This is a genomic window from Alteromonas sp. S005, assembly GCF_036864475.1.
In the GTDB taxonomy this organism is placed as follows: Bacteria; Pseudomonadota; Gammaproteobacteria; order Enterobacterales; family Alteromonadaceae; genus Alteromonas.
In genome coordinates, this window is record NZ_JAZETN010000005.1 from 1 (window position 1) to 57,671 (window position 57,671).

Below are 57,671 nucleotides of genomic sequence, written 5' to 3' on the forward strand. Positions count from 1 at the left end.
AAAGGATATTGCGTCTTTACCTTAGAGACGTTTTTTAAATAACTGAGTGTCAATCCAAAATGCCGTTCCATGTCTGAAAAGTATTCGTGACGTTGTGTTTCTTGGGCTAGTTGCTCAGTTGAGGCATTTCCCATGCTTGAGAACTGACGAGCGGTTTTATACGGAATGTACTTACCTTCGAATTCTCTCCGGGTTAAGTAATCGTCAATTTTATTTTCAGTTAACTCAGTAACAGTTGGCTGTTTAATTTTAGGTGAATTTGCATTTTTCATAACTTACTTTCCAATGGCTACAAATCGGAAAATAGTCTTGAATATCGAAATTGACAAGGAAAAGCACAAAAACCACGAAAAGTTATTGGTAAAGTCAATAAATTCGTTGAAAACAAAAAAAATAACTAACCACAAACAACTAGAATGTGTAACTATTAAAGGTTTTTATTGATAAAAACGAGAGGCTGAACTGAATTTCACTTCGAAACTCACTTTATCGTAACAAACAAATTAACTTTGTCAACAAAGGTCATACTTGACGGGCAACTCATGCATTACTAAAATTTTAAAATTGACAATTTACCCAACATTTACGTAATGAGAATCACAGAAGAAAAATTGATAGAATTTGAGTTATTTCTGAAGCCATTTAACAAAAGCAACAAACTAGCGTTTGAGCACTTCGTAAAGCAACATCGATTCGCTGAAAGCACTGAAGAAAAAATAGTTAAGAACTCAAAATCATCTTCGTCGAAAAAATGATCTGAAGCCAATTGTTCATTTATAAAACATCAAAACTTAACCAGTTTTTTTAAATTTAGTAAAAAATTCTATATATAGGATAGAGATTTTTTCAAAAATTTCTGTTCAAATTCTGTTAAATAAGGAAACGAATCATTTCTAGATTTTGAAAGCACTTCAATTACAGAGTCAATATTCTCTAAATCTTCAATATCAGTAAACTCTATGACTTTCTTGGCTATTTGATTAGGAATACCAAACTCTTCAAGTGAGTTAATTGCGGATGGTAAATAGAAATTTTCTAGTGATGCAGCGAATGCCTTATAGTCTCCATAGCTGTAATCAAACCTTTTAAAAATAACTTCCTGTATATCGCTGATAGCATATATGATTTTTGGAAGATTATAATTAACTAAATTTTTCTTGAAATTAAACACTGACTGAACAGCATCATCAATACAATAAGATTGATCATTTTTACCCCAAAATTTATAATCTTCTAGGATCAAGTTTCTATCATCTACTTTATTAATTATATCAATGAGTTTTTTATTTAATTGAGCTTTGGTCCTTACCGTGCCTCCCCCCATTGCTGAAATATTGAAGTAGTCGAATAAAATCATTGAAAAATGCTTTAGTTCTTCATCGCTTGGGTAGATGCTGTTCCATTGCATTGAATTGTTCCAAGAACCACAGTTTTCAATCAAATCTTCAGCAAATTTAATTAACTTATTAGGGTTGATTCCTTGATGTTTTAGTAGCAAAGATATGGGAAGTACGTCCTGATCGTAGAATTTCCTAACTTTGTCCTTATTGTTATTGTCCTTAACTTCTGTACCTAGTTGAAGCAATAAAGACTCTGATGCGTTCTCACTTTGAGTTAGTACAGGGACATCTATAAATGGTAGTTCGACTTGGGGTTTATCGCCAAAAATAAAAACATTTCCGACAAAATGTTCAAACATTCTTCCAGAGCGTCCGGATATGTTGTTAAACGTAAACATATCTAGCTTTGTTTTTCTCGTAATACAGTCATCGTATATTACGATATTCTTAGCGTTGGTATTTACACCTTCGATCAAAGTCGATGTACAAATAAGAATATTAATCTTTGAGTCGTTAAACAAGTCGACAATTAAAGCTCCCACAGCTCTAGGTAGCTGAGCATGATGATATGCAACACCATGTTTCACACCTTCAACGAGAGACCAATCTTCATGAAAATTATCAGATAGCCATTCAGATAAATCATCATTAGCATTGTCAGGGACTAAAAGTTCCGATTGGATCAGCCTATACAGCAATGAACTGACTCTTTTAGGTGATTTACAGTAAATTACTGTTTGCTCATCGCGACCTATATTTTTCAATATGTTGAATAATTTTTGATCTCTTTCAACATCAACAATTGCATCTTTACCTGTCGCTTCTATTGGGTAAAAGTATTCATTTGTAGCGACAGTCACATAGGAATCGAACTTAAGAAATGTACATCTTAATTCTTCTTCAATACCAGAAACTAACCCATTAACCTTCGGGCCAAGCATGTAGAACCTCTTGCATTCCTTATACAATTTTCTAAACGCCAAGTTTAGTCTGTCGCACCTCTCATCATTAGAGTTAGTTGGTGCTAGCTTGTAAAACTCATCAATAATAAAAAAATCTATTGATGATAATCCTTTGTATTCTAGGACTCTCTCCTGAGTGAGAATGTAAATGTTACGTTTAGTAGATTCCTGAGTAACTTGAGTAATGATTTTATATTTATCTTTATATTTGAATAGCTTTTTCTTTAACTCATCGATCAGGGCTATTGTTGGGACAACAATTACTATATTGTCAAATTCATTACTAGCAACTAAGGCTTCAATTATCAGGCTTTTACCAAAACTTGTGGGGGCACTAAGAATGATATTTTCACCATTCATGATTCTGTGAAACACTTCTGCTTGTCGTATATGAAATGTTTTTCCATTGTCTTGAGGAGTAGTAAATAAACTCTGCTTTATTTTGTCTTTAGTCGTTGAATTTTTTCTATCCATGTAAGGAAAAAGCCCCAACTCACCTAACAAATGATCCAAAATGAAAGCACCTCTCATTTCTTTTTTCCGCTCTAACGCTCTAATAACAATATCTTGGACTAAAGTGTCATGAGTATGACTATTAAATTCATTAATAAGAGATGAAAGAAAGCTATCCCAATCGTCAAATGAGCTATTATTCAATTTAATTTTTGCTTCTTGATACCAATCAATCATGAGTTCAACTCCTTAATTAATGCATCATTAAGTTGATTAATGTTAGATACGGGAAAGTAAAAGACTCTTAAATTAATTAATTTGACTAGACTTTCGTTAAGCTCACCTTGAATCAATCTTCGGCACGCTTGAATCTCACCTTCAAAGGAGCTAATAAATTTGTTCTTATCGTAGTTGGTTATAAGCTCACTATCGTGCATGATGAAAATCGGTATTATGATCTTATCAAACCTATCTTCTAAATCGAGTTCTGAGTCAGCAAGCCTTTCTAATTTATTTTTATGTGGCCAAGTCGAATCGATCTCGGAAGTAAGGGCATACAAGCGTGTTTTAAGGGATTGTATGTTTGCAATGTATTCTACGTTTTCAATTGCTTGTTTTACTGCATCTTCAACTGTAGTGCTCACAGAAGATGCTCCTATCCATAACTCGATGCTATCAAAGTTTAAAACTGCATGAGTGCAAGAAAACGTTTTGTTGTTTTGATCGAAAACTTTGTTCATTATCGGAATAGTTGAGTATGATTCACGGATAGCAATATGCAGACAAAGATCCGCTAATGCATTCAAATCTGATGACGGATAGTTATCTCTAGCGTACTTGAATAAACTCCTAGAGCTTCCCTTAAAATTAGCTTTAGCTTTATGAGAAAGGGCATAGTCGATAATCCAGTCATACACAGTCTCAGTGAAATTGCCTATATTCCAACATTCAAGAGTGAAACCTATATCAATACCCTTGATGCTAGGCATATCTTTAGTGCAATGTATGCAATAACTAAAGGGAGATTTAGGGTAAGTTGGCGATTTATAATCTAAACCCTCTTGGAGTTTTACTGCAATACTATCTGACTCTATAGCTTTTTTTATCGATTCATCATTTAAAAAATCAACAGCCGAAACCGCATAAAGGGTGTTGCTGCTTTGCTGTACTAAAAGAATACCTATACATCTACCACCATAGAGTACCGGAGACCCGGACATACCTTTGTACTGACTGACAGTACTTGATTGAGAAACTTCAAAGCTAAATTCTTTTGAAGTCATATGAGCAAATGTATTAGTTACCTCAACATTTATTGGTGCATGGTAGTGCCCCTTCTCAACTGGATAACCACATGACTTTACTTCACTATCCTGACTAATTGTTGTTTTATACAATTCGATAATGTTGCTAGTAATTCCATTTGCTACTTTCAGAATAGCCACATCGAGTTGATCACTTCCGTAAATGTAAGTCGCCTCAATCCATTTATCATCGGCATAATTATCACTAGACAGGAATATCTTTAGTGATGCGGCTTCACTAACGACATGGTTAGCTGTTAATATCAAGCTATCAGAAATAGAAAAACAAGTACCTCTCTTACATGAACCATTAGACGTTAATGACTCAACAATATAAATAGAATCTAGTTTAAAATCTTTGATTAAATCTGTGCTCATAAGACAACCTCACAAGAGTTCATGGATAAAATTATGTTGGGGTAGTTATTTTCAAGATCAGTCATGAACCAATCAGGAATATGCTCCACTTCATAATTTAAAAAGATCTCTGCTCCAGAACTTTTGTTGACAACTGCTATTCGTGCCAACACCTCCAAATCAGGATGACCATGTGATTTACCATTTGTACTAATCAGGTATTTATTGCAAACAATCCGCTTTAACAACTCTAAGCTGGTGTTATTTTTGCTTCCATGATGTGATATTTTCACAGCATCGACTTCTATATTTTTTAACTCGAGATCATCTAGCCAAGACGTAACCATCTTGGCATCACAATCAGATAGGTAAAGTAATCGTTTACCATTTGATTCAATCAAAAAAGATAGACTGCTCTTATTAGGTAGGGAGTTATCATCTTCAAAATTTACTTTGGACAAAGATTCAATACAAGTTTCTTCGGAGGAAGTGATAGGAACAACATTTTTGACAGAGCCTTGGAGATTCTTAGCATATTGTTCAAACGCTTCATAATAAGCTTTGCTAATAATTTTGGGTTTTATACGTCTTTCATTTAATTTATCTTCCCAGTCGCTTTTCAAGTCTTGTAAAGCAGCCTTCTCGGGACCGATAATTGAAAACTTTATTGAACCAACATAAAAACTTTGACATTTTTCTCTATAAAGAGCTGTGCCGTCAACAATAACGTTACAGTGACAATTCTTTTTAGCAAGTAAGTACGATAACGAAGAGCCTTCTGAGTACCCTATTTGTTCACTATTTCGGGTTGTAGAACCTTCTACTGACAAGGCCTTCAATTTTGTGTCAGATATACGGTCCGGCTCATCGGTATCGCCCAACTGACCAAATAGTTGCTCAGCACCATTAAAATAAAACTGTTCTATATTGGGGCAGTCATCATGCAAAAGTAATTTAATAATGCCATTAACATGATCATTATCGATATGAGTGACGATCAATGAGTCTATTTTATCTTTGCCAATAATACTCCCTTTCCAATTTGAAAAAGATTGAGCCGTACCACCATCAATTAAGACAAACTCAGATTGGGTTTCTATTGAAATACAATCTCCATTATCTGCTTTTTGCATTCTAATTTTTAGCATTTTAGATTTCAGTCTTCCTAACCTAGCTATATGCTAACAGACTCTATACCGAAACTCTTGATTTTAAGAAGGTATTAATAGATTACGGTGACAAATAAATCAATTTGGTATTTCACAGAGATTCGAGACTAACGTTGATTGTTACTACTAGAGACAATAAAAAAGCCCACTTCAAAGTGGGCTTTAGCTATCTATTAAACGCTTTATTTACTGTAAACGACTTATTTAATCTCAGTAAACGTTTTATTTACTCAAATCATTTAGTTCGGCGTTATCGCGTTGTGGTAAACGTCTTGAACGTCGTCACAGTCGTTAAGCATGTCCATGAATTTTTCAAACATAGGCATATCTTCTTCGCTAATCTCAGTTTCAGTCTGAGGCATCCAGCTCATCTCATCAGCAATAAACGTAATATCTGGGTAAGCTTCAGTTAGTGCTGTTTTTACTTGATAGAATTCAGTATGCGGTGCGTAAACTGTTACTTTACCGTCTTCAACTTCTACGTCAGTTACGTCTACGTCGGCTTCCATTAACACTTCTAAGATAGCGTCTTCGTCGTCACCTTCAAACTGGAACACCGCTTGGTGGTCGAACATGTGCGATACCGCACCCTGTGCACCAAGTTTTGCGTTAGTTTTAGTAAAGCAGTTGCGTACTTCGGTAATGGTGCGGTTGGCATTGTCAGATAAGCAGTCAACAATAACCATGCAGTTGCCCGGGCCAAAACCTTCGTAACGCATAGGCTGAAAATCTTCACCAGCACCACCAGCTGCTTTATCAATCGCTTTTTCAATAACGTGGCTTGGTACTTGGTCTTTCTTCGCTTTTTCCATTAGACGGCGAAGTGAAAGGTTAGTGTCTGGGTCGGCACCACCATTTTTAGCGCACACGTAAATTTCTTTACCGTACTTAGAATAAACCTTTGTTTTTGCGCCGGCAGTTTTTGCCATGGCGGCTTTACGAACTTCGAATGCTCTTCCCATCTTAAAATTCTCTTTCTCGCAATTAGAAATGCTGCGTTGGGTTTTATCGGGGTACTATTTGCCTGTTTCCAGGCTGCGCCGCTTGGCTTTATTTGGAATTAATGCGAATCAAGGCATTGCAAAAGTTGCTAGTTGCAACCTTTCCCAAACAAAACGCTGATTTAGCAACACAGAAAAATTGTGCGAAATTCTACCTTAATTTTCATCTAATACCAATGTGAATCCCCTTGGAAGGGATGAAAGCATGATGCTTACTGGTTCTCATTAAGCGTAAATGTACTCTGACCCCATACACTGTGGCTATGGTAAATGTTCGGTTGCCAAGTAGTCGTGTGACTGCATTTCCTTTAAACGGCTAAGACAGCGTCTAAACTCGAAGTTAAGTAGCCCTTCTGTGTAGAGACTTTCTAGCGCCACTTCTGCCGATATAATGAGTTTCACATTTCGCTCGTAGAACTCGTCTACCATTGCAATAAAGCGGCGCGCCACGTCATCGTTATGCTGTCCCATTTCCTTAACGTTGGCTAAAAGCACTGAATGATAACAACGGCTCAACTCAATATAGTCACTCTGGCTACGGGGCCCGCCACACAGGACTTTAAAATCTATCATCAATACCCCATCAGCGTTTCTAAGCGTCGGTATTTTTCGGTTGTTCACCTCAATATCTTCGCCTTCTGAGCCTTCTTCTGGTGCTAACTGAGAAAAGTAGCTATACAAGTTTTCCGTGGCTGCATCATCAAGTGGGTAGTGATAAATTTCGGCTTGTTCTAAGGTTCTTAGGCGATAATCAATACCGCTATCAACATTAACCACACGGGTATTTTGATTAAGAAGGTCAATGGCAGGTAAAAAACGTGCGCGCTGTAAGCCGTTTTTGTATAAATCGTCTGGCACTATGTTAGAGGTGGCCACCAGCACAATACCGTGACTAAACAATTCTTCCATCAAGGTACCTAAAATCATAGCGTCAGTTATATCTGACACGAAAAACTCGTCAAAACATATTACCCGCGCTTCTTTTGCTAACTTTGCCGCCACCAATTTCAACGGGTCTTGTGCGCTTTTAAGTTGCTTAAGTTCGTCGTGCACACGATACATAAAGCGGTGAAAATGCACCCGCATTTTCTTTTCAAAGGGCAAGCAGTCATAGAAGGTATCGACCAGATAGGTTTTTCCTCGCCCTACCCCGCCATAAAAGTATATACCTTGAATACCTGGCTTGGCGTGACCTTTACCAAACGCTGCTTTTAGCTTAACCCGCCAAGTCACTTTTTTTTCAGGCTGTGTCAATTCATCGTACAAACGCTGAAGTTCTTTTACTGCATTTTCTTGTGCCGCGTCATAATGAAAATCAGACGACTTAAGATCTAGCTGATATTTTTCCCATGGCGTCATCGCCGAAACCACTCCGTAAAAAAGTCAATAGCGGCGCACGCTGCACCGACCTGCTTGAATTTCTCAATTATGACCTTAATTTTAATGGAAATCACGGTAGAATCTCATTTTGAAATTCGGCATACACTGAATATAAAACACTATGTGTGCGCTTTTCGGGTTTGACCTTGCTATATTCAGCATATGGTCGAAAGCAGCTTTTAGATCGTACAAGTAAAGGTCGGCTGCACGATGTTGATTGATTCGGAGAATAGAATGGAATTGTTAGTATCTCTTGCTTTGTTAGTTGTTGGTTTAATTATTGGCTTTTTTTCAGGTCGCTTTTTTCAACAAAAGCAAGGCGCAGGCAATACTGCACAAACTGAAAAGCAAGTTAAAGAGATCCTCGCACAGCAAGCGCAGCACCACATTCATCAAACTCGTCAAAGCTTAGAAAGCATTGAAAGTCAGTGCGATACGCTTAAGCAACAAATTGAAGAGTATGAAATGCTGCTTGAACAAGGTGGCGATGATGACAGCAAAGTTCCCTTTTACGGGGAACAAGCAACAACATATTTACGTAACAACTTGAAAGGGTCTGACAAATCGAGAGTTAAGCGTGTTTCTGACACACAGCCCAGAGACTTCGCTAACTCAGGTTCTGGGCTGTTCGTCGGTGGTTCTGAGCAGAATAACGCAGAAAAACAGTAACATCGGGAACTTTATTCCAACGTCAGACTCTTTTACTGAAACCATGCTATGTCGCATATAACATGAAGGAGTGTAAGCGAACATGAAAATGTCTTTTCGCCATTGTCTATTGGCATCTGCCGTTGTTGTAAGTTCATTGGGCTTTACTGCTAGCACACAGGCGGCGTTACCATTTTTTTCTGATACAAAAGATGAGGTTCCCTCGTTAGCCCCTATGCTTGAAGAAGCTACCCCTGCGGTAGTTAGCATTGCGGTTGAGGGCACCCAAACCTCAACACAGCGCGTGCCTGAAATGTTTCGCTACTTCTTCGGTGCGCCGCAAGAGCAAGTTCAAGAACGCCCTTTCCGAGGCCTTGGCTCCGGTGTCATCATAGATGCCGATAAAGGGTATGTCGTTACCAACAATCATGTTGTTGATAACGCGGACGAAATCACCGTCAAATTAACAGACGGACGCGAGTTCAAAGCGAAAAAGCTGGGCTCAGATGAGCAAAGTGATATCGCTTTACTTAAGATAGAACCAGATGATTTAAAAGCATTGCCACTGGCTGATTCTGACGTTTTACGCGTTGGTGACTTTGTAGTAGCTATTGGAAACCCATTCGGCCTTTCTCAAACGGTTACCTCAGGTATTGTCAGTGCTTTAGGCCGTTCAGGTTTAAACATTGGTGGTTACGAAGACTTCATTCAAACTGACGCAGCAATTAACCGCGGTAACTCAGGTGGCGCTTTGGTTAACCTCCATGGTGAGTTGGTTGGTATCAATACCGCTATTTTCGGCCCTAACGGTGGCAACGTAGGTATTGGTTTTGCTATCCCTGCCAACATGATGAAAAGCCTTGTTGATCAAATAGCTGAATACGGCGAAGTGCGTCGTGGTCTCCTGGGGATTCTAGGTAGCGATATTGATGCTGGTCTTGCCGAAGCTATGAATGCCGAAGTAAATATTGGTGCCTTCGTTAGCGAAGTACAGCCTGACTCTGCAGCAGAGAAAGGCGGTCTTCAAGCCGGTGATATTATTACTGCGATTAACGGTCGAAAACTTCACAGCTTCCAAGAACTACGTGCAAAAATTGCGAGTATGGGTGCTGGTGCTGAAGTTGAGCTAACCGTTATGCGCAAGGGAAAGAAAATGAACGTAGACGTGGTGTTAGACGATGCTACTGATACCACGGTAACCGCGGCTCAGATTCATCCAGCTCTAGAAGGTGCCACACTGTCTAATGGTACCGACGATGCTGGCAATGCGGGTGTGGTCGTATCTGAAATTGAACGTGGTGCACCTGCGGCGCGCATTGGCCTGCAATCAGAAGATGTGATCATTGGTGTTAACCGAGTACGTACATCGACGGTTGCCGAATTTAGAAACGCGCTAGACGAAGCCAAAGGCGTTATCGCACTAAATGTAAAACGCGGTAACTCGACCCTTTATTTGGTTATCAGGCAGTAGAGCTCAGCTCTAAAAATTTCCAAGCAGAAATACATGTTTAACGGCGCTTTGAAAGCGCCGTTTTTTATTGAGCTAAATTATTAACTTGGCGCTGTCTACAATACTATGCTTCTAACACAATTTTCTGACGTATCGGGTTACACAAAATTTGCTTTTCACTACGGTAGTTTAGTAAATAAAGTGATATCCTTTACATCAATAACGATAATTTCAGATTGTTGCGCTTTTAATTTGTGAAGTAGTACCTCAATAGCGGTGCGTATGGAGTAAGTGCGACAGACAACGATAAGTGTGACTTGTGACTGGCCGCTCAATATTTAACTTCTTACTAAAATCTATAATTCTAGGCGTCGCCGTTGCGAGTTTGCTGCTGATTTTTTTGCCAGAACTTCGGCAAGGTAAGGGGCTCGCTCAAGGCTTTTTTAATGAACCTTCTGTTAGCGCTAGTCGCGAAAGCTATTTTGCAGCGCTAAGTCGTTCTGCGCCTGCTGTCGTAAACATTTACAGTGTTAGTATCGAAAACGGCTCAGGTCTATTTCGAAATCAATCTCGTGGGCGCACCAGCTTGGGCTCTGGTGTTATCATGACAGAGAATGGCTACCTACTTACCTGCCATCACGTTGTAGCCAATGCCGATAGCATTTACGTAGCAGTGCAAGACGGACGTATTTTAGAAGCACAGATTGTAGGTACCGACCCACTCACCGACCTTGCTGTTTTAAAAGTAACTGCTGATAATCTACACATTATTCCTCAGGTTTCAGAACCCGATACCCATGTTGGCGATGTTGTTATGGCGATTGGTAACCCTTTTGACTTGGGTCAGACCATCACCCAGGGCATCGTGAGTAGAGCGGGTCGCAATGGCCTGTCGAACTATGTGGATTTCATTCAAACCGATGCAGTATTAAACCAGGGAAACTCTGGTGGCGCTTTAGTAGATAGCAATGGCATTTTACTGGGGATCACCAATGCCAATTTCCAAGTTCTAGATTCTAATAATCGCGCTCGCAATGTAGACGGAATTAACTTTGCAGTCCCCTATGAACTGGCTAAGCGCGTTATGGATGAAATTATAAGTAATGGACGAGTTGTACGCGGCCAACTTGGCTTTGTAGGCGGAGAAAACCGCAACCGCCCAGGTATTGATGTGCAGGCTGTAGCCAAAGGCAGTCCTGCCGACACTGCGGGTATTCGCCCGGGTGATATAATAGTGGCCATTGATGGTGTGCGTTTGGAAAGTGCGTCCAAAACGCTCGATATGATTGCTGAAACAGATCCTGGCACTGAGCTTGAAATTGAACTTAGTCGCGATGGGCAGTCAATTACGCTAACAGCTACTGTCGGAGAACTCCGAGCGGGGCAATAGCCTTATTAGTACTTAACGACAGTGAACGTTTAAGCTTTTATTACTGTTGTGAAAACATCTGCGATGAAATTAGGTAAGTTGAATTTTGTACATAAAAAAAGCGCCGCATTGACAAATTCGGCGCTTCTTCTTGTGAACGGTTTAAAAGTTACTCTTTGACTCGCTCAATGATGGCACCTAAGCCACCTAATTTCTCTTCTATCGATTCATAACCACGGTCTAAGTGGTAAATACGATTGACGTGAGTCTCACCTTCCGCGATTAGCCCAGCGATAACCAAACTTGCTGAAGCGCGAAGGTCAGTAGCCATTACCGGTGCCCCTTTCAAGCTTGAACTGCCCTTAGACACAGCTGAGTTAGCTTCAAGTGCTATTTCTGCGCCCATGCGTTGTAACTCTGGTACATGCATGAAGCGGTTCTCAAAAATAGTTTCTGTAATTACGCCTGTACCTTCGGCAACGCAATTAAGGGTAACAAACTGGGCCTGCATATCAGTAGGAAATGCTGGGTGTGGCGCAGTTTTAACGCGAACAGCCTGCGGTTTACGCCCTTCCATATCTAGCTCAATCCAGTCATCGCCTACGGAAATTTTCGCGCCAGCTTGCTCAAGCTTATCTAGCACCGCGTCTAACGTGTCAGGTGCCGCATGGGTACAGCGAATCTTACCGCCTGTTACCGCAGCCGCTACCAAGAAAGTACCGGTTTCTATGCGATCAGGCAGTACGGCATAGTCGCAACCATTTAAGGTTTCTACACCTTCAATGGTTATTTTATCACTTCCCGCGCCAGTGATTTTTGCGCCCATCTGGATAAGACAATTCGCCAAATCAACAATTTCAGGTTCACGCGCGGCATTTTCTAAGATGGTCGTGCCGTCTGCCAGTGCCGCAGCCATTAATAGATTTTCGGTTGCACCTACACTTACCATATCCATAAAGATACGAGCACCTTTAAGACGACCATCAACTTCAGCACGAATATAGCCTTCGTCTACTTCAATCTTTGCGCCCATTTTTTCAAGGCCCGTTAAATGAAGGTTTACTGGACGAGCACCGATGGCACAACCACCAGGCAGAGACACGTTCGCTTTACCCTGCTTTGCTAGCAATGGGCCTAACACCAAAATTGAAGCGCGCATAGTACGCACTAAGTCATAAGACGCGGTGACACTTTCTAGTGTACTTGCATCAATAACAATATCGTTTGCGGCGGGTAGCGCAACTTCTACACCAAGCTCTCGCAAAAGCGCCGTTGTTGTGTTGATGTCGCGAAGACGAGGAACATTAGTATAACGACAAGGGGAATCGGTAAGTAGGCTTGTCATCAGCAGCGGCAATGCCGCGTTCTTGGCACCTGATATACGCACTGTACCGTTAAGCGCAGGGCTCTTTTTAATTACGAGTTTATCCACGAGCGACGCCTATTATTGAGGAATATTGAACTGGCGCTCGCGCTCCCAGTCTTTTACTGAAAACGTCTTGATGGTAATCGCATGCATGCTGCCGTCTGCAATTTTATCAGCTAAAGGCGCATATACCGCTTGCTGACGCTTCACCCGACTCATTTCATTAAATGCATCGCTTACTGCAATGATATTAAAATGCGAGCCTTCGCCCTTTACGTGGACTTCGTGCAGGTCTAACGCATCTTTCAAGATTTTTTCAATTTCAGACAATTCCATAACTTACTTCTTAATTCGCTTTCTGGTGTTTATTCTACGGGTAAAAAGCTATCCGCGTCGCTAATTTTCGCGAGCTTTTGCAACTTTTCAGGCATTTTATGTAGGGTCATGCTAACACCATTTTGCTTTGCATCCCTAACAGCATTAATCAGCCACGCTAAACCTGCACTGTCTGCACGCTCCACGTCGCCTAAATCGACTTGGCAACTTTTATTACTTATTAAAGTGCTACGTTGACTACCGCTTAAGCTTTCCCAAAAGTTTTTCGATAGCGTCTCACGGTCTAATTGACCGTGAACCACTATTTTGCCCGTGTCATTTACCTCGAATAGGCTCACTCAGCCTCTCCTTCGATTTCAATTGGCTCGCCTTGCTTTAGCTCAACGGGCTTGCCAATTTTGTCGCGCATTAGCGCGATGACTGCATCAATGCCGTCTTGACGAAGAATTGATTCAAACTCACTGCGCTTACTGTTCAGCATGCTGATCCCCTCCGCTACCATATCGTAAGCTTTCCATTCGTTAGTTTTGCTATCTTTGCGAACTTTGAATGCAATTTTAATTTCAGGGCGGTTTGGGTCTTGAACCACTGCGCGTACGGTTACTGATTTTTTGTCGTCAAACGATGACTCAGGCTCAAAGATAACTTCTTGGTTGTCATAGTAACCCATTGCTACTGCGTATGTGGTTACCAGATATTGACGGAAAACACTGATGTACTCACCCATTTTTTCCTGTGGCACAGATTTAAAGTGCTTGCCTAGTACCATAAAGGCTGCGAATTTATAATCGATATGCGGGACAAGTTCTTCCTGCATGATAACACGCAGCATTTCAGGGTCGTTTTTAATCGCTTCCTGATTTGCTTTGATTCGTTCAAACGTGCGGTTAGCTACATCTTGAACCAACTCATAAGGGTTTTGTTCGTTAACTTCTTGCGCGTTCGCTATACCCGCTACAGACATCATAAAGATGCCAATTGCTACGAAAAACTTTTTCAAAATAACTCTCCTAACTTCAAACTCTTTTAAGCAGACCTGACAATGACGTAATTAGTTTCATCAGGCAGCCGGAATTAATTAACAATTACGTTATGTACGCTTGGTTACGCTACTGCGATTAGTCTTCGTCGCTGCCGCGATTAAATAAGAACTGACCGATAAGGTCTTCTAGCACCAAAGCTGACTTTGTATCCTGTAGGTAGTCACCGTCTTGCAGGTTAGCAACACCATCAAAAGAAAACCCTGGCTGGAAACCCACGTACTGCTCACCTAATAAACCAGACGTCAAAATGGACACAGAGCTTGTTTCAGGAAAGCCGTTGTATTCATTTAAAATAGATAACTCTACTACCGGTGTGAAATCTTCTTGATCTAGAGAAATAGATGATACTCGGCCTACGGTTACGCCACCCACTTTTACAGCAGAGCGAGGCTTTAGCCCACCAATGTTGTCGAACTTCGCGTATAGGGTATAGGTATCGCCTTCAGTTGCGACCGTTTGGTTTGCAACTTTAAGTGCTAACAATAACAAAGCACCTATCGTAAGCATGACAAACACACCAACCATTACTTCCGTTTTATACTTACTCATTCCAATCCCCTACTCGATACCAAACATAAGGGCGGTAAGCACGAAGTCCAGCCCTAATACTGCTAATGATGAATAGACCACCGTCTCGGTAGTCGCTTTGCTGATCCCTTCCGATGTTGGAATAGAATCGTAACCTTTAAATATGGCAATCCACGTCACAACCAAGGCAAAAACGAGGCTTTTTATCACGCCGTTTATAACATCTTGGTTCCAATCAACGGTCGACTGCATGATTGACCAGTAACTGCCTGCATCAACACCTAACCAGTCTACGCCGACTAAATGACCACCTAAAATGCCAATGGCACTAAAAATAATGGCTAGCATTGGCATGGCTAACATTCCCGCCCAAAAACGAGGAGCAACGATGCGCCTTAGTGGGTCTACCGCCATCATTTCTAAACTACTTAACTGTTCGGTGGCTTTCATAAGGCCGATTTCAGCGGTCAACGCTGACCCGGCACGCCCAGCGAAAAGCAATGCGGTGACTACAGGACCAAGTTCACGCAATAGTGAAAGCGCGACCATAGGACCTAAGCTACCCTCTGCACCGTAATCGACTAAAATGGTATAGCCTTGCAGCGCCATTACCATGCCGATAAACAAGCCAGAAACCATGATAATAAGTAACGACTGAACACCAACTACATAAAGTTGTTTAATAACCAGTGGAACGTTCTTTACTCGAGGAACAGCGATAAGTGCGCCAAACAGCATGAGCGCTGCGCGACCAATCGCAGTAACTTTTCCTATAGTTTTAGCGCCTAAAGATTGGAAGAACTTCATTTATCTGCCCCCAAAAAACTTGTTTTCAAGTCAGGCGCTGGGTAATGAAATGGAACTGGGCCATCTGCTTTACCCTTTAAGAATTGCTGAACCAATTCGGAATCGCTTTCTTTAATTTGCTGCGCTGTACCTTCGCCGATAACACGCTTATCCGCCAAAATGTAAATATAATCAGCGATTGTCAGTACTTCCGTTACGTCGTGAGTCACCACAATACTGGTTAGGCTAAGAGCATCATTGAGCTCTCGAATAAGCTTCACCAGCACCCCCATGGATATGGGATCTTGTCCCGCAAAAGGCTCATCGTACATAATTAAATCGGGATCTAATGCGATTGCCCTCGCTAGCGCGGCTCTGCGCGCCATTCCGCCAGACAATTCGCTCGGCATTAATTGCGCAGCGCCTCGCAGACCTACTGCCTGTAGCTTTAAAGCGACAATAGTTGCTATCAAGTCTTCTGATAGATCAGTATGTTCGCGAAGCGGAAACGCCACATTGTCGAACACACTCATATCGGTAAATAGCGCCCCACTTTGAAAAAGCATGCTCATTCTACGACGAGTTTCGTAGAGAGATTTTCTCGACATAGAGACAATTGAATCGCCGTCGAATTTAACGTCGCCTTCGTCTGGTGTTAACTGCCCGCCAATAAGGCGCAGCAGCGTGGTTTTACCTATTCCACTTGGCCCCATTACTGCAGTAATTTTGCCCTTAGGTACCTTCAATGAAATCCCGTCATAAATGATACGATCTGCACGTTTGAAGGTTAGGTTATCTACTTCAACTAAATGATCCATAGTTACTTAAATGTCGACCCCTGACGCTGGATTGAGTTGGTTTTGAACGCCGCTATCAATCTACTTAGAAAATATTTAAAGTATATGAGCGATATGCATATTCAATTTCTATGCCTTCGCACACATAACCCATAAAGTTTACTGAACAGTTTACTTTTAAGAGCCAACAAATTCAAAAAAGTTTACTCTGCAGTGTAGTTTTTTATGCTTACAGGCTGGCTTGTCCAGCAGACACAACCTCTGGGCCGTGTTATTTGGAGCCATTGTACGCTTTTTCAAGACACTCGCCAAAGTCAAAAAGTTACAAGTTATGTTCGATTAAGACGAATTGTATACCAGACCGCATAGATAATTACCCACTCAGCGAGAGTTAAAAGGTTCGTAATCGCGGCGTGTTACCGCAGGTATAGTGGTTCTACATCAAGGTGACACAACAAAGAGTACGGACATTTTAAACTCGCCCTTCGGGAAGGTCTGGCAAGCTCCCTAGCTTCATTCTGGGAATTTGAAAGGGAACAGCCATTCCTACATTCCCACGCTTTGCTAGGAAACCTGCCAGCGCCTTCTGAGTGGGCAATTATCTACGTGGCCTGGTATTTGTATCCCGCGCTAAGACGAACGTTATCTCACGCTGAAGTGATGTCAGTGCCTTAGCTAGCTCTTACATGTAGTTCCAGTTCCCATCCTATTGCCCTAGTTATTAACTGAAACTGAACGCTTACCAGAAATACCTTCGAACTGCTGTAACGGGTTTGATGGGCGGAAATTTACGGCAATCGGTCTCTTTTTATGAAAATAAAGCAATGCGAGCATAGGCAAATGGCACTCTTTTTGCGACAATCTATCGAAATACTAACTATTACAGGTTGTTGTGCTTTTAAACATTGTCATTTTTCTGGTTGGGCTGATTGTCTTAAGTTGGAGTGCGGACCGTTTTGTTTATGGCGCTTCAGCGCTAGCAAAAAACATTGGCATCTCTCCTATGATGATCGGGCTTACGATTGTCGCTATGGGCTCATCGGCACCTGAGATTGTGGTATCTGCTATTGCCTCTGCCAATGGCAATATGAATACAGCCGTGGGTAACGCACTCGGTTCAAATATAACCAACATTGCGCTGGTGTTGGGTGTAACCGCTCTAGTAAAGCCTTTGCTTGTTTCGTCAACAACGCTTAAACGTGAACTTCCAGCGCTTCTCATCATCTCGTTAATTGCTATTGGCTTTATGTTCGATGGCGAACTGAAATCTTACGAAGGGATAATTTTACTAGGCCTATTCATTTTTGTTTTGGCAATGATGGCTTGGTTATCACTTCAAGTAGACAAAGAAGACCCCCTAGTTGCTGAGACCGCAGATGAAATCCCTAAAGGCGTTTCTAACACCTCAGCGCTTATCTGGATTGGTGTTGGCCTTATCGTATTACCATTAAGTGCCCACTTTCTTGTCAACTCGGCAGTAGAAATTGCCAGATACATGGGTATCTCAGACTTAGTTATTGGGTTGACTATTATTGCGTTTGGCACAAGCCTTCCTGAATTAGCGGCTAGCGTGGCTGGTGTGCTTAAAGGTGAAGATGATCTAGCGCTCGGCAATATTATTGGCTCTAACATTTTCAACCTGCTAGCCGTACTCGGTATGCCGGGGTTAATTGCCCCAGGCCTGCTAGACCCTGACGTTTATAACCGAGATATGTACGTTATGCTTGGTTTAACCTTGCTGTTGTTCTTGTTCAGTTTCGATTTAATTGGAAAGCGTACAATATCAAGAACAAATGGATTTATACTTCTAGCTTGCTTTATCGGCTACCAATTCTGGCTGTTCGGATAATCATGAATACACAAACTCAGATGCACTATATCGAATCGGCAAAGCGTGTTATCGACATTGAAACGCAGGCTATTGCCAATCTTGCAGAGCGCTTAAACGAGCACTTTATCAACGCATGTAACATTCTTTTCTCATGCGAAGGCAAAGTGGTTGTAAGCGGTATGGGAAAATCTGGCCATATTGGCAATAAAATTGCCGCTACCCTTGCGAGTACCGGGACACCGGCCTTTTTCATGCATCCCGGCGAGGCTAACCACGGCGATTTAGGCATGCTGAGTAAAGGAGATGTGCTATTAGCCATTTCTAATTCTGGTGAAACCAATGAATTAGTTAACCTGCTGCCCGTTGTTAAGCGCTTAGGCATTAAAGTGGTAGCAATGACCAATAGTGCCGATAGCTCGTTGGGTCAACACGCAGATGTAGTACTTGATATAAGCGTTGAAAAAGAAGCCTGTTCGTTAGGTCTTGCCCCTACATCAAGTACAACAGCCACACTGGTTATGGGTGATGCCCTTGCGGTAGCACTGCTCGACCAAAAAGGCTTTACCTCAGACGATTTTGCACTATCACACCCTGGCGGTAGCTTAGGCAGAAAACTGCTGCTAAAGGTGAGCGATATTATGCTTAGCGGCAGCGACATTCCGTTGGTGAATCTACATTCATCTGTCGCTGAAGCGCTTTTGGAAATTTCCAAAAAAGGCTTGGGCATGACAGGGGTCATCGACTCAGATGGTTCGTTAACGGGCGTATTTACTGATGGTGATTTACGCCGAATACTCGACGCTCGTATAGATGTGCACAATGCAACAGTAGAAGACGTGATGACCAAAGGCGGCAAAACAACCACCGCAGATCAGCTAGCTGTAGAAGCCCTAAACCTAATGGAAACCCATAAAATAAGCGCATTGATGGTTACCGATGAAAAGCGCAACCCTGTCGGAGCCTTCAACATGCACATGCTTTTGAAAGCGGGAGTACTCTAAATGAAGACGACTCTATACACTGATCTAGAACAGGCACTTTATGAGCAGTTGGCGCACATAAAGCTTCTAGTATGTGACGTGGATGGCGTATTCTCAGACGGCCGTATTTACTTAGGTAATGACGGAGAAGAGCTTAAAGCTTTTCACACCCGCGATGGATATGGCGTAAAAGCGCTTGTAAGTAATGGCGTTAATGTCGCTGTAATAACAGGACGACGCTCAGCAATTGTAGAAAATAGAATGAAGGCGCTAAACGTAGCGCACATTATTCAAGGCGAGGAAAACAAAGCAGACGCGCTTGCCGGGTTAATGAAAAGCCTTGGGTTAAGCCAAAGAGAAGTTGCCGCCGTAGGTGATGACATGCCCGATACTGGTATGTACCAACATGTAGCGGTAAAAATTGCAGTCGCTGATGCTCATCCTTTCGTTGCAAAACAAGCGAACTGGATCACCACACTGCCGGGTGGCTTTGGCGCAGTCCGAGAAATATCGGATACCATCTTGCAAGCTAAGGGCGTGGCAAACGATATTTTCGGAGCTAGTGTATGAGCCAATTTGGCTTCAATCGCTTGGGTTTAAGCATATCGGCGCTATTTATCTTAGCGCTGTTGATGTATGTCCCAACTTGGATGGAAGAGCAGCCTGAGACGCAAGGTAGCAGTCAAAATGATGCGCTTAAGCCTGCATATAAGGCAAAAAACTTAACTACAACCTTGTACAACCAAGACGGCGAGTTAAATCACAAAGTCTTTGCAGAGTCTATGGAACACTACGACCAATTGGGTTTCGTGTTATTTCAGCAGCCTAAATATACTCTTTATACAGAGAGTGCAACATCACCTTGGGTTGTGACTGCGCAGGAAGGAACGCTGTATAACAATGAGTTAATTCAGCTTGAAGATAGCGTTGTTATTGAAAATAAAACCAGCGATGATTTTGTCAAAAGCTTATCCACCGAATACATCCAAATAAATTTAAACACGAAACAAATGACATCTGATCAACCCGTTGAGATACTGGGTACGCAATACCTTATTTTAAGCAATGGGTTTAACGCGAATTTACGCACACAAGAATACGAGCTTTTAGATCATGTACAAACCACTTATTCCCCTAGCAACTAGCTTTCTACTTGCCATCGCTAGCGGTGCGGTACAAGCCAGTGAAGAAGATTTTTCACAGCCCATTAAAATAGGGTCAAATACCCAGTTTATTGATGGTAAAAACAAAACGGCTCTGTACAAGGAAGACGTGCTGATTACTCAAGGTTCACTCCTCATTGAAGCGGATGAAGTAGAAGTTATTGCTACTGATGGCAGCGGCCGAGAAATATTTATCGCCCGAGGGAACCCAGCAAGCTACTCTCAATCATTAGAAGACGGTACACCGGTATCAGCCAAAGCTAATGAAATTCGCTATGAGGTGGTTAATCGCACTATTTCTCTGGCGGGTAATGCCGAACTACAGCAAGATTCTAGTAAAGTACAAGGGGATAAAATTACGTTCGATATGATTACTGAACAATTGCTTGCAACAGGTGGCGCCGGTGAAAATGGTGAAGGTCGAGTAACAACAGTGTTTACTCCTGACACTATTCGTAAAACGTCGTCTAAGAAAGACAACGAGGGCAATGAATAGCAATGGCAACTTTGAGCGCTAAAAACCTTGCTAAATCGTATAAATCGCGACAAGTCGTTCGCGATGTGAGTCTTTCAGTTTCTACTGGGCAAATTGTCGGTCTTCTTGGCCCAAATGGTGCTGGTAAGACCACCACTTTTTACATGATTGTGGGCTTGGTCAACCTAGACAAAGGCAAGATTGAAATTGATGATAGTGAGCTTACTCATCAGCCAATGCATGAGCGCGCACGCCGCGGTATAGGCTACCTTCCGCAAGAAGCGTCAATTTTTAGAAAGCTTACGGTACATGAAAATATCATGGCCATTTTGCAAACCCGTAAAGATTTAAATTCACAACAGCAGGAAGAAGAAGCGGACGCACTACTTGATGAATTTAATATCAACCATATACGTAATAGTACGGGAATGAGTTTGTCAGGGGGAGAACGGCGTCGCGTAGAGATTGCTCGCGCTCTGGCAGCAAAACCACAATTTATTTTGTTAGACGAACCATTTGCCGGTGTTGATCCAATATCAGTTAATGATATAAAGAAGATAATACAGCATCTGCGAGATAGGGGTATTGGTATCCTTATCACGGACCATAACGTACGTGAAACATTGGATGTTTGCGAAAAAGCGTACATTGTGAGTCATGGCGAGCTTATTGCGCAAGGAACTGCGGAACAGGTTTTAAGTAATCAAAAAGTAAGGGACGTATACCTAGGCGAACAATTCAGGCTATAGTTAGTGTAACCGAATTGTCATTTTTCAGTTTCGCTCTGGTATATTTAATTTAGAGCATTTAAATAAGACGTAGATGAAACCATCTTTACAGCTAAAATTTAGCCAACAACTTACCATGACACCTCAGCTGCAGCAGGCTATTAAGCTGCTGCAGCTTTCTACGCTTGATCTCCAGCAAGAGATTCAAGAAGCGCTCGACTCTAATCCGCTTTTAGAAGTGGAAGAAGGTAGCGACGAGCCACAAGTAGAAAAGAACAATGTCGATAGTGACGATAGCGCTGCTGAAGCGACAGCTTCTGCATCAAGCGACACGCTAGAAGCAGGAGATGCACTGGAGAAGAACGACCTTCCCGATGAGCTGCCTATCGACAGCACCTGGGACGAGTACTACTCCGCCTCTTCTGCGCCTGCGCCTGGCCCGTCTAATGATGACGAACAAATCTTCCAAGGTGAAACTACCGAAGACATCCAAGAGCATTTGCTTTGGCAAATGCGCCTGACTCATTTTTCAGATACTGACCGCGCTATTGCCACAGCTATTATCGACTCAATTGACGAGTCGGGTTATCTAACCGTAACCCTTGACGATATCTTAGAAGCGGTTAATGACGATGACTTAGAAGAGCCTATCGAGATGGACGAAATCGAATGTGTGCTTAAGCGCATTCAGATGTTCGACCCCATTGGTTCGGGTTCCCGTAACCCTCAGGAATGTCTTATGGTGCAATTGCGCCAGTTCTCGGACGACACCCCTTGGCTCACTGAAGCAAAGCAGCTTATCGAGGAATATTCGGACTTACTGAGCAGTAAAGACTACCGCACGCTTATGCGTAAGAGCCGATTGAAAGAGGATCAGCTACGCGAAGCAATGCGTTTACTTCAAACCTTGAATCCTCGTCCAGGTAGTGCTTTAGTTACTAAAGAGCCTGAGTATGTCATACCTGATGTTTCAGTAACTAAGAAAAATGGCCGTTGGGTGGTTGAACTGAACCCTGACAGCCTGCCTAAACTAAGCGTAAACCAACAGTATGCTGCGATGAGTCGCCGTGCTAAGAACAGTAGCGATTCACAATTCATCCGCTCGCACATGCAAGAGGCTAAGTGGTTCATAAAGAGCCTTGAATCTCGTAACGATACCTTGATGAAGGTTGCAAATTGCATTGTGCAGCAACAAATGGGCTTTTTTGAGCACGGCCCGGAAATGATGAAACCAATGGTGCTAAATGATGTCGCAGAAATGGTAGATATGCACGAATCCACTATTTCACGTGTGACAACGCAAAAATACATGCATACGCCCCGTGGTATCTTCGAGTTGAAGTATTTCTTTTCAAGCCACGTTGCAACCGAGTCAGGTGGTGAATGTTCATCCACAGCGATTCGTGCATTGATCAAGAAGTTAGTGGCTGCGGAAAATCCTAGCAAGCCGCTAAGTGATAGCAAGATTGCTTCGTTGTTGGCCGAGCAAGGCATAAAAGTCGCTCGGCGAACAATAGCAAAATACCGGGAATCGTTATCGATCCCGCCGTCGAACCAACGCAAAAGCCTTATCTAACCGGGCTTAATAATATAAGGAAGACGAAATATGCAAATCAACCTTACTGGTCATCATGTCGAAATCACCGACTCTTTGCGTAATTATGTCGATACGAAGTTCAGCAAACTTGAACGTCACTTTGATCACATTTCTAATGTGCATGTCATCCTGAACGTTGAAAAATTAAATCAAAAAGCTGAAGCGACTGTTCATTTAAGTGGCGCTGAAGTATTCGCATCCTCAGAAAATACCGACATGTATGCGGCGATTGACAGCATGGTTGATAAACTCGACCGGCAGGTAATCAAGCATAAGGAAAAACTGAAAAAACATTAGTAGTTAATTAAGCATGGATATACAAGCCATCGTAAGTCTGGACCGCACCGAGTGTGCGGTTCAGTGTAATAGTAAAAAGCGAATTCTTGAGATCATCGCTGATATCGCTGCCAAGCATAACGATAACATCGACCAGGCAACGGTTCTAAATAGCTTGATGGCTCGAGAACGTATGGGTAGTACGGGTATTGGAAACGGCATAGCACTGCCTCACGGTCGCCTGGCTGGCCTTGATAAGGTGATAGCAATTGTTGTAACCAGCACGCCTGCTATCAACTTCGATGCCCTAGATGAAAAGCCTGTAGATATTTTTTTTGCACTTCTCGTTCCCGAAGAGCAAACCGAAGGACACCTTCAAACATTAGCTACCGTTGCTGGCAAGCTAAGCGACAAAGAAACCATTAAAACAATACGACGTGCAACAAACAGCGACGAAATTATTTCTGCATTAAGTTAGACAATAAGCGCTTAAACATTATAGGCAGGCGCTTAAATCAACAACGCGTATGTGATGAAACCAGAATATAAGGGAGAGTTTAGGTGAAGCTGATCATAATCAGTGGTCGTTCAGGGTCTGGTAAGTCTGTCGCACTTCGCGCATTAGAAGACTTAGGTTATTACTGTGTTGATAATATCCCAGTTAATTTGCTTCCTACCCTTACCCATACTGTTGTTGATGAATACGATCAAGTTGCGGTAAGTATTGACGTAAGAAACTTACCCAAAAATCCTGATGATTTGGTAGAGATTCTAGACTACCTGCCTTCTTCTTGGTCTATGACTATAGTGTACATCGACGCAAGCGATGATGTACTGGTTAAGCGGTTTAGCGAAACGCGCCGTCTTCACCCTTTAGCCAAGCTAAATAAGTCTCTCTCAGAAGCTATTAGAGCAGAGTCTGCGCTGCTCGCTCCTATTACTGAGCGCGCTGATTTGTACTTAGATACAGACAAGCTAACAATACACCAACTCGCAGAGCTGATCCGAGAACGTATCCTAGGTAAAAAGAGCTCTCGCCTTGTACTGGTGTTTGAGTCATTTGGCTTTAAACATGGCATACCCAAAGATGCCGATTATGTTTTTGATGCGCGCTTTCTACCAAACCCTCATTGGGAAACGGACCTTAGACACCTCACTGGATTAGATGCCCCCGTTGAGGTGTTTTTAGGCTCACAACCCGTAGTGACCAAGTTTATTTGGCAAATTCAAAATTTAATGACCACATGGCTTCCCCATTTAGAACGCAACAATAGAAGCTATGTGACTGTGGCTATCGGCTGCACTGGCGGCCAACACCGCTCTGTCTATATTGCCCAAACCTTGTCAAAAACCTTCGGCGAAATACACCCTGATGTGCAAATTCGTCACAGAGAGCTCAACCAATAATGACTATCAAAAAAACACTTACTATCGTCAATAAATTGGGGTTACACGCCAGAGCTGCCACGCAACTGGTACAGCTGGCTAATCAATTTGATGCCAAAATCATTTTGAAAAAAGGTGATAAAGAAGCAGACGCTAGCAGCGTTTTAGGCTTAATGATGTTGGAGAGTCATCAGGGCGAACAGGTCGATGTTATTGTTGATGGTGATGACGCAGCCGACGCACTTGCAGCTATTGAAGAGCTGATTGAAGGTAAATTTAACGAAGACGAATAGCGGTAAGTCAACTTCCCTTTGCTGAATTAATCAACAGTTAGCACTGTTAAGTAAAATTCTCTTGTAGAACCTACGCAATTATCATGACAGACTTAATATAATTGCGATATTCTACACATACTTAGGCTACACAGCTTCTATTTTCAATCTCAGCATAGTAGGAATAACGCCTTATGGCAGAAGCGCTTGTTTCTAAATACGTACAAACACAGTTACGCGCTCTTAACGCTGCATTGATCAACGGTCAATTTGTCTCTGTACGTAAACTTCTGCTTGAACTTCCCCCCTCTGATGTTGCCCATATTCTTGAATCTAGCCCTAGCAGGACTCGCGATGAGTTGTGGGAGCTGATTGATAGCGATTTTCACGGTGACATTTTAGAAGAACTGTCTGACGATGTTCGAAACGGTATTATAACAAAGATGCTTCCCGCCAATGTGGTTGACGCACTTGAAGAGATGGATACCGATGACTTAGCAGAAACGCTAAGCAGCCTTCCTGAACCTGTGTTAGCAGACATTCTCGACTCAATGGATGCACAAGATCGCGTGCGTGCAGAGCAAGCACTGTCTTATGGTGAGGAAACCGCTGGTTTCATCATGAACACCGATACCATTACCTTGCGTCCTGACGTTACCATTGATGTAGTTCTGCGCTACATTCGTTTAAAAGGTGAGTTGCCGGAAAATACAGATACCTTTTATGTGGTAAATAGAACCGATAACCTTGTTGGCATTGTTCCTGTCACCCGTCTACTCACCGCAGATACCGACGAAAAAGTGTCTGATGTCATGGACGAAGAATCGGAAGCCATACCGGTGCACATGCCTGACGATGAAGTGGCTAGCCTATTTGAGCGTTACAACTGGCTTTCGGCACCGGTAGTTGATGAAAACAATCGTCTAGTAGGACGAATTACCATTGATGATGTAGTTGATATCATTCGTGAAGACGCTGAGCACTCTATGATGAGTATGGCCGGTCTCGATGATGATGAAGATACCTTTGCACCTGTTATGCAAAGTACTAAACGTCGGTCCGTATGGCTGGCCGTTAACCTTGTCACTGCGCTAATGGCTGCGATGGTAAGTGATTTATTCGAAGCCACGTTAAGTCAACTTGCCGTGTTAGCTATCTTAAATACCATAGTACCGAGCATGGGCGGCGTTGCTGGTAACCAAACCCTAACGCTAGTTATCCGCGGTATGGCGCTCGGACATGTTAATGCCAGTAACTCGCGCTGGCTTATTAGTAAAGAAATTTCTATTGGCTTTTTAAATGGTGCTATTTGGGCGGTGCTTATTGCCTCTGTCATCGCCCTCTGGAAGCGGGACTACATGCTGGGTGTCATTATTGCCTTTGCTATGATGGTAAACATGATTGCGGCGGCACTTGCGGGCGCAACCCTCCCCATGATCATGAAGCGTCTAAAAATAGACCCTGCGCTTGCCGGTAGCGTTATACTCACCACTATCACTGACGTGGTTGGTATTTTTGCTTTCTTAGGCACGGCGACCCTGTTTTTAATTTAAGTATATTGGCTCTACTAAAATTAAATAAGGTGTGATTTGTGTCTGCATCATTTTGCATGTGCGCTAAGGGCTTTTTAAACGCTAAGGGCTTCTTAAGCGCTAAGGGCTTTGGCGATATAACCATGAATATTAAGCTTGTACCCTACTCCCCAAACGGTTTGTACTAGCTGGCCACCATTTTTAATACTGTTAACTTTATCAAGTTTAGTGCGCAGTCTGTTGATATGGGTGTTTACTGTGTGTTCATAGCCTTCATGGTTATACCCCCACACCTCACTAAGTAGCTGATTGCGAGAAAAGACCTGATTAGGGTGGCGACAGAAATAATTCAACAAGGTAAATTCTCGTGCCGTTAGTGCTAGCACTTGCCCGTTTATTGTCACGCTGTGATACCTTTGGTCTACTTGAAGCGGGCCTATTTCAATGCGCTCGTCGCCACTATCAACAACTCTCGAACCATCTAAATTCGGCATACTTCTGCGCATGTGAGAGCGAATTCGCGCTGAAAACATCCGTTCATCGTAAGGTCCAGAAACATAATCATCTACCCCGGCTTCATAGTAGTTAGCTTCATCGACCCCTTCGTCTCTTTCACTTGGTGTGGTCACATCGCTTTCAACAGCAACAACCCAACTTTCAGAATTGCTATCAACTAAGCTCTTTATACGCTGTAAGCACGTAATGCATCGATGTGATTCGACAATAATGAGAGAATAGCGCTGCGCTTTTAGCAGTGACTCTGCTGATTGAAAGTTAGAGACTGCATCGTGTAGAAAGCTATGCTTACTTAAGCAATGCGATATATATTGTTGAAACTTATTTCCGCTGTAGATGATAAGGATCATATCTCGCTCCTATTTTGCCGATAAACAACAAGACCAGAGCGTTTAAGTTTTTATTTCACATAAACAACAATTTTCTATTGAAAAATTAGAACTAAAAATTTCTAACAAAATTGTTATTTATCGAGACAAATCTGTGTGCTTTTTGTGATATTTCCGTGATGAATTAAGCATTTTAGTGCCCTAAATTTTTATGCGAATTAAGTCATAAATAAGGACAACAAAATGAAATTCTCTAATCTTGCTAGCGCAACCCTACTGTCGCTCGCATCTATATCAGCAAGCCAAGCCGTTACTCTAGAGCTCGAAATTACTAATTTAACCCAAGCGCAAAGCTTTACCCCCCGCTTGGTTGTTGCACACGATGAAACCGTAGACGCTTTTGAAGTCGGCCAGCCAGCATCCTCGGCATTAGCCTGGCTTGCTGAAGCAGGTGTAATTGACGACGAGCAAAACGCAGACTCCAGCGGTGCAAACTTTGAAGCACTTTTAGGCCCTGTTGATACCGACAATGGCTCAAATACATGGCATCGTTTTGGTGGTCTTCTTGCGCCAAAAGCAACGCTTAGTTACGAATTCAATACTATGGACAAGCCTTACCTTTCACTCTTGTCTATGTTGATACCTACTAACGATGCTTTTGTTGGTATGGACAGCGTTGAAATTCCAACAGAACCGGGCACTTACACGTATTATCTCAATGCATACGACGCAGGTACTGAGTTAAACGATGAGCTAAATAGTGCTCGTACTGACGTCGTTGAAGCCGGTACAGGAAATGCGCTAGGGGGTTATGGTGTTCCTGGCGTTGCTGGCGGCGGTGCGCCTACTCGTATCGTTGACTTAGGTACGGGCGGCACAGGTGTGGGGGCACAGGTAGTTAATGGTGAAATAGAAGATGGTGAAGATGGTCCGGTACACATTCACCGTAATGCGCTTGGTGACACCGACAATGCTTCAGGTGCAAGTGATTTAGACTCAACTGTACACCGTTGGTTAAACCCCGTTGCACGTGTTGTTATAACTGTTCCTGCATCCTAAGGAGCCATTACAATGACTAATCCAATAGTAAAACTCAGTACGTTATTAATGCTATCCGCTCTTTTAGCGGCGTGCGGCGATGATGGTGATACAGGACCTCAGGGGCCAGCGGGTCCTCAGGGTGAAGCTGGAGTCGACGGTCAAGATGGTGCCGATGGTGACGACGGCCAAGACGGTTCGGACGGTCAAGACGGTATCAACGGTAATTCTGCAGTTTACACGGTTCAAATTACTAATTTGACCTATTCCCAACCCTTTGCACCTGCAGCTGTCATCTTGCATGAACCAGGCTTTTATTCTTTTGAAGAAGGCGCACCTGCCAGTATGGGCATTGAAATCATGGCTGAAGGCGGTGATCCGTCGATGGTAATCAGTGAAGCAACAGAATCTACTGACTTTTTAGATGCGCTAAGTTCAGAGGGAATACTGGGCCCACGCTCAATGGGTACAGAATTAACATTAGTCGTACCTGAGTTAGATGCGGACGACCTGCGCCTTACAGTTACGACCATGTTGGTTAATACCAACGATGCGTTTACTGGCTTAAATGCAGCTAACGTAAGTAACATGGCAGTGGGTGATGCGAAAACATTCATGACAGTGACCTGGGACGCCGGTACAGAGGCCAACACAGAAACAGCAGCAACTATGCCTGGCCCCGCCGCAGGAGCAGCAGGTGGTGGTGGAGAAGCCGCAGGTTATGACGTAGTAAGGGACGACCTCGCAGATGCAGTAAGGCTTCATCAAGGTGTGGTAACTAGCGCAAACGCGAATGACCCTAGCCGTGAAGGGTTGTCAACGTCTGTACTAACCGAAGCCCATCGCTTTGATTTTCCGACAAGTCGTATTGTGATAACGCGAACTCGTTAATAGATCTATAGCGAATCAGCGACTTTAGCGCCCTATTACCTATAAGTAATGGGGTGTTTTCGTATCTATCAGGACAAAAGTTTTGTAGTCAGAAACTTAATTGCGAGAGGTAATAGATAAGCTTCGAATTGAGAAGTAACACATTAGATAGGGTGAATAAAAAGATAATAGCTGGCTTTGCTTTAGCGAATAGCTTTGCAAAACCAGACTACGTCAATACACTGAAAGTTTTTAGAGAGCGGCCATGCATATGGCCCAGTTAGCTACTTAATTAGCTACTTAATAACCTTTAGGCTAGGCTTGCCCTTTTTAGGGGGAACAGGCGCATCTTGAACATCGCTAGAATCAGCGTCTTCCAGCGGCGTTGGCCCGCTCGGTTGAGACACATCTTCAGGTGTTTCAGTGCGCTCTTGCTGTGCGCGAGCTATGTCTTCTTCAGTAGCAAATACCGTACCTGCGCCGTTTTCCCTTGCGTAAATAGCCATTACCGCTTCACAAGGCATACTTAATCTTCTTGGTTGCCCAGAGAAGCGCGCTTGAAACGATAAGCCGTCTAAGTCGAGAGAGAAGTTAACACAAGCACTTGGCGACACGTTTAAAACGATTTGACCGTCTTTAACGAACTCCTGCGGCACTTCAACTAATTCATTAGTTGCATCAACCACAATGTACGGCGTTAAATCGTTATCAACAATCCACTCATAAAAAGCCCTAAGCAAATAGGGCTGGTTTGACGTCATAGATGTCATAGCGGATTGTGGATCTCACGCTCTTGGTCAGTCAAAGACGCTTTAAATGAGCTGCGCGAGAAAATGCGGTTCATATACGCGTTAATCTCTTTGCTGCCAGCGCCATTTAACTCAATACCTAGCGCAGGAAGACGCCATAGTAGCGGAGCAAGATAGCAATCAACTAAGCTGAATTCTTCACTCATGAAGTAAGGCATTTCACCAAACACAGGCGATAAAGAAAGAAGCGCTTCACGCAGTTCATTGCGCGCTGCTTCAACATCACCTTCGCCACGGAAGATACGGGCAGCAAGCGAGTACCAGTCTTGCTCAATGCGGTGCATCATAAGACGGCTTTGGCCACGTGATACAGGGTAAACCGGCATTAGTGGTGGATGAGGGAAACGCTCATCAAGGTATTCCATGATGATATGCGACTTGTAAAGTACAAGTTCGCGATCAACTAGAGTTGGAACAGTACCGTAAGGGTTAAGCTCCAACAGATCTTCAGACAGGTTGCTAGGATCTGTGTAGCTGATTTCAACACCCACACCTTTTTCTGCCAACACAATGCGCACCTGGTGGCTATAAATATCAATTGTGTCAGAGAACAACGTCATAATAGAACGTTTATTCGCGGCTACGGCCATTCAATTTCCTCCGTCGAGAAACAAGTTTACGCTTACAAACGGTAAGCTTATTACGTTAACTCGTGCTACCTGAACACTCTATACAAAAAGGTTTTCAGGTAGCACGAGTAAATACCAAAAAAGGGGGCGAGAAGCCCCCTTTTCATATTATACATAAATCTGTGCGATTAGTGCACTTCTCGCCAGTATTCTTTCTTCAGTAAGTAAACAAATACAAACAATACTGCGATAAAGATAAGTACCCACTTACCGATTTTGTGAGATTCAAGCTTAGAAGGCTCACCTGTGTACTCTAGGAAGTTCACGATATCGGCAACAGCTTGGTCGTATTCGTCAGGAGACATTGAGCCAGTACCATCTGACTTAATGCCTACATAACGCTTAACCATCTCACCATCAACCATTTGCTCTTCATAAGTACGCGTTGGCGTGCCTTGAAGTGGTTGAAGTACGTGTGGCATACCCACTTCTGGAAATACTGTGTTGTTCACACCAAACGGGCGGCTCTCGTCTACATAGAAAGAACGCAAGTAAGTGTAAATCCAGTCTTCACCACGAACACGAGCAACAAGCGTAAGATCTGGTGGAGCAGCGCCGAACCAGCCAGCAGCGGCTTCTTCAGGCATTGCACGAGTGATGTAGTCAGACACTTTTTCACCCGTGAACTGCAGGTACTCTTGACCTAGTTCGTCAGGAATACCCAAGTCTTGGAATGAACGCTGATAGCGCTGGTACTTCATCGAGTGACAGCCTAAGCAGTAGTTCATGAACAACTGTGCACCACGCTGTAAAGACGCCTTATCGGATAAGTCGATAGGCGCTTTATCAAGGTGTACGTTTCCACCTGCCGCAAGCGCTACGCCAGGTAGGAAGAAGGCTAAAAAGCACATCATTTTTTTCATTTGGAAATCCTCTCTGGCACAGGTTTAGTGTTTTCGTTTTTGCTGTACAAGAACAGTGCTACGAAGAAACCAAAGTACATTACAGTAGCGATTTGCGACGCAATGATTTTCCAGTTTTCTTGTGGGGTACCACCTAGGTAACCTAGGAAGATAAACACAATTGCAAACACGATAAGGTTTACTTTGTGCAGACCACAGCGATAGCGCCATGACTTAACGCGACCACGGTCTAACCAAGGCAGAGCGAACAGCGCAGCAATTGCACCGAACATAGCTAGTACACCGAACAACTTATCAGGTACCGCTTTTAGTACCGCGTAGAACGGCGTGAAGTACCACACTGGGAAGATATGCTCAGGTGTTTTCAACGGGTTAGCAATTTCAAAGTTAGGGTGCTCTAGGAATTTACCGCCCATTTCAGGGGCAAAGAACAACACATAAGTAAATAGCGCTAAGAATATACAGAATGCCACAAGATCTTTAAGTACGATGTGTGGGAAGAACGGCAATACGTCATCAGCAATGTCGTACTTGCTTGTGTAGTATTCATGGATTTCATATTTGGTCTTTTCAGACTCTGGCAGTGAACCTTTCTTGTGCTTAATCGCAATACCATCTGGGTTGTTAGAACCTACTTCGTGTAGCGCGATAATGTGAAGGAACACAAGAATAACGATAACTAAAGGCAACGCAATAACGTGCAATGCGAAGAAACGGTTAAGTGTTGCGCCAGAGATAACGTAGTCACCCTGTAGCCAGATAACCAAATCAGGACCAACAACAGGAATAGCACCAAATAGCGATACGATTACTTGTGCACCCCAGTAAGACATTTGTCCCCAAGGCAGTACATAACCCATAAATGCTTCAGCCATAAGTGCTAGGTAGATAAACATACCAAACACCCACAGAAGCTCACGAGGCTTTTGATAAGAACCGTAAATCATGCCGCGGAACATGTGTAGATATACCACAATAAAGAACGCTGATGCGCCAGTACTGTGCATGTAACGAATGATCCAACCGTAGTCGATCTCACGCATGATGTATTCAACAGAGGCAAACGCGCCTTCTGAAGATGGTACGAAATTCATGGTCAACCAAATACCAGTAACAATTTGGTTTACCAAGACAATAGTAGCTAGAAAACCGAACACATACCAAAAGTTCATGTTCTTTGGAGCGGGATATTGAAGAGCGTGCATATTCGCAACGCGCATCATTGGGATGCGTTCTTCAATCCAACCTAGGAAAGCATTCATATTACACGGCCTCCGCTTCTGAACCGATGATGATGTTATTATCATCAACGAATTGATATGGCGGTACAACTAGGTTTAATGGTGCCGGTACGTTTTGGAATACACGTCCTGCCATATCAAACTTAGAACCGTGGCATGGGCAGAAGAAACCATCTGGCACACCCTCAACCACTTCTTCGAAAGCGCCGTCTTTAAGGTGCTGTGGAGAGCAACCTAGGTGCGTACAGATACCCACTAGAATCAGGTATTCTTCTTTCATCGAACGGAAACGATTTTGAGCAAAAGTAGGTTGCTGCTCAGCTTCAGAGTTAGGATCTTTCAGCTTATCTTCGTGTGTGCCTAGTTCTTCAAGAATCTCAGGCGTACGACGTACAATCCATACAGGCTTGCTTCGCCACATTACACGTACTAATTGTCCAGGCTCAATCCCGCTGATATCTACTTCAACGTCAGCACCGGCTGCTTTCGCTTTGGCGCTTGGATTCCAGGACGCAATAAAAGGCACAGCAGCACCAACGACACCTACACCACCAACTACCGACGTGGCAACGGTCAAGAACCGACGACGAGTGTTGTTTTCTGGCTGGTTTTCATTGTGTGCAGACTCTGTTGCATCTACAGATACATTGCTCATCCACATTTCTCCAGGTTTGGATAATTATGATGTGTAACCCAAGCTTATACTGGTTTTATCACGCTTGCGTCATGCATCATATGGCTTGTCATGACAGCAACGTAACAGCAAAAATTTACTGGTTTACGAGGTCACGAAAGTTTTCAAAATTTTCGACCGCAAATGATAAAAGAAAAGCCCTTATAAACACAAGGTTTTACTGATATTTAAGCGATAATTTAATTCAAAAGGTGTGTTTAGGTTTAGTGAGAGAAAAGCCTAAAATCAAGGTTTTGAAGAATATTTGGCGATATAGCGCGCACAAATTAAACCTTTGTTATGAAATAAATGGCAAGATGAGCTTCAGCGCACTTTAGAATTCGACGCTCTTTGATGAATTATAGGCAATAAAAAACCCGGCATATGCCGGGTTTTTGCAATACAAAAAACGTAAAAATTAACGCTTTGAGAATTGTGGACGCTTACGCGCTTTGTGTAGACCAACTTTCTTACGTTCAACGCGACGTGCGTCACGAGTAACAAAGCCAGCTTTACGAAGTGCTGGGCGTAGTGCTTCATCGTAGTCCATAAGGGCACGAGTAAGACCGTGACGGATTGCACCCGCTTGACCGTTAGAACCACCACCTTTAACAGTGATGTATACGTCAAACTTTTCAGTCATTTCAACAAGTTCAAGTGGCTGACGAACAACCATGCACTCTGTTTCACGACCAAAGTACTCGTCAAGAGCGCGTTGGTTTACTTTAATGCTACCTGTGCCTGGACGTAGGAACACACGAGCAGTAGAACTTTTGCGGCGGCCTGTGCCGTAGTATTGAGTATCTGCCATGTTAATAGCTCCTTAAATGTCCAAAACTTGTGGTTGCTGTGCTGCGTGAGAGTGTTCTGCACCAGCGTAAACTTTCATTTTACGGAACATTGCGCGACCTAGAGGGCCTTTTGGCAACATGCCTTTAACTGCTTTTTCAAGAACCATTTCTGGCTTGTGAGCAATTAGTTTTTCAAAGTTTGTCTCTTTAAGACCACCTGGGTAACCAGAGTGCGCATAGTACATTTTGTCTTGCGCTTTACGGCCTGTTACCGCAACTTTCTCAGCATTGATTACGATGATGTAATCACCAGTGTCCACGTGAGGTGTGTACTCTGGCTTGTGCTTACCACGAAGGCGTAGTGCGATTTCAGAAGCCAAACGGCCTAGAGTTTTGTCTGTGGCGTCTACCACGTACCAGTCACGTTGTACCGTTTCTGGCTTAGCAACAAAAGTTTTCATTTTCAAATTCACCCGAATAATATCGTCGTTACTGATTTCTGAACACCAGAAATCACCTTAAAATCAACACAATGACCCCTTCGAGCCGGCTGATTCTTCCACCTTCCCAAAGGTGGGCGTAACTGGGCAGGGCGCGAATTATACAGGAATTGAAGCAAATGCGAACCCCTAAGAACAAAAAACATGGATAAAATTCCATCATCTGCCGATGACATAGAAACCGATTTGAGGTAACGTCAAAACGTTGTATTTGGAACCGTTGTAAAAACAAAATGAAAATGTCTCGCTTCGTAGCTTCAATGATGATGCTACATACGCTACTTATGGCCAGTGTAAATGCTGAGGAGTTAGTATACACACGTGCGTTTGCCGATGATGATTATGGAAGTTATCACGTAGCTGTACTCAATGCAGTGCTCGCAGCAACACCCGAATACGGTGATGTTGCTTTAATCCCTCACCCCCATCCTATGAGCCAGAGTCGTCAGCTTGTCACTTTGCTAAAAGGCGATGCGGATGTAATGTGGAGTGTCACCAACAGTAACCGAGAGCAGCGTCTTCTGCCCATTAAGTTACCACTGCTGAAAGGTTATTCAGGTTATCGCGTATTGGTGATTAACCCTTCTGAGCAGGCCAGTTTTGCCCAACATACCGGCGAAGCATTAAAGCAATCAACCATGGTTCAAGGCGCAGACTGGCCAGATTTAAATGTACTTAAAGCAAATGGCTATAACGTAAGTGGTGAAGATTGGAGCCTTTGGTTCCATTCTATGTACTCTATGGTAGATAAGGGGCTAGTTGACGCTTTCCCCAGAAATATCATTGAAGTACACCGCGATTTAGAACGCCACAAGGATAAACATGTCTCTTTAGAGCAGTTCCATCTATTAAAATATCCTAACTACGAGTACTTTTTTGTTAGCCCAGATAGCCCTGCCCTCGCGAATAGATTGAGATTAGGTCTTATCAGAATTCTAGACGATGGAGAACTCGAACGTATCTTCGATAGCTTCGAAGGGCACAGAAAAGCAGAAATGCTTGCCGATGCTGAAAGTAGAAAAATTCACGAACTCGGCAACCCAACAATACCTTATAAACTAGATTACGCGCGGTGGGATAAATACAAAGATTTAGCTATACGCGCCCTCGAAAAAGAGATGTAAGAGTAAAACACTAAGTACTTAAGGTTCTCTTAAGGTCTCTCGTATAGTGTTTTGGTTTGTTTTTTATCAATGAGTTTTTTATGCGTGTACTGCTTGTAGAGGACGATAGGCCGCTGTCTGACGCCCTTGCCCTTTCACTAAAGAATGCCAACTTCACGGTAGACTGTGTTTATTCAGGCGCAGATGCTCTTGCAACACTTAGAGCGGGCCAAAGTGACATTGTCATTCTTGACTTGGGTTTACCCGACACTGATGGCCTCGACGTACTAAAATCTATTCGAAAGAAAAACGCAACGCTTCCTGTGTTGATATTAACTGCACGGGATAAAACGCTAGACAAAATCTCTGGCTTAGATGCAGGCGCCGACGACTACTTACCTAAACCGTTTGAAATAGAAGAACTGTTAGCTAGGATTAGAGTACTTGAGCGTCGTCTGAGCACAGCATCTCACACCATTGTTAGTGTCAAGAATGTCAGCCTTGATACTGTCCATCATACGCTTACTATCGACAATCAAAACGTTCACTTACCTCGACGTGAACTCATGCTACTAAAAGCGCTTATTGAAAACGCAGGGCGCATACTGAGTAAAGATCAGCTGGAAAATAAACTTTATGAGTGGGGAGAGGAAGTGGCAAGCAACACGATAGAAGTACACGTGAGTAATTTGCGTAAGAAAATGCCTCCTGAGTTTATTAAGACTATTCGAGGCGTCGGTTATTGCATTTCAAAATCGGGGGAGTGAATTGTCTTCAATTCGCCGCTTTTTAATTCTTACACTGATCAGCGCGCTTGTTTTAGTGATATTTAGTGCAGCACTTAAAGGCTACCGCGCAACACTGGGTATATCGAATACCTTGTTAGACAACGAGTTAGTTGAGCTATCCCGCGCAATCTCATACGTAGATAGCGGCACCCGCACACAGCAACAGACACTTTTCTTCCAGGTATGGAATCAAGGTAAGCTGGCCAGCTCATCTACTGATGCGTTAAACACGCCATTAACCAGCTTCTCCGAGGGCTTTTCTGAAGTAAACGCACTGGGTACACGCTGGCGGGTACATACCCGGTTTAACCCGAATAATGATAGCTGGTATATGGTGGCTCAACCCGTAAGTAGTCGCTTTACTTTAACTGACTCGCTAACTGTAGCCGCCATCACCCCTTTTATAATGAGTGTGCCTATTCTTGCACTCATTCTCTTTTTTGGCATTACTTGGGGACTATCGCCGTTAAAACACCTATCAAAACTCCTTGCCAGCCGACAAGGTAATGATTTTTCTACCATTGCGTTATCCCGTGAGCCCAGTGAACTTAGCCCTGTTGTTACTACGTTAAACACCATGTTCACGCGACTGAATTCAGCGTTCGAACGAGAGCAGCAATTCGCATCCAATGCGGCGCATGAGCTTAGAACTCCGCTCAGCGTGATGAAAATAAACATTCACAATATAGCGAACGAGTTAGGTGAAAAAGGCCACGTGTTGGCTCCGCTCAAAGCAGACACTGACAGAATGATCCACGCGGTAAATCAATTCCTTTTGCTTACTCGCACCAGTCCAGAAACGTTTGCAGAACAGCGAGAACCTGTAAATGTGCATGTGGTCGCGCAAGAGGTGATTAGTGACTTATACGGCGCTATTGAAAATAAAAACCAAGAGATAGCACTGGAAGGAGAAGAAGCTTGGTTGCTAAGTTCTCAATTTGTCCTTTACACCTTGCTTCAGAACTTAGTGAGCAATGCGAGTAAATACTCTCCTAGCGGTGCACAAATAATAATTAAGATCGAACGACGGAAAGACGAGTTTATTTTAAGCGTCTGCGATTCTGGGCCAGGCATCCCTGCTGACCAGCGCGCTGTCGTGCTAAACCGATTCAAAAGAGCATCTAACAGCTCCCCTCATTCGGGAAGCGGTTTGGGGCTAGCCATTGTAGAACAAATCGTTGTTTTACACGGGGCTGAGCTCTCTTTACATGAAAGCTCGCTCGGGGGATTAGAAGTTAGGGTGGTATTTTCCAATGACTACATACTCTAAGATTTCTTTATTCTGCTTTTCAGCCCTTTGTGCTTTTTATACGCCCCTTGCGTTCGCCTTACCTGAAGTGGTGGTGGAAATTAAAGAGCACTTATTCTTTCCTCAGGAAGTGATTGTGCCCGCAGGGCAAAAAGTAAAGCTAACCTTTATCAATTTCGATGATACTCCCGAAGAAATAGATAGCTTCTCTTTGAACAGAGAAAAAGTGATATTTGCGAAAAGCCGAGGGACCATCTTTATTGGCCCATTAAAAGCCGGTGAGTATCCTTTTTTTGGCGAGTTTCATCCTAATAGCGCAGTAGGAAAGGTAGTAGTTAAAAGCAAAGAGGACACGCTGGATGCTAATTAATACTGTCGTTCTCTTCTTGCGTGACACCTTGCCCATATTCCTGCTCATTAGTGTATTGCTGGCGCTGCCGCGTGTGTCTACGCTTGCCGTTGCGTGGCGGGTGTTGCTGCTGGTATTGCTCGCTGTATTTACCTACCCCCAACTAGGACTGGTATCGCAGCTATCAGAAGGTGCCGGATTTGAGAATCTCAAATCAATACTGTTTTTTATTGCGTGGTTGGGTATGTGCCTTGTTGTACTTTTGCCGTCACGTATCTCAAATAGGTTCAGTCTAGGCCTCACCCTGCTAGTAATAGGTATTGGCTTACCCAATTCGCTGCACTTTTTAGTTTATTTTGTTTCCGAGTTATCACGTAATAGTGATAGTACGTTATTACTCTTGGGCACTATCATTGGTCTGGGTATAAGTATTAGCATCGCGATTCTACTTAATATTTTGCTCACCCATTTTGTTAGCAAGCGAGCAACATACTTTTTTGCAACCACGTTTGTGGCAGCTCAAACCGCTAATATCGCATTACTATTGGAACAAACTGACACCTTCCCATCGCCAAGGCAGCTATGGGATAGCAGCACAATAATTAGCGACAATAGCGAATATGGTCATCTTCTGAATTCTCTCGTTGGCTATGAGGCTACGCCCTCGATGAGCTATTTATTGGTGTTTTTCTTCGCACTTATAGTGCCTAATTTAATCGCTTTCTTTTCTTCAAAAAAGAGATTCTCTGATGAAATTCAGGAGGTCGCACAGTGAGACGTTTTCTCCTTACTGCTATCGCATTATGCGCCGTGTTTTCAAGTAACGGTTATGCAGATAATTTTACCGTAGATAAGGTTTATCACCCTTATGTATTACCCTTTGAACGTGAGTTCGAGTGGCGACTTACCTCAAGACAAAATGACGATGGCAATGTTTTAATGCAGCGCTTCTCATTCGGCCATGCGCTTTCAGAGTTTATGATCCTAGAAACATACCTTGTCGGTGCGCGGGATGAAAATGAAGATTTTGGCTTAGAAAGCTACGAAGTAGAGTTACGCTGGATGATGACTGAACAAGGGCGATACTGGGCTGACTGGGCAACGCTGTTTGAGCTGGAAAAGCAGCACAATACCGATGACTGGGAAGTTAAAGCGGGGATATTAACAGAAAAAGAATTTGGCCAATTCAGTTTAACAACTAACGTTAGCTTGGTGTACGAGTGGGGTCAAACTATTGAGAATGAATGGGAAAGCGAATTTAAAGCCAAGTTTAGGTATCGCTGGATCCCTGAAGTACAACCTGGATTGGAAATGTATGTAGCAGAGGACTTTATCGGGGTTGGTCCAGCATTCATGGGTATAAAACGCTTTGACCGACAGCAGCAATTAAAATGGGAACTGGGCTTTATTGCCGGACTAAATGGTGACAGTAAAGATCACACACTCCGCATGTCGTTGGAATACGAATTTTAATGCAAATTGGTACTTTAGCGCCTAACTTAAGCTTTCCTTAAGGTTCGACATTTAAAGTGCACGTCATTCGATGATTTATCAAATATTCTTATGCACCAGTTTGACGTCAGTGTTGTTTTACCTGCTAAAAATGAAGCCAAAAACCTTTCTTCTTTGTTGCGAGAAATTTCAGAGGTGGTCCCAAATACAACAACAGAAATTATTGTTGTTGACGACGGTAGCAGCGACGACTCCCTATCCTTGCTGCATAACCTTTTAAGCACCTTGCCGGTAAGTTGTCGTGTTATCGTCCATCCTATGAGCTGCGGTCAAAGCACTTCGGTTTTTCACGGCGTTTTACAGGCAAAAGGAAAGTGGATCATCACCCTTGATGCTGATGGGCAAAACGATCCTGCTGATATACCGCTACTTATTCGCGCAGCTAAAGAGACTAAAGCTGCGCACTTCTGCGTTATTGGACATCGTAAGAAGCGAAAAGATACCCCATGGAAACGGTTTCAGTCTAAAGTTGCCAATCGTGTTCGCCAATGGATCCTACAAGACGACACACCAGACACGGGCTGTGGCTTGAAGCTCCTCCCAAGAAGCACCTTTTTACTTTTACCTTACTTCGACCATATGCACCGATATATTCCCGCTTTAACTAAAAGGCTTGGGGGAGAAGTGGTATGTGTATCGGTCAATCATCGCGGGCGTTTAGAAGGTAAATCAAATTACACAGCGTGGAATCGTGGCTGGGCAGGGATCATCGATATGCTTGGCGTTAGATGGCTAATGTACAGAAATAAGCTTAATCACATTGCCAGTGGAATTGGTCATGAAGACTAATATTCGCCGCTTTAAAAGCTTCACCCAGTTTTTCATCGGAGCAGCAAGCATCGCGCTTATCTTCTATGTGTCGCTTGAGGTCACTGGTGAAGTATGGAAGCACGGTGATGATACAGATTGGTTGAATGCCTATATTTCAAATTTAAATTGGCAATCGCTGTGCATGATATTAAGTGGTTGTGTTGTACTTTTAACCATGGGTTTTCCCCGTCAGGCTGTCAGTTTTTTTTGCGGAGTGGGCTTTGGCGCATTGCAGGGAGGATTAATCGCCTTGTTGCTAACGGTATTGTCTGCATGCATAGCCTACGCATTAGCAAATGGCCCTCTGCGCTCACTCGTCGTCCGTCTTTTAGGTTCAAAATTAAAACCTGTTGAAAACAAACTAGCCACGCGAAGTTTTCGCAATGTGTTAATTGTTCGTTTATTCCCTGTAGGCTCAAACTTAATCACAAACGCCGTCGCAGGTGTGCTAAGCGTTCCGTTTGTCCCTTTTATTCTGGCAAGTGCAATCGGCTTTGCGCCTCAAACTTTTTTGTTTACCTTGCTTGGAAGCGGTTCTCGATTTGTCAGCTCCCTCGAACAGCCTTTACAAATTGGTGGCTTAATCATTAGCCTTCTTCTACTTCTATCCTTATCAGGCATTGCTCGTGGGAGTGAGCCGTCGTGAGGCTTGTGCTTAATTCAAATAGCCATGCATCTGCCCTGTTCTTTTTTGCCTGTGCTCTGATATTTATTGGTCTGGGTTTCAGAGATGCTTGGCCACCAGATGAGCCTCGATTCGCCTTGGTCGCAAAGGAGATGGTGGACAGCGGACAGTGGCTTGTGCCCATGCGCGGTGGCGAAATTTATCCGGACAAGCCCCCTGTGTTTATGTGGTGTATTGCCTTCTTTTACCTTCTAACGGGTAGCCTGAAGGTGGCTATGCTCCTACCTAACGCTATCGCAAGCCTTGTCACATTGGGGTTAACCTACAAGCTATCGCTAAGACTTGCCAGTGAAAAAGCGGCAATGTTGAGTATGCTCGTACTTCTACTGAGCCCTCAGTTTCTTATTCAAGCCAAATTTGCTCAAATAGATGCCCTTGTCGCCTGCTTTATCTGGATTGGCGTCTACGGGTTCATTCAGCACTTTTACGTGCGTGTTAGTTGGCGATGGTACTTTGCAGCATGGTTCTTTATGGGGCTTGGCATCATAACGAAAGGCGTTGGCTTTTTACCTATTCTTTTGTTTATTCCCATTGCGTTTTTCGCATTTACTAGCGGCTTACATCGCGGCCAGTGGTCACTACGTATGTTGTTTGGCCCCTTAATCATGCTATCGGTTGTGGCGATGTGGCTTGCACCTCTGCTTTATCTTGGCTTGATAAAACAAGAGCCTCAAATTCAACAATACTTGTCGAACATTTTATTTAAACAAACGGCTGAGCGTTATGCCAATGCCTGGCACCACATAGAGCCCTGGTATTACTATATTGTTGAAGTTATTCCTGTATTTTGGATAACTCCAATTGCCATACTTGTATCAAAAGCTAAGTCGTTAAAAAATGTACTTACTCACAACCCCGCTTACTCATCCTTGTTGATATGGGTAATATTGGTTGTCATTTTCTTTAGTATCAGCCCAGGTAAACGTGGTGTTTATGTGCTACCGGCACTGCCTGCGTTGAGTATGCTTGCAGGTCTGGTACTTGCGAATTCGACTGTATCAAGAGGATTGATGCTTTTTGCGCGCGCAGTTACTTCGTTAATCTCTGCCGTTTTATTGATTGCTGGCTTAGCACTGCTTTTTCACGAGCCCACCGCTGTTAAGCTTATGACGCGCTTTGACAGCGACAGCGAAACCCTTGTTCGTTTAAGCATTGTATTACTTGTACTCGGTTTCGCTGGGCTTTGTACTCATATTGTCTACTATGTTTACAATAAAAAGCGCAACGCAGGGGATGGAGAATTACTCGCCCGCCAATTACTGGCATGGCTTTTCATTTTAACTGTAATTCCTTCCACATTCGGTGCATGGCTGCTAAACGACTACCGTACTCCCCGTATAGTCCTTCAAAATGCAGAAAGCCAAATAAGTAATATGTTGACGAAGGATTCAACTGCCTTCGAGGTAGGGATAGTCAGCTTTAAAGAACAGTATTTGCTTTATTCACCCTTTGAAATGGCTCATTTTGGTTACCATACTCCGAAAGAAGTAGAAAACGGTACAGCGTGGGCTTGGTTGACCGATACTTCCGAGCCTTCCCGCGAGCAGACAAAGATTTCAGGCCAGCGGGTTAGACCTCCAATACGTCAACGCTTTCTGTTAGTTCCAAGTGACTACAAATTTCAGTGTGTAGACTTATCACAAGCCACTTCACTGGGCGTAGCCCACCGTGACGAATGGTTATTGCTTCCTGCCACTGCTGCGAACGCTACCTGTGATTTACCGGCTAACGGCCCAGTTTTTAATAGCTATGACGGCTCAAGCGATTAATTAGCTTGGGCGTTCTTAACATTTTGGACTGACATTTGTAAAAGTTTTTCCCACTTAAGGTTCTCTTAAGGTCTCGCGTAAATACTCATAACATCGCAAAACCAATGAGCATGTTTATGAGTCACGTTTTAGCTTCAGTTCCAACCCAGGTTGCGAGTCAGCAACCTGCGATTGTCTCAAAGGAAAAGCCCGCTTTAACCTTTATCGCGGCAAAACATGGACATAATGCCCGCCGCCGTATTGAAGCGTTTATAGCGAGTGGTTTTAAAGCTCGCTACAACGCACGAGTGACTTCCTTTATGCCTATGCTGTTTGCTCTTGACGCTAAGGGAGTTAAAGCCGCCGCAGGCGCAAGATTTGCCGCCTATGATGGTCAGAATAATTCTCTTTTTATAGAGCAATACCTTAACACTTCGGTAGAAACTGCCCTCACCTTACAAGGGATAACCGTAAACAGAGCGCATATTGCTGAAGTTGGTAACCTTTTTAGCAGTGCATCGCGCTATACCCTCCCCTTGTTATTTGCCCTGTTCTTCGTTTTAAAACGATGTGGTAGCAAATATCTGGTTTTCAGTGCGACCTCACAGCTCACCTCTTTACTCATGGGCGCGGGTATTCAACTCCTCCCCCTTGTTAAAGCCGATGCGTCAAAACTTAAAGGGAATAGCGATGACTGGGGCACCTATTATGACACCGCTCCTCAGGTTACTGCCCTGTCGCTACATCACGTAACCCAACACATAATTGGCTGCCCTGAACTTAATGCTCATTACCAACGTGCAATTGAGCTTATTTCCGCAAATGTGGATGCGTTAACGCAAAATATCTGCACAAAAAAGGAAACAGCGTATGTTGCTTAATCAGTATATAAACGGGCACGACGATGACGTTGCGCTGAAATGCAAAGACGGTTCAATGACTTACCGCGCCCTTTTGAGCGCCGTCGAGAGCCTCGCAAGCTGGGTAACAAACCACAATGCCGAGAGGGTGGGCATTGCCTTTGAAAATAGCTTTGCATGGGTGATTGCTGATTTAGCCTGCCAACAGGCTAACGTCTGCTGTGTCCCCGTTCCGCTATTTTTTACCGCTTCCCAACAAGAACATGTATTAAATGAGAGCCAGTGTCACTTTTTATTGACCAATCGCGGTGGTGAACTAAGTGAATGGAGTGAGTCACCGACTGTTATTGATAATGAACACGACATTGTCGCTCATCCACTCAAACATGACTCTCGTGTATACACACCTGTAGGTACTAATAAAATAACCTTTACTTCTGGCTCTACGGGCTCACCGAAAGGCGTGTGCCTGTCAACTGAATCTCAATGGAAAGTTGCCCATTCTATTGAGCGCGCTGTTCAACCAGAAATAGTGAACCACCTGTGTTTACTGCCATTGCCTACCCTACTTGAAAATATTGCAGGAGTTTACGCCCCTCTGTACCACGGCGGCACGGTTTATTTAGCCACAGCATCTGAGCGCGGATTTCAAGGAAGCAAACTCGTCAATCCAAACGCACTGCTGTCACTGATAGACCGCGTTCAACCATCGTCTGTGATTTTGGTGCCCGACTTGCTAATGGTGCTAGTACAGGCATGTAATCAGGGCTGGACACCACCTTCATCACTAATATTCATTGCTGTAGGCGGTGCACATGTAGCGCCCACTTTGCTGGCGCAAGCTCAAGCGAAGGGACTACCAGTATTTGAAGGTTATGGCTTATCTGAAGCGGTATCAGTATCAACATTGAACACGCCCAATTGCAATACGATGGGCAGTGCCGGAAAAACGCTTGGTCATAATCAACTGCACATCGAAGAGGGTGAAATTGTAGTTACAGGCAACCACTTTCTGGGCTATCTGAATCAACCTTCCTCATTTTATCCGACCCAGGTCAGAACCGGCGATTTAGGCTTTTTTTCTGACAACACACTTACGCTGAATGGGCGTATAAAAAACATAATGGTGAACAGCTTTGGCAGAAATGTATCGCCAGAGTGGATTGAATCTTTACTACTGGGAACAGGACTGTTTAGGCAGGCTTTGGTGTATTGCGAAGCTAAACCCTACTGTGTCGCGCTCCTCGTACCCGCTTCCAATACTATTTCTAATACACAGATTCAAAGCACCGTGGCGCTTATCAATAAGCAGTTACCTGACTATGCGCAAGTTGTTAATTTCGCCACCATCGGTCTTTGTACGCCAGAAAACCAACTGCTTACCCCAACGGGAAAACTGAAACGTGACGCAATAATTGCCCGCTACGCGACTGACTTAGACATGCTCTACCAGGGCCAAGACCAACACCAGTACAGCGTTCAGAGTACAACAGCATTTTCTTCTCAATTTGTTATCAAGGAATAATTTATGAATTTCTATCAGCAACTTCAAAGCAACACCGAACATGCCAGACAGTCATTCTTACAGGCGCCGATTATACAACGCTGCTTTAACGGTGATTTTAACCTAAACGACTATATTGCCTTTCTTCAACAGGCTTATCATCACGTTAAGTTTACTGTTCCCCTGCTTATGGCTACAGGTGCCAAACTCAACGAAGATAAGGAATGGCTAAGAGAAGCAATTGGTGAATACATTGAAGAAGAAATGGGTCACCAAGAGTGGATCCTTAACGACCTTGCAGCCTGTGGCGTTGATAAAGAACAGGCGAGGATAAGTCAGCCTGCACCCGCCACCGAATTAATGGTTGCCTATGCTTTTGATGCAATAGCACGCAAAAGCCCACTGTATTTCTTCGGCATGGTATTCGTTTTAGAGGGCACAAGTATTGCGCTTGCCGACGCGGCTGCAAAACAAATCAAAGACAAGTTATCTCTGCCTAAATCAGCGTTTAAATACCTTACCTCTCACGGTGCGCTAGACCAAGAGCACATTGTTTTCTTTGAAGGGCTTATGAACAAAATTACTGACCCCAAAGAGCAGCAAATGATCATTCACAGCGCGAACATGTTTTATCGCTTATACGGAGATATCTTTCGCGAATTAACACCTGAACACGGCCTGGAACAGGTTGCTTAATTCAAGGGTTTACCTCTGGTGCTTATCCCCCGAGGTAAATTGATAACACGTTAAGGTAAATACAATGAATATTCAGTGGCGTAATCAAGTGGTACTTCTTACAGGTGCAACTGGCGGTATTGGTCAAGCAATAGCCAAGGCGCTTGATGAAAAAGGCGCGCACATTATCCTAACTGGCAGAAGTAAGGCGAAGCTTGAACAGCTGCAACAAAATTTAACCCTTCATCATACTGCCATTGTGGCTGACATTACGTCAGATGAAGGCAGAGATAGAGTAGTAAGTGCCTGCCAACGACTTCCTTTAAGTATTCTGGTTAACAATGCTGGCATTACCTATGTGGGCGAGTTTGAGGGCACCCCTATCGAGTCAATTGTGTCGACAAATATGCTGGCTCCGATGCTACTAACTCAACGCCTACTGCCGATACTCGAACGTAGACCGTCTGCGCACGTCGTGAATGTAGGCTCAGCTTTTGGAAGCATAGGTTTTGCTGCGCACGGAACCTACTGCGCAACTAAATTCGCTTTGAAAGGCTGGACGGAAGCGATGCACAGAGAATTCAGCGATAGCAAAATTAAATTTCACTATCTAGCGCCACGCGCAACACGTACCGACATTAATGACGATCGCGCTAATGCGCTAAATGAGGCATTGGGCAACCAGACAGACGAGCCTGATGCAGTAGCACAAGCATTCATTAAACAGTTAGAAAACAATTTGCCAAGGGTCGCGCTAGGACGTGCTGAACGCTTTTTTGCCAAGCTTAACGCGCTAGTTCCCAGTGTTGTTGACAATGCGTTGGCAAAGAAACTTCCAACAATTAAACGCTATGCCTTTCAAAAAACGCAATCACAAGACAAACAGACCAGCGCTCAAAACGATACCCGCCTGGGTAACAAACTGGTTTAACACGAGGACATTATTATGAAGAAATTAACCACGCTTAGCACCACGGTAATTCTGGGACTCGGTCTGGCATTAAGTTACACTGCTATGGCTCAAGCTAACGAAGTCACAGAAAGTACAGCGCCGACATCAGCCTTAAGCGAAACAGCTACCAGCCCTTTAAAGACACTTCAGCATCAATGGGCATATATTAACTATGAACTTGATGATGCAGAAAAGGAAAAAGCATTCGTCGCCCTTATTAATACCGCTAAATCTTTCGTAAAGGCAGAACCCAATAACCCTGAGTTATTGATTTGGCAAGGCATAATTCAATCCAGTACAGCTGGTGCCAAGGGGGGACTTGGTGCTCTGGACTACGCAAAGGATGCTCGTAAGAGTTTCGAACATGCAATGCGACTAGATGAAAATGCACTCTCGGGCTCAGCGATGACCAGTCTAGGCGTGCTGTACCATAAGCTTCCGGGTTGGCCTATTAGCTTTGGTAACGACAAAAAAGCTGAGAAATTGCTGAAGCATGCACTTGAAATAAACCCTGACGGGATAGACCCCAACTATTTCTACGCCGAGTACTTGTTCGATAATGGAAAATACGAGCAAGCGCTCAAGTTTGCCAAGAAAGCGCTCGACGCCCCAGCGCGCGCTGCTCGGCCTATTGCAGATTCAGGTCGCAAAAGAGAGATCGCTTTATTAGAAGCGAAAATAGCGAGAAAAAGTTAGTCACTCCAAAGGTATACAGGGAAAGGCAATGCTCTTATTGCCTTTCCATTTTCAACAAGTATTAGATTTTCGCTACAAATACCGTTAGATTAGCCGCCGATTCAACGATAATTCATAAAATTACTAACAATTTCGTCGAGTTATCTCGTTTATTCCTAACTACCTCTATCTTATAAAGGCGACTTTTCATGCAGAAAAAGAATTTCTTCTCTCCTTTTCTATTCATCCTTATTACTACTCTGTCGGTATCTACGGTTCATGCAAGCACCCCTGATTTACTGCCGTTGCAACATGCATGGGCAAAGACGAACTATGAGCTTGAAGGTGAAGCCCAGTTAGAAGCATTTTCTGAACTGATATCGCAGGCGAAAGTGTTAGTCGAGCAATCAGAAAATAGCGCTGAAGCTCTGACCTGGCTAGCTATCTCTCAATCAAGTACTGCAAGTGCGAAAGGCGGTTTAGGTGCCCTGGACTTTGCTGAAAGTGCGAAGGAAAACTTAGAACGTGCCATTGAAAAAGAGGAAGCGGTATTAGAGGGGACGGCACTCACTGTATTAGCGGCACTTTATCATAAAGTACCAGGCTGGCCTGTCAGCTTCGGTAGTGACAAGAAAGCTGAAAAATTGTTTAAGCGCGCTCTTGAAGTGAGTCCACATGGTATGGACCAGAACTTCTTTTATGCCGAGTATCTTTTTGACGAAGGTGAATATGAAAAGGCCCAGACTTTTTTAAGTCGTGCCAAAAACGCGCCTGAAAAAGCTAATCGCCCACTAGCAGATAAAAAGCGTAGAGAAGAAATCGCTGCCCTTCAAGCAAGATTAGATACCAAAGCTTAGGATACAAAGCAGCTTGATAAGAAAAGGTGGATGTTGCGAGCAACTTTCCACCTTATTAAATCATGTCTTCAAGGCAAATGACCGCGCTGCTCACCCCCCTCTTCGAGTAACGATACGGCGTTATAATGTATGGTTCATTCTTTATAGGCTGCATTTATCTGTATGTATAAATTGTAAACAGTGTTCATCTGATATCAGCACTCCTATTATGAAAGAAAAAAGGAGTGGCCCAATGCCTAAAATCCCGCGTTCCTCAGACAACGACTATACCCATGACATGAGCCGAACACGCCGCGAATTTATTGCGCGCGAGACCGGCACTCAGCTAAACCACTTAGGACACTATTCTATTCCGCCCGAAACCTTGTCGGGAAACATAGAAAACTTCGCAGGCGTTGCACAGGTTCCTATCGGCTTTGCAGGCCCGATGCTAGTGAACGGCGAACACGCCAAAGGCAAGTTCTACGTTCCAATGGCCACAACAGAGGGCACCTTGACAGCCAGTTATAGCAGGGGCATGCGCTTAACAAGAGAAGCAGGCGGTATAACGACCACCGTTATTGACGACGCTATGCAGCGAGCGCCCATGTTTGCGTTTTCCGATGCACGTGAAGCACTCGCATTTGGCAGGTGGGTCGAACAGAACTTTGACGCCATAAAGCTCGCCTGTGATGACACCACCAGCGTGGGAAAACTTAGAGATATCGAACAATATGCTGCCTCTAAACTTCGTTGGCTTAGGTTCAACTTTACCTGCGGTGATGCAGCTGGGCAAAACATGGTAAGTAAAGCCACTAAAGCGGGTTGTGAGTGGATACAAGCGAACTACCCACGTCCTATCGAGCACTTTGTACTAGCCGCTAATCTTGATACCGATAAAAAGCACTCTCACTTAAACTCGCTGCATACCCGCGGAAAGCGCGTTGTAGCAGAAATCACCCTGCCAAAACAACTTATGACGGAGATTATGCATTGCCCGCCAGAGGCTTTGTTTAAACAGCGCCAATATTCAAATATGGGCGCATTGATGGCAGGTAGTGTTAACAATGGTGCGCATTTCGCTAACGGCATTACCGCCATGTTCATCGCTTGCGGGCAAGATGTCGCAAATGTAGCTGAGTCGTCGGCGGGGTTTACCTACGCTGAAATTATGCCAAATGGTGACTATTACTTCTCTGTTACTATTCCATCGCTCATCGTTGCTACCTATGGAGGTGGAACAGGTCTGGCTACACAAAATGAATGTTTAAGCGTACTTGGCTGCACAGAAAGAGGTAGCGTTAACAAGTTTGCGGAAATTGTTGCCGCGACAGTGCTATGTGGCGATCTGTCTCTGGGTTCTGCTGTTGTAGCGGATGAATGGGTAAGCAGTCATGAGCGACTAGGTAGAAACCGTTAAAGGCGCTAAACAGCAGGAATATTGGGGCGCGTAACAACAAAGTACGCGCCTATTCCCATAAATAGACCTATGCCTATGTAAGCTGGAATAGGCATTGATGCAAACAGGCAAACCAAAGTAAAGCTCACCAACATACTGCAGCACGCTATGCATTTCACTTTTTTCGAAATTGCTCCATGCTTGCGCCATGCAATTAGACTGGGGCCATATTTAGGGTGTTGAAGTAACCAGTTTTCAAGGCGCGGTGAAGATTGAGTAAAACAAAAAAGCGCACCTATCAAAAATACCGTGGTCGGCATAACAGGTAAAAACGCGCCTATAATGCCAAGAAGCGTTAAAAACAGCCCCAGTGTAGAATACAGTATTTTTTTCATAAAACGGTTACGCCCAATTCAGTCCAACTCCTTGGTAAGTGTCATGACTTAACACCAGCGACACACCCTTCCAATATGCCAAATTTATATTCAGATATTAGATAAAGTGGATCTACATTGCTTTGTCGTAAATCAAACCTACTCTATAACCATACGCCAAATTAATGAAGTTTCCATCTACATTGGTCTAATTTACTTTGATGCGAATTAACACCTATCCATCTACGTTGCTGCACACCATAACTCTCGCTTACTGATATTGATTACAACACGACAAATGGCATACAAATATAGATGAACGATAATAAAAACTGTTATCATTTACACTAAAATATTGGCTTTTCATCACGCTCCTTTTATCACACAACACTTGGATTTTTTTGCAATGAAATATTTAGCCGCGTTAATAGCTGCTTCGTTGACCTCCCCTGCTTTATCACAAGACATTGAAATCTCTTCGGATACACGTGAAATATCACCCGCGAAATCCGACCAAGTAGAGCGTGTGGTAGTGACTAGTAGAGCTATCAATCTATATCGCAATGGTAACTCATCTACAGGTAAGTTAAGTGTTGACCCACTTAATTCGACCCAACAAATCACTACAATCAACGAAAGCTTGATACGCGATCAGGGTGCGCGCAATGCAAAAGATATTTATCGTAACATTGCTGGTGTTAGCCAATTTAGCTATGCCGGTGTAACCGCCAGGGGTTTCAGACAAGAGGAAATCTTCTTCGATGGCTTACGCGGAGACCCTTATGTAGGTTTTAACGTACCTCAACTATTTAATATCGAGCGCGTAGACTTTTTAAAGGGCCCTGCCGGAATGCTCTATGGGCCGGGAGCGCCAGGTGGCTTGTTCAACTACGTCACAAAAAAACCTACGTCAGAATTCGACGCCAACGCTAGAATAATTGCTGGTTCACATGCTCGCTTTGGAGGCTCAGCAGAAATAAATGGGGCAATTAATGACGACCAAAACGCCCGTGCAGGTGTTTTTTATGAGCAGCAAGATACTTATCGAGACAACAGCGACAGTGAAGTATTTATCTTCGATTCTGGCTATACATACGACCTTCAAGGCCACCTACTAACGCTTCAGTACACTCATTACTCACAGGATTTGGGCGCTAATCGACTGCGCGGAGTGCCCGTCGACGACAGCGGTAACTTTCTCACAAATCCAGACTGGAATCATAATGAAGCCAGTGACTTCCTAAATTTGCGCTCTGACTCTGTTCAGCTCTCTCTAGAAGGACAGCTTAACGATGCAGTAAGCTACAATACACGTTTGCGCTATATAGATAATGAACAAGAGCAGAACTACCATGAGCCACGTGCTCTTATTGATAGCGATGGAGATGGGAACATAGACCTTGTCGGCCGTGAATTTAGAGATCAGTTACGCGAACAAGAGCAACTTAGCTTTGGCGCCAACTTTGTATATTCAGGTGAGTGGTTGGGTGCAGACCATAGAACGGCGTTCGGCATTGACCTTTATAAAGGAAAAGAGGACGCGCTTTTAGGTGCTGCGGCATTTCAGCAGGATTTCGTTCTTCGTTATCTAAGCGGAACTTCACTTGAATCAGATATCATTCCACTAACGCTTACTAACCCTAACTACGGTATAACGCAGTCTGAAAACTACAATGTACAATTCAGACCATTGAGCACAACCGAGCAAACGCGAAACGGTGCCTATGTACTGAATGAACTTGCTTGGGAGCAGTTTACCTTTGTTGCTGGTTTGCGCTACGACCAGTTTGAAGATGAAACGTCTAGTGCCATTTTCGACGATTCAAACGTAAGCTTCAGGGTTGGGGGTATTTATAAAATTAGCGCTAATATTTCACTTTATGGTCAATGGGCAGATTCATACGAACCACAGTCGGTAAGTAATCAGCAAGTTCAGGCAGGTGGACCGTTTGAACCAACTACCGGAGATATTATTGAAGGTGGTGTGAATGCAGAGCTGTTCGATGAAACCACCTTACTGCGACTGGCCGTGTATCAAATCACTAGGCAAAACCTCCTTCAGTCTACCGGCGAAGACCCTGAAGGCGACGGCATTGATAATGTCGCGCCCGTGGGTGAGGTGACCAGTGACGGATTCGAAGTTGAGGTTATCACTGACATAACGCCAAATTGGATCTTGAGCGTAGCTTATGGCTACAACGACGCAAGAATCACCGCAGATAATGGCGGTGGCGGTATTAGAAATAGTGTCGGCGACCGCTTCGCTAATGCGCCTCAGGATCAATTTGGTTTCTGGACGCGTTACCAAATACCTGAGTGGGATCTTGCCTTTGCCTTTGGTGGAAACTATGTTGACGACCAACTGAGCCTGTCTGGTCAGAACGTGAAGTCATATTTCATTGCAGATGCGTCGATAACTTGGGAAGTAGACAACTACAGCGTACTATTTAGAATAGATAACCTATTTGATAAAGAGTATGCCGAATCAGGCTTTATTGAGCGCACAGGTCACTTCCCCGGAAACCCAAGAAACGGTTTTGTAGAATTCACCTACAAATGGTAAACACTGCGTTTTTTACTATGTTCCCTGCACCATGCAGGGCTTGTCTTTTACCTTACACAAGTATTTCATGACTAACGATAAAACCGCGCAAAGAAAGTACCTAAAGAAGTTATACAACTTGCACGCGTGGGTAGGTTTTCAGCTCTCACTCGTGCTTTTTATTATTGTTGCAACGGGCACTATTGCTACGGTATCCAATGAAATTGATTGGCTAGTGTTTGAGGAAATGCGCACGTTTAATACGCCTCCTAGCGATCTAAACAACGCCGATGATGAAATTGTTAAGTGGAACAGTATCTATGAGGCTACGCTTAACTTTGCAGAACAAGCAAAGATAAAATCCATCTCGACCATGGGTCATGAAAATTTCACTTACCGTGTCAGAGCAGAATTCCCCGATGGTCATGACCGCTTTCTCCACGTGGATCAGTACACCTATGAAGTGACAGGCGATATTCCTATTTTAACGATTCAGCGGTTCTTCCGAGACTTTCACCGCTATCTGTTTATGCCTAATTATCTTGGCTTACCAACGGTTACCTTTTTCGCATTCATTCTTGCTATCTCGCTGTATACGGGCCTAAAAACAACCCGAAACTGGAAAACCGCCATTACGCGTCTCCGCCTAAACCAAGGCCCAAGAATACTACTGAGCGACCTTCATAAACTGCTTGGGCTGTGGAGCCTCTGGTTTTTCATTGTCATTGTTATAACCAGTTGGTGGTATTTATTTGAATTCGGTGCCGCAGTTGTAGGTAATCGATTTGAGCCTCGCCCACCTAAGGCCACCGTCATTTCAAATTATGAGCAAGTTAACCCTGTATCAACCACGCAGTTTTCCAGTGCGTTTCAGAAGGCATCGCAAGCCATTGAGGACTGGCAGATCACCGGTGTACTATTTCCTACCTCAGACACAGCAGCACTGAGATTCACAGGTATAGGCAATAACCCTTTACTACGTGAGCGCGCGCATAAAGTAGATATTGATATAACCAATCAGCGTATTGTTGGCGTACAAGAGCCCAAAAGTATGGTCTGGACTAACTACCTCAATGAATACGCAGACCCGCTGCACTTTGGATACTTCGGTGGGCTTTTGACTAAGTTAATTTGGTTTGTATTTGGTGTTGGTTTAACAACGCTTTCTGCAACGGGGGTGATGATGACATGGAAGCGTACGAAATCATCAGCTCTGACCAAAACACAAAAGCGAACGCTGCCCATCTTACTTCTGGCACTAGTCTATTTTGTCTTTTGGCTGCAGCGGTATTTGTAATTCGTTCTAACTGAAGAATCACATACCTCAGCACCAGCGCGGCATACACGTTATCAGTCTAAGCAGCCTTTTAGTATGCTGCGACCTACAATTACTTAGTGTTAGACGACTGCTTGACCTGCTGCCACAGCGCTTCCATTTCATCAAGCGTCAATGCGTCGAGCTTGTCGCCCTGTTCAGCCGCTAGGCGCTCTACGCCTTTGAAACGGTTAGCAAACTTGTTACTGGCGTTTCTAAGTGCAGTATCAGCATCTACCTTGCAATGTCTTGCTAAGTTAACCATGGCAAAAAGGGCATCGCCAATTTCTTCTTCAATAGCTTGTTGGTTGTCAGGCGCGCCACTTTTTAAAGGTGCAACACCCGCATCCAGTGCCCCCTGTGCTCGCTGTTTGAAATCCAGCTCTTGCTGAATCTCTTCCACTTCCTCACGCACTTTATCTATGACAGGAGCGGCATCAGGCCAATCAAATCCTACCTTTGCACAGGCTTTCTGCAGCTTTTGCGCGTACATAAGTGCTGGCATACCTTTAGGCACATTATCTAGAATACTGGTTTCTATTGCTTCGTGAGCTTGCTTTAAACGCTGCTTTTTAAGCTGCTTTTCTTGGGCTTTAATAGCATCCCACTGCGCGTTTAAAGCACTGTCGTTCAATTGGGTGCGTTCGACCGTGACGTTTTCATTTGTATCGCCTTCGCCCTCAGATGCATGCGAATTAGCAAACACATGGGGATGGCGACGCACGAGCTTATCGCTAATGCTTTGCGCCACATCATCAAAAGAAAATGCCTTCGATTCACTGGCTATCTGCGCGTAAAACACCACTTGAAACAGCAAATCACCCAACTCGTCTTTGATGTCGTGCATATCACCAGTGGCAATAGCATCAGCCACTTCGTAGGCTTCTTCTATGGTGTAGCGAGTTAGGCTTTCCATGGTTTGTTTTACATCCCACGGGCACCCAGATTGCGGGTCGCGCAGCTGCGTCATAATTTCAAGCAGCCGCTGCATTTCGCTAAGGTTAGCTTTGCTTGCGTTTTGCATCTGTCACGCCTTTAAGCTGTCGCAATTGGGTTAAGACTTTTGACACTCTCTCAAGATCATTAACCTCGATAGATATGGTAATAAGCGCCGTCTGCCTGTTTTTATCACTTAAACTATTTACCCCTAAAAGTGGCACGTTTTCATTCGCTAACACCGTAGTAATGTCGCGCAACAAGCCGTTTCTATCGTGGCAAAATATATCAATGCCTGTCTCAAAGCCCACTTTAAGCTCATGAGACCAATTCACTTCTATCTGGCGCTCAGGATGCTGTGACAACAAGTTCTGCAGCTGACTGCAGCTTTCTTTATGAACGCTTACGCCACGGCCTTGTGTGATATAGCCTAAAATAGCTTCGCCTGGTACCGGCTTACAGCAATTCGCCAGCTGGCTCATTAAGTGGCCCACGCCCTGCACCACCACTGCATCTTTTTTGCCCGTCCCGGCCGCAGTTTTGCGCGTTTTCACCTTAGGACTAATTTCGGGTTCTGGGGCTGGCGGTTCCTGCAAATGATGAATAAAGTTAATCACCTGCATAACGCGCACATCACCAGCACCTACCGCAGTGTACAAGTCATCAAGAGTTTGTAAATTAAACTTCTCAAATGCCTCATTAGGTACTTTGGCAGGCAAGTGTGCACGCTGAAGTTCTCTTTCTAGCAGTTCTTTACCGGCAGCAAGGTTTTTATCTCTGTCCTGCTTTTTAAAGAAGGAGTGGATAGTTGCACGGGCCCGTGATGAATGCACATAACCAAGGCCTGGGTGCATCCAGTCGCGGCTTGGATTTGGCTCTTTTCCGGTGAGCACTTCTATCTGATCGCCACTTTGCAGTAAATAAGTGAAAGGCACTATTCGCCCATTCACTTTTGCGCCTATGCAGCGATGGCCTACGTTACTGTGAATGTAGTAGGCAAAATCTAGAGGCGTAGCGCCTTGGGGAAGGTCAATAACATCGCCTTTGGGTGTAAACACGTACACCCTATCGTCAAACACCTGGCTGCGAAGTTCTTCAACTAAATCGCCGGATTCCGCCACTTCTTCTTGCCATGCAAGTATTCGGCGAAGCCAGTTTATTCGCTCGTCATAGCCAGATTGTTTACCCGTACTGCCCTCTTTATATTTCCAGTGAGCAGCCACACCCAGCTCTGCATCCTGATGCATTTTCTGGGTACGAATTTGAATCTCAACCGACTTTCCCTCAGGCCCCACGATAACCGTGTGAATAGACTGGTAACCGTTAGGTTTAGGCGTTGCGATATAATCGTCGAATTCGTTAGGTAAATGTTTATAGCTGGCGTGAACAGTGCCTAAGGCTGCGTAGCAATCTTGTAGCCGCTCGGCAATAATACGCACTGCACGAATATCAAAAAGCTGTTCAAACGTCAGGCGCTTTTTCTGCATTTTTTTCCATATGCTGAAAATGTGCTTGGGGCGGCCGTAAACTTCAGCGCGGATCTCTTCGCCATCAAGTAAACCTTGCAAGTCGCCTACAATAGTTTCTATGTACTCAGCGCGCTCTCTACGCTTACCGTCTAACTGCTTGGCAATTTGTTTGTAAGTAACAGGGTGTAAGTAACGAAACGCGAGATCTTCAAGTTCCCACTTTAACTGGCCGATGCCCAAGCGGTTTGCCAATGGCGCATAAATACTGGCGCACTCGCGAGCCACCATAACGCGGGTTTCTTCATCAGCTTTTTTAACCTGTTGCAGTGCACAAATACGCTCAGCCATCTTAATAACAACGGCGCGTACGTCTTCTACCATCGCAAGCAGCATACGACGAATGCTGTCTATATGCTGCTCGTCTGATCTTTCAGCAAAGCCAGCGCCGTTCACTTTTCGGGCATGTAACGATTTAATGGCATCCATTCGGCGCACGCCTACAATCAGGTCGCGTATTTCCCCGCCAAACTCTTCATAAATATCATCTTCACTTAAGGCGTGCTGCTCGCAATAAGGGAAAACCAAAGCAGCCTGAAGCGTTGCGTCATCCATATTGAGCTGACATAAAATCTCAACCATTTCCTGACCAACCAATAGCCGCTCTGGAATGGAAGATACTGCACTAAGCTTATCTTTTGTTTCTGCACTCAATTCAAGGCTGTCTAGCCAGGCTTCAAAGGGGGGACGGTCTGCTTCGTGGACCTTTCTTGTTGATACCATATCCTTTACTCGTTACTGCTGCTTTCGCGTAAACAAGGCCATCATTTCCATGTGATGGGTGAAGGGGAACATTTCTGCTACGCCCGCTTTTTCCATTTCATAACCTCCGTCTATCAACACCTTCGCGTCTCTAGAAAATGTACTAGGGTTGCAAGAAACATACACTATCGTTTTTGGTAGTGCTTTTACAAGCGCATGACAAACGGTCAATGCCCCTTCTCTTGAAGGGTCTAGCAGTACCTTATCAAAGCCCAGCTGCAATGAAGCCTCGACGTTGGTCTTATCAGTCAAATCTAAATGCAGCCACTCCACATTTTCAATG

Annotated in this window: 60 protein-coding genes (1 of these 60 running past the window's edge); 35 read left to right on the top strand and 25 right to left on the bottom strand. The window is 43.8% G+C overall.

The window, feature by feature from the left end:
- From V7R55_RS08000 to zapE, 6 genes are all read right to left on the bottom strand, one after another.
- The coding region (locus tag V7R55_RS08000) for a hypothetical protein (protein ID WP_334058912.1) at positions 1–272 on the bottom strand (272 nt) is incomplete at its 3' end.
- Between the two features lie 551 nt (positions 273–823).
- Positions 824–2,992: a DEAD/DEAH box helicase gene (locus tag V7R55_RS08005; protein ID WP_159118428.1), complete on the bottom strand. Its 2,169-nt coding sequence runs from the start codon at positions 2,990–2,992 to the stop codon at positions 824–826.
- Positions 2,989–4,437: a Hachiman antiphage defense system protein HamA gene (locus V7R55_RS08010; RefSeq protein WP_269350198.1), complete on the bottom strand. Its 1,449-nt coding sequence runs from the start codon at positions 4,435–4,437 to the stop codon at positions 2,989–2,991. Before V7R55_RS08010 ends, V7R55_RS08005 begins: the two co-directional genes overlap by 4 nt.
- Complete coding sequence (locus V7R55_RS08015; protein WP_334058916.1) at positions 4,434–5,549, bottom strand: ComEC/Rec2 family competence protein; 1,116 nt, start codon at positions 5,547–5,549, stop codon at positions 4,434–4,436. The genes V7R55_RS08010 and V7R55_RS08015 overlap by 4 nt, the downstream gene beginning before the upstream one ends.
- Positions 5,550–5,824: 275 nt before the next feature.
- A complete protein-coding gene (locus V7R55_RS08020; RefSeq protein WP_334058918.1) occupies positions 5,825–6,547 on the bottom strand; it encodes a YebC/PmpR family DNA-binding transcriptional regulator in 723 nt (240 codons plus the stop codon).
- A 300-nt stretch (positions 6,548–6,847) separates the two neighbouring features.
- Positions 6,848–7,945, bottom strand: coding sequence for a cell division protein ZapE (zapE, locus tag V7R55_RS08025; RefSeq protein WP_334058920.1), 1,098 nt, complete (start codon positions 7,943–7,945; stop codon positions 6,848–6,850).
- 255 nt (positions 7,946–8,200) lie between these two features.
- On the opposite strand from zapE, the gene V7R55_RS08030 reads away from it, so the two are divergent.
- The 3 genes from V7R55_RS08030 to V7R55_RS08040 all read left to right on the top strand — a co-directional run bounded on the left by V7R55_RS08030 (position 8,201) and on the right by V7R55_RS08040 (position 11,454).
- Positions 8,201–8,635, top strand: a complete 435-nt coding sequence (locus V7R55_RS08030) for a ZapG family protein (RefSeq protein ID WP_334058922.1) — start codon at positions 8,201–8,203, stop codon at positions 8,633–8,635.
- A gap of 88 nt (positions 8,636–8,723) precedes the next feature.
- A complete protein-coding gene (locus V7R55_RS08035) occupies positions 8,724–10,085 on the top strand; it encodes a DegQ family serine endoprotease (protein ID WP_334059193.1) in 1,362 nt (453 codons plus the stop codon).
- A 298-nt stretch (positions 10,086–10,383) separates the two neighbouring features.
- Positions 10,384–11,454, top strand: a complete 1,071-nt coding sequence (locus tag V7R55_RS08040) for a trypsin-like peptidase domain-containing protein (protein WP_334058924.1) — start codon at positions 10,384–10,386, stop codon at positions 11,452–11,454.
- 148 nt (positions 11,455–11,602) lie between these two features.
- On the opposite strand, the gene murA is transcribed toward V7R55_RS08040, so the two are convergent.
- The 7 genes from murA to mlaF all read right to left on the bottom strand — a co-directional run bounded on the left by murA (position 11,603) and on the right by mlaF (position 16,310).
- On the bottom strand, positions 11,603–12,865 hold the full coding sequence (gene murA / locus V7R55_RS08045; RefSeq protein WP_334058926.1) for a UDP-N-acetylglucosamine 1-carboxyvinyltransferase: 1,263 nt from the start codon (positions 12,863–12,865) through the stop codon (positions 11,603–11,605).
- 12 nt (positions 12,866–12,877) lie between these two features.
- Entirely contained in the window at positions 12,878–13,135 is a 258-nt protein-coding gene (locus V7R55_RS08050) for a BolA family protein (RefSeq protein ID WP_012517351.1), read from the bottom strand.
- 29 nt (positions 13,136–13,164) lie between these two features.
- A complete protein-coding gene (locus V7R55_RS08055; RefSeq protein WP_334058928.1) occupies positions 13,165–13,473 on the bottom strand; it encodes an STAS domain-containing protein in 309 nt (102 codons plus the stop codon).
- Positions 13,470–14,135, bottom strand: a complete 666-nt coding sequence (locus tag V7R55_RS08060) for an MlaC/ttg2D family ABC transporter substrate-binding protein (protein WP_334058930.1) — start codon at positions 14,133–14,135, stop codon at positions 13,470–13,472. The genes V7R55_RS08055 and V7R55_RS08060 overlap by 4 nt, the downstream gene beginning before the upstream one ends.
- A gap of 118 nt (positions 14,136–14,253) precedes the next feature.
- Positions 14,254–14,727: an outer membrane lipid asymmetry maintenance protein MlaD gene (gene mlaD / locus V7R55_RS08065; RefSeq protein WP_012517348.1), complete on the bottom strand. Its 474-nt coding sequence runs from the start codon at positions 14,725–14,727 to the stop codon at positions 14,254–14,256.
- A gap of 9 nt (positions 14,728–14,736) precedes the next feature.
- Entirely contained in the window at positions 14,737–15,513 is a 777-nt protein-coding gene (gene mlaE / locus V7R55_RS08070) for a lipid asymmetry maintenance ABC transporter permease subunit MlaE (RefSeq protein ID WP_179982447.1), read from the bottom strand.
- The gene (gene mlaF, locus V7R55_RS08075) at positions 15,510–16,310 is read right to left on the bottom strand and encodes a phospholipid ABC transporter ATP-binding protein MlaF (protein WP_334058934.1); all 801 of its coding nucleotides are present in this window, start codon (positions 16,308–16,310) and stop codon (positions 15,510–15,512) included. Before mlaF ends, mlaE begins: the two co-directional genes overlap by 4 nt.
- A gap of 871 nt (positions 16,311–17,181) precedes the next feature.
- Between mlaF and V7R55_RS08080 the strand changes: the two genes are divergently transcribed.
- The 12 genes from V7R55_RS08080 (at position 17,182) to mgtE (ending at position 26,550) form a co-directional block, all read left to right on the top strand.
- Positions 17,182–18,138: a calcium/sodium antiporter gene (locus V7R55_RS08080; RefSeq protein ID WP_334058936.1), complete on the top strand. Its 957-nt coding sequence runs from the start codon at positions 17,182–17,184 to the stop codon at positions 18,136–18,138.
- 2 nt (positions 18,139–18,140) lie between these two features.
- Positions 18,141–19,121, top strand: coding sequence for a KpsF/GutQ family sugar-phosphate isomerase (locus V7R55_RS08085; RefSeq protein WP_334058937.1), 981 nt, complete (start codon positions 18,141–18,143; stop codon positions 19,119–19,121).
- On the top strand, positions 19,122–19,670 hold the full coding sequence (gene kdsC, locus V7R55_RS08090) for a 3-deoxy-manno-octulosonate-8-phosphatase KdsC (protein ID WP_334058938.1): 549 nt from the start codon (positions 19,122–19,124) through the stop codon (positions 19,668–19,670).
- Entirely contained in the window at positions 19,667–20,245 is a 579-nt protein-coding gene (gene lptC / locus V7R55_RS08095) for an LPS export ABC transporter periplasmic protein LptC (RefSeq protein ID WP_334058940.1), read from the top strand. Before kdsC ends, lptC begins: the two co-directional genes overlap by 4 nt.
- Positions 20,214–20,759 (top strand): lipopolysaccharide transport periplasmic protein LptA, encoded by a 546-nt coding sequence (gene lptA / locus V7R55_RS08100; protein WP_334058942.1) that lies wholly within the window; start codon positions 20,214–20,216, stop codon positions 20,757–20,759. Before lptC ends, lptA begins: the two co-directional genes overlap by 32 nt.
- 2 nt (positions 20,760–20,761) lie before the next feature.
- On the top strand, positions 20,762–21,487 hold the full coding sequence (gene lptB / locus V7R55_RS08105; protein ID WP_334058944.1) for an LPS export ABC transporter ATP-binding protein: 726 nt from the start codon (positions 20,762–20,764) through the stop codon (positions 21,485–21,487).
- Positions 21,488–21,560: 73 nt separating this feature from the next.
- On the top strand, positions 21,561–23,042 hold the full coding sequence (locus V7R55_RS08110) for an RNA polymerase factor sigma-54 (protein ID WP_334058946.1): 1,482 nt from the start codon (positions 21,561–21,563) through the stop codon (positions 23,040–23,042).
- A gap of 30 nt (positions 23,043–23,072) precedes the next feature.
- Positions 23,073–23,360 carry a ribosome hibernation promoting factor gene (gene hpf, locus V7R55_RS08115; protein WP_012517338.1) on the top strand — a complete coding sequence of 96 codons (288 nt, stop codon included), beginning with the start codon at positions 23,073–23,075 and terminating at the stop codon, positions 23,358–23,360.
- 13 nt (positions 23,361–23,373) lie between these two features.
- The gene (gene ptsN / locus V7R55_RS08120) at positions 23,374–23,817 is read left to right on the top strand and encodes a PTS IIA-like nitrogen regulatory protein PtsN (RefSeq protein WP_334058948.1); all 444 of its coding nucleotides are present in this window, start codon (positions 23,374–23,376) and stop codon (positions 23,815–23,817) included.
- Between the two features lie 83 nt (positions 23,818–23,900).
- The gene (rapZ, locus tag V7R55_RS08125; protein WP_334058950.1) at positions 23,901–24,746 is read left to right on the top strand and encodes an RNase adapter RapZ; all 846 of its coding nucleotides are present in this window, start codon (positions 23,901–23,903) and stop codon (positions 24,744–24,746) included.
- On the top strand, positions 24,746–25,018 hold the full coding sequence (locus V7R55_RS08130) for an HPr family phosphocarrier protein (protein ID WP_334058952.1): 273 nt from the start codon (positions 24,746–24,748) through the stop codon (positions 25,016–25,018). The genes rapZ and V7R55_RS08130 overlap by 1 nt, the downstream gene beginning before the upstream one ends.
- A 173-nt stretch (positions 25,019–25,191) precedes the next feature.
- Positions 25,192–26,550: a magnesium transporter gene (mgtE, locus tag V7R55_RS08135; RefSeq protein ID WP_334058954.1), complete on the top strand. Its 1,359-nt coding sequence runs from the start codon at positions 25,192–25,194 to the stop codon at positions 26,548–26,550.
- Positions 26,551–26,642: 92 nt separating this feature from the next.
- Here the strand turns inward: mgtE and V7R55_RS08140 are convergent, their stop codons facing one another.
- Positions 26,643–27,395, bottom strand: coding sequence for a response regulator transcription factor (locus tag V7R55_RS08140; RefSeq protein WP_334058956.1), 753 nt, complete (start codon positions 27,393–27,395; stop codon positions 26,643–26,645).
- 222 nt (positions 27,396–27,617) lie between these two features.
- Here V7R55_RS08140 and V7R55_RS08145 point away from each other — a divergent pair, with 222 nt between their 5' ends.
- Positions 27,618–28,433: a spondin domain-containing protein gene (locus V7R55_RS08145; protein WP_334058958.1), complete on the top strand. Its 816-nt coding sequence runs from the start codon at positions 27,618–27,620 to the stop codon at positions 28,431–28,433.
- A 12-nt stretch (positions 28,434–28,445) separates the two neighbouring features.
- Positions 28,446–29,303 (top strand): spondin domain-containing protein, encoded by an 858-nt coding sequence (locus V7R55_RS08150; RefSeq protein WP_334058959.1) that lies wholly within the window; start codon positions 28,446–28,448, stop codon positions 29,301–29,303.
- 275 nt (positions 29,304–29,578) lie between these two features.
- Here the strand turns inward: V7R55_RS08150 and V7R55_RS08155 are convergent, their stop codons facing one another.
- The 7 genes from V7R55_RS08155 to rplM all read right to left on the bottom strand — a co-directional run bounded on the left by V7R55_RS08155 (position 29,579) and on the right by rplM (position 34,749).
- Positions 29,579–30,052, bottom strand: coding sequence for a ClpXP protease specificity-enhancing factor (locus V7R55_RS08155; RefSeq protein WP_334058961.1), 474 nt, complete (start codon positions 30,050–30,052; stop codon positions 29,579–29,581).
- Complete coding sequence (gene sspA / locus V7R55_RS08160; protein ID WP_334058963.1) at positions 30,049–30,681, bottom strand: stringent starvation protein SspA; 633 nt, start codon at positions 30,679–30,681, stop codon at positions 30,049–30,051. The genes V7R55_RS08155 and sspA overlap by 4 nt, the downstream gene beginning before the upstream one ends.
- A 167-nt stretch (positions 30,682–30,848) precedes the next feature.
- Positions 30,849–31,583 carry a cytochrome c1 gene (locus V7R55_RS08165; protein WP_334058965.1) on the bottom strand — a complete coding sequence of 245 codons (735 nt, stop codon included), beginning with the start codon at positions 31,581–31,583 and terminating at the stop codon, positions 30,849–30,851.
- Entirely contained in the window at positions 31,580–32,845 is a 1,266-nt protein-coding gene (locus V7R55_RS08170) for a cytochrome b (RefSeq protein ID WP_025256466.1), read from the bottom strand. The genes V7R55_RS08165 and V7R55_RS08170 overlap by 4 nt, the downstream gene beginning before the upstream one ends.
- A gap of 1 nt (position 32,846) precedes the next feature.
- Entirely contained in the window at positions 32,847–33,479 is a 633-nt protein-coding gene (gene petA / locus V7R55_RS08175) for a ubiquinol-cytochrome c reductase iron-sulfur subunit (RefSeq protein WP_025256467.1), read from the bottom strand.
- A 436-nt stretch (positions 33,480–33,915) separates the two neighbouring features.
- On the bottom strand, positions 33,916–34,308 hold the full coding sequence (rpsI, locus tag V7R55_RS08180) for a 30S ribosomal protein S9 (protein WP_334058970.1): 393 nt from the start codon (positions 34,306–34,308) through the stop codon (positions 33,916–33,918).
- A gap of 12 nt (positions 34,309–34,320) precedes the next feature.
- A complete protein-coding gene (gene rplM / locus V7R55_RS08185) occupies positions 34,321–34,749 on the bottom strand; it encodes a 50S ribosomal protein L13 (RefSeq protein WP_012517329.1) in 429 nt (142 codons plus the stop codon).
- Positions 34,750–35,021: 272 nt separating this feature from the next.
- Between rplM and V7R55_RS08190 the strand changes: the two genes are divergently transcribed.
- From V7R55_RS08190 to V7R55_RS08265, 16 genes are all read left to right on the top strand, one after another.
- On the top strand, positions 35,022–35,912 hold the full coding sequence (locus V7R55_RS08190; protein ID WP_334058972.1) for a hypothetical protein: 891 nt from the start codon (positions 35,022–35,024) through the stop codon (positions 35,910–35,912).
- A gap of 80 nt (positions 35,913–35,992) precedes the next feature.
- Positions 35,993–36,658 carry a response regulator transcription factor gene (locus tag V7R55_RS08195; RefSeq protein WP_334058974.1) on the top strand — a complete coding sequence of 222 codons (666 nt, stop codon included), beginning with the start codon at positions 35,993–35,995 and terminating at the stop codon, positions 36,656–36,658.
- 1 nt (position 36,659) lies between these two features.
- Positions 36,660–37,949 carry a sensor histidine kinase gene (locus V7R55_RS08200; RefSeq protein ID WP_334058976.1) on the top strand — a complete coding sequence of 430 codons (1,290 nt, stop codon included), beginning with the start codon at positions 36,660–36,662 and terminating at the stop codon, positions 37,947–37,949.
- Complete coding sequence (locus V7R55_RS08205; protein ID WP_334058977.1) at positions 37,933–38,298, top strand: cupredoxin domain-containing protein; 366 nt, start codon at positions 37,933–37,935, stop codon at positions 38,296–38,298. Before V7R55_RS08200 ends, V7R55_RS08205 begins: the two co-directional genes overlap by 17 nt.
- Complete coding sequence (locus tag V7R55_RS08210) at positions 38,288–39,052, top strand: FTR1 family iron permease (protein WP_334058979.1); 765 nt, start codon at positions 38,288–38,290, stop codon at positions 39,050–39,052. The genes V7R55_RS08205 and V7R55_RS08210 overlap by 11 nt, the downstream gene beginning before the upstream one ends.
- Positions 39,049–39,750 (top strand): hypothetical protein, encoded by a 702-nt coding sequence (locus V7R55_RS08215; RefSeq protein ID WP_334058981.1) that lies wholly within the window; start codon positions 39,049–39,051, stop codon positions 39,748–39,750. The genes V7R55_RS08210 and V7R55_RS08215 overlap by 4 nt, the downstream gene beginning before the upstream one ends.
- A gap of 90 nt (positions 39,751–39,840) precedes the next feature.
- The gene (locus V7R55_RS08220; protein WP_334058983.1) at positions 39,841–40,578 is read left to right on the top strand and encodes a glycosyltransferase family 2 protein; all 738 of its coding nucleotides are present in this window, start codon (positions 39,841–39,843) and stop codon (positions 40,576–40,578) included.
- The gene (locus tag V7R55_RS08225; protein ID WP_334058985.1) at positions 40,568–41,245 is read left to right on the top strand and encodes a TVP38/TMEM64 family protein; all 678 of its coding nucleotides are present in this window, start codon (positions 40,568–40,570) and stop codon (positions 41,243–41,245) included. Before V7R55_RS08220 ends, V7R55_RS08225 begins: the two co-directional genes overlap by 11 nt.
- Complete coding sequence (locus tag V7R55_RS08230) at positions 41,242–43,053, top strand: ArnT family glycosyltransferase (protein ID WP_334058987.1); 1,812 nt, start codon at positions 41,242–41,244, stop codon at positions 43,051–43,053. The genes V7R55_RS08225 and V7R55_RS08230 overlap by 4 nt, the downstream gene beginning before the upstream one ends.
- Positions 43,054–43,169: 116 nt before the next feature.
- Positions 43,170–43,913, top strand: a complete 744-nt coding sequence (locus tag V7R55_RS08235; protein ID WP_202941150.1) for a thermostable hemolysin — start codon at positions 43,170–43,172, stop codon at positions 43,911–43,913.
- A complete protein-coding gene (locus tag V7R55_RS08240) occupies positions 43,903–45,417 on the top strand; it encodes an AMP-binding protein (protein WP_239240131.1) in 1,515 nt (504 codons plus the stop codon). The genes V7R55_RS08235 and V7R55_RS08240 overlap by 11 nt, the downstream gene beginning before the upstream one ends.
- A 3-nt stretch (positions 45,418–45,420) precedes the next feature.
- Positions 45,421–46,092, top strand: a complete 672-nt coding sequence (locus V7R55_RS08245; protein WP_014975712.1) for a TenA family transcriptional regulator — start codon at positions 45,421–45,423, stop codon at positions 46,090–46,092.
- Between the two features lie 64 nt (positions 46,093–46,156).
- A complete protein-coding gene (locus tag V7R55_RS08250; RefSeq protein ID WP_334058988.1) occupies positions 46,157–47,002 on the top strand; it encodes an SDR family oxidoreductase in 846 nt (281 codons plus the stop codon).
- Between the two features lie 15 nt (positions 47,003–47,017).
- Positions 47,018–47,719: a tetratricopeptide repeat protein gene (locus V7R55_RS08255; RefSeq protein WP_334058989.1), complete on the top strand. Its 702-nt coding sequence runs from the start codon at positions 47,018–47,020 to the stop codon at positions 47,717–47,719.
- A 188-nt stretch (positions 47,720–47,907) separates the two neighbouring features.
- On the top strand, positions 47,908–48,555 hold the full coding sequence (locus tag V7R55_RS08260; RefSeq protein ID WP_334058990.1) for a hypothetical protein: 648 nt from the start codon (positions 47,908–47,910) through the stop codon (positions 48,553–48,555).
- A gap of 232 nt (positions 48,556–48,787) precedes the next feature.
- Positions 48,788–49,954: a hydroxymethylglutaryl-CoA reductase gene (locus V7R55_RS08265; RefSeq protein WP_334058991.1), complete on the top strand. Its 1,167-nt coding sequence runs from the start codon at positions 48,788–48,790 to the stop codon at positions 49,952–49,954.
- Between the two features lie 5 nt (positions 49,955–49,959).
- On the opposite strand, the gene V7R55_RS08270 is transcribed toward V7R55_RS08265, so the two are convergent.
- Positions 49,960–50,328 carry a YbaN family protein gene (locus V7R55_RS08270; RefSeq protein ID WP_334058992.1) on the bottom strand — a complete coding sequence of 123 codons (369 nt, stop codon included), beginning with the start codon at positions 50,326–50,328 and terminating at the stop codon, positions 49,960–49,962.
- A 385-nt stretch (positions 50,329–50,713) separates the two neighbouring features.
- Between V7R55_RS08270 and V7R55_RS08275 the strand changes: the two genes are divergently transcribed.
- Both V7R55_RS08275 and V7R55_RS08280 read left to right on the top strand, forming a co-directional pair.
- Positions 50,714–52,870 (top strand): TonB-dependent siderophore receptor, encoded by a 2,157-nt coding sequence (locus tag V7R55_RS08275; RefSeq protein ID WP_334058993.1) that lies wholly within the window; start codon positions 50,714–50,716, stop codon positions 52,868–52,870.
- A 67-nt stretch (positions 52,871–52,937) separates the two neighbouring features.
- Positions 52,938–54,146, top strand: a complete 1,209-nt coding sequence (locus tag V7R55_RS08280) for a PepSY-associated TM helix domain-containing protein (protein ID WP_334058995.1) — start codon at positions 52,938–52,940, stop codon at positions 54,144–54,146.
- Between the two features lie 91 nt (positions 54,147–54,237).
- Here the strand turns inward: V7R55_RS08280 and mazG are convergent, their stop codons facing one another.
- The 3 genes in view from mazG to rlmD are tightly spaced (at most 12 nt apart) and all read right to left on the bottom strand, a layout consistent with a single transcriptional unit that may run on beyond the window.
- Positions 54,238–55,188: a nucleoside triphosphate pyrophosphohydrolase gene (mazG, locus tag V7R55_RS08285; RefSeq protein ID WP_334058997.1), complete on the bottom strand. Its 951-nt coding sequence runs from the start codon at positions 55,186–55,188 to the stop codon at positions 54,238–54,240.
- The gene (gene relA / locus V7R55_RS08290; RefSeq protein WP_334058999.1) at positions 55,166–57,349 is read right to left on the bottom strand and encodes a GTP diphosphokinase; all 2,184 of its coding nucleotides are present in this window, start codon (positions 57,347–57,349) and stop codon (positions 55,166–55,168) included. Before relA ends, mazG begins: the two co-directional genes overlap by 23 nt.
- A 12-nt stretch (positions 57,350–57,361) precedes the next feature.
- Positions 57,362–57,671, bottom strand: partial view of a 23S rRNA (uracil(1939)-C(5))-methyltransferase RlmD gene (gene rlmD, locus V7R55_RS08295; protein ID WP_334059001.1) — the end only. 1,151 nt of this gene lie beyond the right edge of the window; the window shows 310 of its 1,461 coding nt (coding positions 1,152–1,461); its start codon lies off the right edge, out of view — the gene reads right to left on this strand; its stop codon occupies positions 57,362–57,364.

Bases quoted from the DNA above. Each gene is read 5' to 3' on its own strand.
- V7R55_RS08005 (WP_159118428.1), bottom strand. From the start codon at position 2,992: ATGATTGATTGGTATCAAGAAGCAAAAATTAAATTGAATAATAGCTCA.
- V7R55_RS08010 (WP_269350198.1), bottom strand. From the start codon at position 4,437: ATGAGCACAGATTTAATCAAAGATTTTAAACTAGATTCTATTTATATT.
- V7R55_RS08015 (WP_334058916.1), bottom strand. From the start codon at position 5,549: ATGCAAAAAGCAGATAATGGAGATTGTATTTCAATAGAAACCCAATCT.
- V7R55_RS08020 (WP_334058918.1), bottom strand. From the start codon at position 6,547: ATGGGAAGAGCATTCGAAGTTCGTAAAGCCGCCATGGCAAAAACTGCC.
- zapE (WP_334058920.1), bottom strand. From the start codon at position 7,945: ATGACGCCATGGGAAAAATATCAGCTAGATCTTAAGTCGTCTGATTTT.
- V7R55_RS08030 (WP_334058922.1), top strand. From the start codon at position 8,201: ATGGAATTGTTAGTATCTCTTGCTTTGTTAGTTGTTGGTTTAATTATT.
- V7R55_RS08035 (WP_334059193.1), top strand. From the start codon at position 8,724: ATGTCTTTTCGCCATTGTCTATTGGCATCTGCCGTTGTTGTAAGTTCA.
- V7R55_RS08050 (WP_012517351.1), bottom strand. From the start codon at position 13,135: ATGGAATTGTCTGAAATTGAAAAAATCTTGAAAGATGCGTTAGACCTG.
- mlaD (WP_012517348.1), bottom strand. From the start codon at position 14,727: ATGAGTAAGTATAAAACGGAAGTAATGGTTGGTGTGTTTGTCATGCTT.
- mlaE (WP_179982447.1), bottom strand. From the start codon at position 15,513: ATGAAGTTCTTCCAATCTTTAGGCGCTAAAACTATAGGAAAAGTTACT.
- mlaF (WP_334058934.1), bottom strand. From the start codon at position 16,310: ATGGATCATTTAGTTGAAGTAGATAACCTAACCTTCAAACGTGCAGAT.
- V7R55_RS08085 (WP_334058937.1), top strand. From the start codon at position 18,141: ATGAATACACAAACTCAGATGCACTATATCGAATCGGCAAAGCGTGTT.
- kdsC (WP_334058938.1), top strand. From the start codon at position 19,122: ATGAAGACGACTCTATACACTGATCTAGAACAGGCACTTTATGAGCAG.
- lptC (WP_334058940.1), top strand. From the start codon at position 19,667: ATGAGCCAATTTGGCTTCAATCGCTTGGGTTTAAGCATATCGGCGCTA.
- lptA (WP_334058942.1), top strand. From the start codon at position 20,214: ATGTACAAACCACTTATTCCCCTAGCAACTAGCTTTCTACTTGCCATC.
- lptB (WP_334058944.1), top strand. From the start codon at position 20,762: ATGGCAACTTTGAGCGCTAAAAACCTTGCTAAATCGTATAAATCGCGA.
- V7R55_RS08110 (WP_334058946.1), top strand. From the start codon at position 21,561: ATGAAACCATCTTTACAGCTAAAATTTAGCCAACAACTTACCATGACA.
- hpf (WP_012517338.1), top strand. From the start codon at position 23,073: ATGCAAATCAACCTTACTGGTCATCATGTCGAAATCACCGACTCTTTG.
- ptsN (WP_334058948.1), top strand. From the start codon at position 23,374: ATGGATATACAAGCCATCGTAAGTCTGGACCGCACCGAGTGTGCGGTT.
- V7R55_RS08130 (WP_334058952.1), top strand. From the start codon at position 24,746: ATGACTATCAAAAAAACACTTACTATCGTCAATAAATTGGGGTTACAC.
- mgtE (WP_334058954.1), top strand. From the start codon at position 25,192: ATGGCAGAAGCGCTTGTTTCTAAATACGTACAAACACAGTTACGCGCT.
- V7R55_RS08140 (WP_334058956.1), bottom strand. From the start codon at position 27,395: ATGATCCTTATCATCTACAGCGGAAATAAGTTTCAACAATATATATCG.
- V7R55_RS08145 (WP_334058958.1), top strand. From the start codon at position 27,618: ATGAAATTCTCTAATCTTGCTAGCGCAACCCTACTGTCGCTCGCATCT.
- V7R55_RS08150 (WP_334058959.1), top strand. From the start codon at position 28,446: ATGACTAATCCAATAGTAAAACTCAGTACGTTATTAATGCTATCCGCT.
- V7R55_RS08155 (WP_334058961.1), bottom strand. From the start codon at position 30,052: ATGACATCTATGACGTCAAACCAGCCCTATTTGCTTAGGGCTTTTTAT.
- sspA (WP_334058963.1), bottom strand. From the start codon at position 30,681: ATGGCCGTAGCCGCGAATAAACGTTCTATTATGACGTTGTTCTCTGAC.
- V7R55_RS08165 (WP_334058965.1), bottom strand. From the start codon at position 31,583: ATGAAAAAAATGATGTGCTTTTTAGCCTTCTTCCTACCTGGCGTAGCG.
- V7R55_RS08170 (WP_025256466.1), bottom strand. From the start codon at position 32,845: ATGAATGCTTTCCTAGGTTGGATTGAAGAACGCATCCCAATGATGCGC.
- petA (WP_025256467.1), bottom strand. From the start codon at position 33,479: ATGAGCAATGTATCTGTAGATGCAACAGAGTCTGCACACAATGAAAAC.
- rpsI (WP_334058970.1), bottom strand. From the start codon at position 34,308: ATGGCAGATACTCAATACTACGGCACAGGCCGCCGCAAAAGTTCTACT.
- rplM (WP_012517329.1), bottom strand. From the start codon at position 34,749: ATGAAAACTTTTGTTGCTAAGCCAGAAACGGTACAACGTGACTGGTAC.
- V7R55_RS08190 (WP_334058972.1), top strand. From the start codon at position 35,022: ATGAAAATGTCTCGCTTCGTAGCTTCAATGATGATGCTACATACGCTA.
- V7R55_RS08195 (WP_334058974.1), top strand. From the start codon at position 35,993: ATGCGTGTACTGCTTGTAGAGGACGATAGGCCGCTGTCTGACGCCCTT.
- V7R55_RS08205 (WP_334058977.1), top strand. From the start codon at position 37,933: ATGACTACATACTCTAAGATTTCTTTATTCTGCTTTTCAGCCCTTTGT.
- V7R55_RS08210 (WP_334058979.1), top strand. From the start codon at position 38,288: ATGCTAATTAATACTGTCGTTCTCTTCTTGCGTGACACCTTGCCCATA.
- V7R55_RS08220 (WP_334058983.1), top strand. From the start codon at position 39,841: ATGCACCAGTTTGACGTCAGTGTTGTTTTACCTGCTAAAAATGAAGCC.
- V7R55_RS08225 (WP_334058985.1), top strand. From the start codon at position 40,568: ATGAAGACTAATATTCGCCGCTTTAAAAGCTTCACCCAGTTTTTCATC.
- V7R55_RS08235 (WP_202941150.1), top strand. From the start codon at position 43,170: ATGAGTCACGTTTTAGCTTCAGTTCCAACCCAGGTTGCGAGTCAGCAA.
- V7R55_RS08240 (WP_239240131.1), top strand. From the start codon at position 43,903: ATGTTGCTTAATCAGTATATAAACGGGCACGACGATGACGTTGCGCTG.
- V7R55_RS08245 (WP_014975712.1), top strand. From the start codon at position 45,421: ATGAATTTCTATCAGCAACTTCAAAGCAACACCGAACATGCCAGACAG.
- V7R55_RS08250 (WP_334058988.1), top strand. From the start codon at position 46,157: ATGAATATTCAGTGGCGTAATCAAGTGGTACTTCTTACAGGTGCAACT.
- V7R55_RS08255 (WP_334058989.1), top strand. From the start codon at position 47,018: ATGAAGAAATTAACCACGCTTAGCACCACGGTAATTCTGGGACTCGGT.
- V7R55_RS08260 (WP_334058990.1), top strand. From the start codon at position 47,908: ATGCAGAAAAAGAATTTCTTCTCTCCTTTTCTATTCATCCTTATTACT.
- V7R55_RS08265 (WP_334058991.1), top strand. From the start codon at position 48,788: ATGCCTAAAATCCCGCGTTCCTCAGACAACGACTATACCCATGACATG.
- V7R55_RS08270 (WP_334058992.1), bottom strand. From the start codon at position 50,328: ATGAAAAAAATACTGTATTCTACACTGGGGCTGTTTTTAACGCTTCTT.
- V7R55_RS08275 (WP_334058993.1), top strand. From the start codon at position 50,714: ATGAAATATTTAGCCGCGTTAATAGCTGCTTCGTTGACCTCCCCTGCT.
- V7R55_RS08280 (WP_334058995.1), top strand. From the start codon at position 52,938: ATGACTAACGATAAAACCGCGCAAAGAAAGTACCTAAAGAAGTTATAC.
- mazG (WP_334058997.1), bottom strand. From the start codon at position 55,188: ATGCAAAACGCAAGCAAAGCTAACCTTAGCGAAATGCAGCGGCTGCTT.
- relA (WP_334058999.1), bottom strand. From the start codon at position 57,349: ATGGTATCAACAAGAAAGGTCCACGAAGCAGACCGTCCCCCCTTTGAA.